The sequence below is a fragment of the Lysinibacillus phoenicis genome (assembly GCF_047238325.1).
Taxonomy (GTDB): Bacteria; Bacillota; Bacilli; order Bacillales_A; family Planococcaceae; genus Lysinibacillus; species Lysinibacillus irui.
This window is the reverse complement of the sequence record NZ_JBDFMP010000002.1, coordinates 4,355,414-4,413,084: the sequence shown is the minus strand read 5'-3', so window position 1 is coordinate 4,413,084 and position 57,671 is coordinate 4,355,414. Positions and strand designations below refer to the sequence as shown.

Here is a 57,671-nt window from a genome sequence, read left to right as displayed (position 1 = left end):
ATTCATCGCCTTTACCAAGTTTCTGCTCCGCATTGACCATGAACATAATAACGTCCACTTCACGTAACGTGTTTTTAGAAACCTTGAGCATGAAATCGCCTAGTTTATGTTTTGGTTTGTGGATACCCGGTGTATCAATAAAAATCATCTGGCTATCATTTGTTGTTAGTACGCCTTGTACTTTATTTCGTGTTGTTTGCGGCTTATCACTCATGATCGCAATTTTTTGGCCAATGACACGATTTAAAAATGTCGATTTTCCAACGTTCGGGCGACCAATAATAGAGATAAAGCCTGACTTGTAGCCATTATTAGTTTCCTGCATTCTCTAAATCCTCCGTCGTAAAGGCAAACGGTAGTAATTCGCCCACTGACGTTACCGTAACATCACCTTTTAAATTCGTTAAATAGACAGGCATAGTTGGAGCACAAAACTCCATCATGACCTGACGACATGCTCCACATGGTGCACATGGCCCGTCCGTATCAGCTACAATCGCAATGGCTTCAAATTCGTAAATGCCCTCAGATATTGCCTTAAAAAACGCTGTACGCTCCGCACAATTCGTCATACTATAGCCTGCATTTTCAATATTACAGCCGTGAATAACCTCTCCCTCTTTTGTTAGAAGAGCAGCCCCTACTTTAAATTTTGAGTACGGAACATAAGCTTTTTCACGTGCTTTTTTTGATTCTTCTAGTAATGCTTGCATATCCATTGTCATCTATACTAATTCTCCCTCACATTTATGGTTTATTTACATTAGAAGACACTCATTTCCATTAAAACCATTTTGGTAGAAAGATGAGTAATCCGATTATAGCACTGAATAGCGCAAATACAAGCACTGCACCTGCTGCAATGTCTTTTGCTTGCTTAGCAAGTGGGTGTATCTCTGGGGAAGCTAAATCGACTACCCGTTCGATGGCTGTATTGATCATTTCTAGTGCAAACATTAGTGCTATTAATAGTAGCACAATATACCATTCGATACGAGATAAACCCGTTAAATAACCAGCCAACATAACAATAATTGCACTTACTACATGCGATTTAAAATTCTGTTCTTTACTCGCTGTTAGGATTCCTTCTATTGCATAGCCAAAAGATCGCAAGTATTTGCGCCAATCCATTTAGTCTCGTCCTAAACCGAAAGTCTTTAATATGTCATCTTGCTTTGCAAACATTACTTTTTCATCTTCTGGCTCCATATGGTCATAACCAAGTAAATGTAAAAAACCATGCACTGCTAAAAAGCCTAATTCTCGCTCAAAGGAATGATTGTATTCCTCAGCTTGCTCTTTTGCACGATCGGTTGAAATAATGATATCCCCTAATATTCGTGGCATACCTTCAAACGTTACTTCTATTTCCCCTTCACCCAGCTCCTCTAGTGCAAAGGAAATAACATCTGTTGGCTGATCCTTGCCACGGTATTCACGATTAATATCTTGAATCGCCTGGTTCGTAACAAACGTCACAGAAACCTCTGTTTCTGGCTCAATGTTTTCAATACTCGCAGCATGCTGCAATAGCTTTTCAACAAGCTCCGTATGCTGTACTGATACTTCATTTGTTTCATCTGTAAAATCAATTGTTAAAATCATAGATCCTCCTACTTGTCTGCCTTTGGATATTCAATACGTGAGTGGAAAATCCCATTCAACGTTTCACAAAGAACTCTCTCTATACATTTTAACTCTTTTATTGAAATATCGCATTCATCAAACTGATTATCCTGTACTCGATCATCAATAATTGCTCGTACTAGCTTATGAATTTTTTCAGCATTAGGTTCTTTCATTGAACGAACCGCTGCCTCTACACTATCCGCCACACTAATAATGGCCGCTTCCTTCGTTTGAGGTTTTGGCCCAGGATATCTGAACGTAGCTTCATCAATGGATTTCCCCTGCTCTTTTGCTTTAAATAAGAAAAATTTTAACAAACTTGTTCCATGATGCTGTAAGGCGATATCAATTATTTCTTGAGGCATTTTATAGCGTTTTAACATGTCAGCTCCGTCAGTCGTATGGGCTATAATAATTTCCGCACTTGTTTCAGGTGGTAATGAATCGTGTGGGTTAATACCAGACATCTGGTTTTCAATGAAAAAAGCTGGACGCTTTGTTTTACCAATATCATGATAGTAGCATCCAACACGTGCTAATAATCCATCAGCACCAATTTCTTCACACGCTGCCTCCGCTAAGTTCGCAACCATTACACTATGATGATATGTGCCTGGTGCTTCCATTAGTAATTTTTTTAATAATGGATGATTCGGGTTGGATAGCTCGATTAAACGTAGTGACGATAATAAGCTAAAGGCTGATTCAAAAAATGGTAAAAGTCCCATTGTTAAGGCCCCTGAAAGTAAAGCAGATAACATTGCTGCAATAAAATAAAACATTAATTCTGGTAGGCCATAGGATGATTGTGTCATTAATAAGTAAAAGGCGATAAAAGCCATATTTACAAGTGAAATCACACCAACCGCATGTAAAATATGTGAGCGCTTCTCAACACTACGTAAAAAGAATAGGCTGGCAAATCCGCCGAAAATGATATACAACGTAATTTCCATCTGCATTACCGATGAATAGCCTTCTTGAAAAATAACCCCAGCTGAAGCAGCTGTCATCACTGTAATCAAAACAGCCGCTCGCTCATCCGCTAACAATCTTACTAGCATTGTAGCTAATGCCGTAGGGAATAAAAAGGCAATCGTTACATCAAAGCCGCCAGACACTAAGCTAATAAACTTCATGAGCAGTATAGACAAACTATAAACAATTACTGTTACTAAAAGCGCATTGCGTTTTTTTCGTTCGTCCGCCTCCCAACGCTCAAATAAAATATACATGAACATCATTTGCAGTAAAGTGAGAATAATCAGTCCTGCAATTGGCTTTAAGGAAGCTTTATTACTAATCATCCCCAATAGCTCTAGTTGACGGTACGCCTCATTATCAATAATTTGACCTTCCTGCACAATAATTTGACCTTGTAAAATTCGTGTAGGCTCTACACTTTCCTTTGCCTGTTCTTTTCGAATTTTTGTTTGTTCCTCATTGATTGTTTCATTTTCAATAATACTTGTCCGTCCTATTAACACCACTGTATTGAATATTTTATCTGGATACCCTCGTTGTCCGCGAATCTTTGTCTCAAAATCATTTTGAGCAACAAAGACATTTTCTGGTCGAATGGATTTTTGTAAATATTCCTCTACAAATTTGGATAATTGCGTACTTGTTCTATTTAAGTCTTCTTCACTTTGCACTAATAAAGCTTCTAACTGCGAATCTGTAAAGATTAAAGGCATCTGGTCTTCATCTATGGATTCAAACTTTTTGCGAAGCTGTGTAACTTGGTCGGCAATGGGAATAGGTTCCTTACTACTTGCAACATCCTTTTTTACTTCTAGTACATAGTCAAATAATGATGTTACAATCGCTGCTCTTTGCTTGGCGACATCCTCCGAAAATTGATAGACCGAATCCACCGCATTTGCTGCTTTTTCTCGCTCTTGCTGTGTCTTATAAGTATCTTCAATCGTTTTAGTAGATCGTACGGTTTCAGGCGCAAGCTGTAATGGTTTGAAATCATATGTAACTCCTTTAACATTGCCATACATAAACGCAAATTGTAGGCCACCTGTTAAAATGAGAATAATGATAATAAAGTAGCGAAAACCGATAAACTCTGTAAATTTTCGAAGTTGTTTCTCCATCTGGCACCTCCTCTATCTACCTACTATCATACCAATTCAACATACATTTTTCTCGAAAAATGTAATAAGAAAGCAAAAAACAGCTATACATTTTCGTATAGCTGTCACATTTTTTTCCATATACTGATTGATTTTATGTTTACGACATTCGTCGACAACCCATTTCCCAGTGCACTTTGCTTTCGGGGCAGACTTCTTTAAAACCCGTTGCCCCTGACGCTTCGCTTTCGGGGCAGACTTCTTTAAAACCCGTTGCCCCTGGCGCTTCGCTTTCGGGGCAGACTTTAGAATTGCTTTGCAATTCTAAAGTTGCTGTTCTTCGTAGGCTTGGATGATTTTTGCTACGATTGGGTGACGTACGACATCGCCTTGTTCTAATACTTGGAAATGTATTGATTTGACATACTTTAATGTACGTTCAGCTACGATTAAACCAGATTCTGTATTTTTAGGTAAGTCAATTTGCGTTTTATCCCCTGTAATGACCATTTTAGAGCCAAACCCTAAACGTGTTAAAAACATTTTCATTTGTTGATGGGTTGTATTTTGTGCTTCATCTAAAATAACAAAGGCATCATCTAATGTACGACCACGCATATAGGCTAGAGGCGCGATTTCAATTGTTCCACGTTCAATTAGTCGTTGCGTCTGTTCTGCTCCGTAAATGTCGTTTAAAGCATCATAGAGAGGTCGTAGATATGGATCTACCTTTTCCTTTAAATCACCCGGCAGAAATCCTAAAGACTCTCCTGCTTCAACAGCAGGGCGAGTTAAAATAATACGCTTCACGTGTCCATTTTTAAGTGCCTGTGTTGCCATGACTACCGCTAAATACGTTTTCCCAGTACCGGCAGGACCAATACCAAAAACAACGTCTTTGTGACGGATTGCTTGTATGTATTCTCGTTGACCAATTGTTTTTGCACGAATCGACTTACCTTTCGTCGTACGGGCTATTTCTTCATCATATAGTTCTGCAAAATATTCGATTGTTCCTTTTTGTGTCATTTCAATAGCTGTTGTGACATCACGTTGATCAATATTAATTCCTTTGCGAATGACCTTCAATAAGGCATGCAGAAGAAATGTTGCCTGTTCCTTAGCATTTTCTTCACCCGCAAGTTGAATTTGTTCACCTCGTGTAATGATATGAACATTCAGTGCTTCTTCAACTAATTTCATATTTGCATCGGAAATACCGAGTAGCATAACCGCTTCATTTGGATTATCCACTTGTAATACAGTTAACTGTTCTGACATAATCATTCTCCTTGTAGGCCTTGTATTGGACTTGCAATGTTTTCATTGACTAAAAATAGAACTTTCCCTTCAACTGTACCATTCCCCCACTTTGCCTGTAAAAGGTTTTCTTTTTTGATAATCGTTTTTTCAGGCAACGAACGTAGCACCTTTTCATGCAATAGAGGGAGAAGTAATGTCTCTATTTTCGATTCATCAAGCTCAACTTGTACAGTTTTCGTCTGCTGTTCCTCTACAATTGAAACATAGGGGTCTAACCAATTCGGTAAATCCTTTTTTTGTACATAATCTACTTTTTCTTGATGTATCCCCTTCACCAATACTCGCCATTGCTTTTGTTGGACAGTTTCCATTGTAATTTTCGTCGGAATTTTAAAGGAGCACTCTAACCAATAATCTGCATAAACCTCTCCCTTCGCACCAACAAAAACCTGATCTGTACCACTTTCTATTACGCCACTTACGAGGACATCCCCCTCATAGGCTGTATCGTTTATTGAAATTTTTCGTTCACCATTCTTAATATTAAAGTGCGTAATGACTCCGCTCTTAGTCGCTACTAAATGAGAGGCTAATTTCTCATTTGTTTGTTCTGTTTGTTTCGGTGACTCCTGTGGTCTAAGTATGACCCTTCCACCATGTTTATCAATATGCACCCATGATAGCTCTCGGTGTTGTTCTAACAGTTTTTGACGTATGGCAGTATTAGAAGGTAACTGTTTTTTAGAGAGTGGTGTTTCTAGTTGAAAAGTATTTTGAAAGGTCTTGCCTAGCCGTTGCTCTAATTCTGGCGTCGCTGCTTCGATATCCACCCGCCAAATGACTTGTGCACATAGGATTGGAATGACAATCATCAAGGCTAAACCAAGCAAAGTCCAAAGCTGTGCACGTAAAACTTGTAGCTCATCTGCATAAAAAACAGCCATTTTTAAGCGAAAGCGTCTACGAACGCGACGAATTTTCGGTAAATAATGCATCGTTGTTTCAAAGGAAACTTCTTGCTCACGAAAGACTACACGTTTTAACGGAATATGTTGAGCATGCAATGCTTGAATAAAAGGATGAACATTTTCATGCCGCTTTATACGTACAATGATTGGCCGATTATTCCACATTTAGCTCACACCCATATTCTTTGTCTTTTTCATATGAATCTCCTGTAGATTATTTACCGTGAGATGAAGCATTTCTTCCTTAAGAGCGTTAATAGTCACTGATTCTGCATTAACAGTGATATGATAATCTGCATAGTCAAACGAGCAAGTCGTCGCATCTGCATGGATAAAACGGTAGGGTCCAATAATTTTTAATGATTCATATTCTAACAATTCAAGTAGCGGCGTTAATTGAAACAATTTTTTCATAAAAAATGCCTCCTTCTTCGGCAATATATGCAGCGAAAAAGGAGGACATGCTAGTTATTTTCGTTTTGCTTTTGGCGGACCTAATATTTCAGCCATCACGATTGCTTGCACGAGCTCATTTTTAGATTGAGGCAAACGAAAAGTTGCTGGTATTTCAACTGCTGTGTGTGCCTCTTTTTTCCCAGCAGCAAGACGTCCCCTATTTTCTCGATTAGAAGAACGACTAGGTACATCCGCTTGAATGACAGGCGGAGCAACATAGCTTGGAACTTCCTTCTTCTTCTGCGCTTCTACTTTAGGCTCTTCGGCTTTCTGATTTTCAGGAATCCATTCGCCTATAAAGTCCCGCGCAAAATCCTCAAAGCTTTGTGCTTTCCCTGTACGATGTGGCGTTTCCTCCGTTACTGGTGGCTCAACCATTGTGTCTTTATTAAAAGGAGGCATCTGTTTCTGAGGCTTTTTATTTTTTGATTTTCCGAAAATAGAGCTGACTATAGCAATTATGGCAAAGAGTATTAATTGTTCCATATGTTTAGTTCCGCTCCTTTCCGTTATTAAGCATTCGGTTCATTCGTTTCAGGTTTATCTGTGCTTACTTTTGAAATCGAGTCACGCATTGCAGTATCCGCCTGAATGTTACGATAGTTCATATAATCCATAATCCCCAGATTACCAGAACGTAATGCTTCAGCCATCGCTTGCGGTACTTCCGCCTCCGCTTCTACTACTTTCGCTTTCATCTCTTGAACACGCGCAATCATTTCCTGCTCATTGGCAACAGCCATCGCACGACGTTCCTCAGCTTTTGCTTGCGCAATGTTTTTATCCGCCTGTGCTTGTTCAATTTGTAATTCTGCACCAATGTTTTTACCGATATCTACGTCAGCAATATCAATGGATAAGATTTCAAAGGCTGTCCCTGAATCCAAACCTTTTGATAAAACGGTTTGTGAAATCATATCTGGATTTTCTAAAACTTCAGTATGATGGGTAGCCGAACCGATTGTTGAAACGATCCCTTCACCAACACGGGCAATAACTGTTTCCTCTCCAGCACCACCGACTAAACGCTCTATATTGGCACGTACTGTAATACGAGCTTTAGCTTTAACTTCAATCCCGTTCATTGCTACACCTGAAATAAATGGCGTTTCAATAACTTTTGGATTAACAGACATTTGAACTGCTTCTAATACATCTCGACCAGCTAAATCAATCGCAGCACAACGCTCAAACGAAAGTTCAATATTGGCACGATGAGCCGCAATTAACGCATTAACAACACGGTCTACATTACCACCTGCTAAATAGTGACTCTCAAGTTGATTGATTGTAACAGGTAAACCTGCTTTATGTGCTTTAATTAACGGATTGACAATTCGAGAAGGAATTACTCGACGTAAACGCATCCCAATTAATGTGAAAATACTAACACGAACACCTGCAGCCAGTGCAGAAATCCATAGTGCTACCGGTACAAAGGTAAAGAATACCGCGAGAACTATGAATAAAATAACCAATCCAGCAATTGGACCAATTAGAGCTAAATCAAATCCCATTTTCTATTCCTCCATCTCTTTATCTGTTCGTCTCACAACAATACGTGAGCCTTCTACTTTAATAATTTCTACATGTTGATTTACATCGATATAGCCACCTTCAGAAACAATATCAATGCGTTCATTACCAAGAACCATAGTACCTGCTGGACGAAGTGGCGTAAGCGTTTTCCCCACTTTACCTAGCAGTTCTGTGCGATTCACATTGGACACATACCCTTCCTCAGTCGTAGTTGCATCCATTAACACAAGCTTGTTTAAGACATGCAGTTTTTTCCCGAAAAATTTCATCAGAATCACCATTCCTATCATCGCTATCACCAACGCAATGAGAATTGCTATTATCATTTGCATCATATTTGCACCTGCCAGTATCAGACTTAGCACTATTAATACGCCACCTAAAATACCAACAATACCACCGGGGACAAAAAACTCTGCAACTACAAGCGCTAAACCAACAATAAATAACAATAATGTTTCATAACCCGCAAAGCCTGCAACCATATGTCCGAAGAAAAATAAACCAAGTGCTGATAACCCCATTATACCTGGAACGCCAAAGCCTGGCGAATAGAGCTCCATCACAAGTCCTAAACTTGCGATTGATAATAAAATCGGGACAATGATTGGATTTGTAATAAAACGAGCCAATTTTTCAGAAAAGGTCGGTTCGATTGAAACAACATCGCTACCATTCAGGTTGGTTACCTCTAATAGCTTTTGAAAATTTTTAACTGTTCCTTCAGAGTACTTGACCTTTAATGCTTCAGAGGCTGATAAAGTTAACAAGTTTTTCCCTTCCGCACGATATTCAGGCAGGTCATAATTAGAATCAGCCATTGCTAAAGCGTACTTTGGATCACGCCCAGATGTTTCTGCTGCTGCTTTCATTTGAGCAAGCCAGGCACTATTAGCCTTTAAATCTGCTGCATTCCCAGCTGAATCAATGACCGCTGCTGCACCGATTGTTCCATTTGGTACCATGTAGATTTCATCCGCATGTAAGGCTATAAAAGCACCTGCTGAATGGGCATCCTTATTAATAAAAGCAATCTTACGTATATCCGAGGCATCCATAAGCATGGCGATATCACTTGCTGCATTTACAAAGCCACCAGGCGTATGTATATCTAAGATAATGGCCTCGGCATTATTTTCTTCAGCCTCTTTAAAAGCTCGTTCTAAAAATGCGTGAAGTCCTCGCTCTACTTCATTATGAATAGGAACCTGGTAGACCTTACTGCTTGCAAAAGCCGAAGTTAATGGAAACGCTAACAAAAAAGTCATCCATATTACTAATAGATAGCTGAGGATTCTCCGTTTTCGCACCTTTTTCCCTCCCTTCTAACATGCTTCTCCTCTTATATACGGTCTATCATGCGAAAAGTTTCACAAATCTTAAAAGTTTATTAACTTCTTTAATTCTATTCCAAATACCAACACTTAGTATGTACAAAAAAGCCGAATGAATCAACTTGATTTCATTCGGCTTTTTCTTATGTACGTAAGAATGAGCAATGTAAAATACCTGAAATTAATCAACATTGTGATTAATCTCAGGTATAACTTTGTCTGCTCAGTGAATCATACAATTGCGTGTTATGAACGTAGGGATTTTTAATGGGAAATTAAATTACCACTTACGTTTACGTGCAGCTTCTGATTTCTTTTTACGTTTTACGCTAGGTTTTTCGTAGAACTCGCGCTTTCTAACTTCTTGAATTGTACCACTTTTTGATACAGTACGTTTGAAGCGGCGAAGAGCATCTTCAAGCGATTCGTTTTTGCGAACGACAGTTTTTGACATCTCTCTTTCCCTCCCTCCGAACACACGTCAATACACAATTAGGCAAATAACCTTCTGTTGTGTACTAAAAAATTATATCGTATTGTCTAATAATGGTCAATAGAAAGTGTGCGAAAATATCAAGTGAATTTTTGGTTTTATTTTTGCTCGAATTATTAATGAATATTTCGCTCACAATATAAAATAATTACATTTTCCTATTAATTAAGGGGTTTACAAAAAATAGAATATGGGCGTAGAATAATCACATTCAATTTCATATCGGCCAAATCTCAAACGTTGAGAACGGAGGACCCAATCTTTTGGGGTTAATTCTGCTATTGCAGAAGGGATGAGAATCTCTTTCGCCATCCTACCCGTCAGCTAACTTCGTCGGCTAAAGCGAAGGAGGTCATACAAGACCACCATTAAAAGCATGTTTTTCTATGCCTGTGCATGCTTTTTTAGTAGGTCTTTTTATTATGCCGTTTAATAAAAGATTAAGGAGAACACGATGAACAATTTTAAAAATACATTAAATCCTCCCAAAATTCTCGTACTTGGTTTTGCATTGATTATTGTGATAGGGACGTTTCTTTTAACGCTGCCTTTCTCCACTGAGGATGGGAACGGACTACCCTTTTTAGATGCATTATTCACCGCTACCTCTGCAACTTGTGTCACAGGGTTGATTGTTGTGGATACAGGAGATACATTTTCCATTTTTGGAGAATTGGTGATATTATCATTAATCCAAATCGGTGGCCTAGGATTTATGACATTTGCAACTTTATTATTTTTAATACTTGGAAAGAAAATTTCTTTAAAAGAAAGATTGTTGCTAAAAGAAGCATTCAATAATATTTCGATTGCTGGTCTTGTTAAATTAGTAAAAAGAATATTGCTCTTTACAGCGTTAATTGAAATAATCGGCGGCCTTATTTTAACTATTCGTTTTTCATTTGACATGCCGATAGGAAAAGCTTTTTATTTTGGATTTTTTCATGCCATTTCTAATTTCAACAACGCAGGATTTGATTTAATGGGTGGTTTTAACGGAATGACATCCTACGTAGATGACCCATTTGTTGTTTTGACAATTTGTGCGCTAATTACAATTGGTGGCTTAGGATTTATTGTCATGAATGAATTGTATGAATATCGAAAGACAAAAAGGCTCTCCGTCCATACAAAAATTGTCTTAGCGACTACACTTCTATTGACTGCTAGCGCAACCATTTTGATTTTTTTATTTGAATATAGCAATTCAAAAACAATCGGTCCATTATCTGAGTGGGGCAAAATATTAGGTTCTTTTTATCAAGCTGTAACACCAAGAACAGCTGGGTCCAATACTCTTTCAATTGGTGACTTAACCCATTCCACATTATTTTTAATCATTCTCTTAATGTTTATAGGAGCTGGGTCTGGTTCCACTGCTGGTGGTATTAAGATTACAACATTCGCTGTATTAGTAGCTACCATGTGGTCACAAATCAGAGGGAAAGAAGATGTTGTTTTATTTAAACGTCGAATTGTCAACGAAACCATTTTAAAAGCGTTAACTGTCACAATGTGTGGCGCCATGATTGTTATAGTTGTGACAATTCTTCTTAGTATTATTGAACAACGGCATAGCTTCATGATGTATTTATTTGAGGCTACCTCTGCCTTTGCTACTGTTGGTCTTTCGATGGGACTAACGCCAGAACTAACACCAGGTGGTCGTGTTCTTATTATTTTGACAATGTTCGCTGGAAGACTTGGTCCATTAACTATAGCTTTCGCCATTACAAAACGACGAAAAAAAGAGGCTTTTCGACATCCAAAAGGAAATATTATGATTGGATAATCAAATTAGAGGAGTGTGTGATCTATGGCAATCAAACAATATGCCGTAATAGGCTTAGGAAGATTCGGAACAAGTGTCGCCCGACGATTACATGAAGCGGGACAAGAAATATTAGGAATTGATGTAAATGAAGAAAGAGTTGAGGATGCAGAACCTTATGTAACCCATGCAGTAGTAGCTGATACAACAGAAGAAAAAGCTTTAACATCCCTTGGTATAGGAAACTTCGATTGTGTCATTGTGGCAATCGGTAACGATATGCAGTCTAGTATTTTAACTGTGTCCTTATTAAAAGAGCTAGGAATCAAAAAGGTTATTGCAAAGGCACTTGGTAAAAGACATGGGCAAGTCTTAGATAAAGTTGGTGCTGATTGGATTATTTATCCTGAACGAGATATGGGAGAGCGCGTGGCAAATCAGCTACTATCCCCCAATATGCTGAATTATATCGAACTATCCAAGGAATACAGTATTGAAGAAATTATGATTCCCTCCAAAATGGCTGGGCATAATTTACGGGATTTAGATTTACGTGCAAAATATAACGTCAGTGTGATTGCGATTGTGCGTGAAGGTGAAATTATTATTTCTCCTTCTCCAGAGCAAATTATTGAAAAGGAAGATTTATTGGTGATGATCGGTCATCGAGAAGATCTTACTTTATTTTCCAACATTCAATAGCAAAGAAAAGGCTGTTTCAAGTTCACTTGAATACAGCCATCCATTTTTTGTCTTAGAAAATTTTCTTCTGATTTCTGTCATCTTTTAAAATTTCTACTGCCTCTCTAAAACGCTGGGAATGGACAACCTCACGTTCACGTAAAAACTTCAAGCTATCATTTAAATCCGTATCATCTGATAAATCGATAATCCATTGATATGTGGCACGCGCTTTTTCTTCAGCCGCAATATCCTCATACAAATCCGCAATAGGATCTCCCTTAGCCTGAATATAGGTTGCTGTAAATGGTACTCCTGAAGCATTCTGATAAAATAATGCTTTATCATGATTCACGTAATGATCCCCTAGACCCGCTTCCTTTAGCATTTCTGGCGTAGCGTCTTTTGTTAGCTTATAAATCATCGTAGCAATCATTTCTAAATGAGAAAATTCCTCAGTCGCTATATCGGTTAAGAGCCCTACCACTTTGTCTGGAATGGTATAGCGCTGGTTCATATAGCGAAGGGCCGCTGCCAGTTCCCCATCTGCTCCTCCATATTGCTCTATTAAAAACTTAGCAAGCATTGGATTACATGTACTAACTTTCACCGGATACTGGAGCTTTTTTTCGTAATACCACAAAGATTATTCCTCCTAGTCTTTAGATTAGACTTGCCATGGCCATGGTGTATCAATCCAGTTAAAAGGATAATTCGAATAACTTCTCCCAAAATTCATGAGCGGTCCATATTTTTGTTCAAAATCAATTTTGAGCTTCATACTTTTCTCTGTATTTTCATTAAATTGCTGAATGGCATCATAATCGTGTGGATGGGTGTCTAAATAGAGGTTTAATTCAACGATGACGAAATCAATTGCCTGAATTTCTTCTAATTGTTTATAAAATTCTGGTGGCATCTTTTTAGTCATGCTTCATCCCTCCTTTTTAGGGGAATTGGGTATGGGCTAAATAATTGGGGCCATAGTGTTCCAGCCATTAAAGCTTCCCTTGGGGTTTGGAATTGTGGTAGTCCGGGTGGTTGAAAACCCATATATAGTTGTGGTGGCGTTGAATAATACTTTACTTCTATGGGCTTACAGGGATCAAAGGGGCTAATATAAGGCTTCCAATACTTATACTGTGTAAACATGGCATCCTCCTTCCTGATTCACATTCATCAGTGGAGTATATGTGAAGAAAAAAATATTATTCTAATTGCACACAAAGAAGCCACAAGCTCCTACAATAAATTGTATTAGCTTGTGGCCAATCGATATACAAATTTTAATAGTTAGAATCAGCAATTAAACCGTTCATAATGGCCACACCAGAGCTTGCCCCAATACGTGTTGCACCAGCTTCCACCATTTTTTTCATGTCTTCTAAGCTACGAACACCACCTGAAGCTTTAACGCCCAGCTCAGGACCTACTGTTTTACGCATAAGCGCAATATCTTCTGCTGTTGCGCCACCAGTAGAGAAACCTGTAGATGTTTTCACATAGTCAGCACCCGCAGCTACCGCTAGTTCACATGCTTTCACTTTTTCTTCATCTGTTAATAAACAAGTTTCAATAATCACTTTTACAAGTGCATGACCTTTTGCTGCTTCCACTACTGCCGCAATATCAGCTTGTACCAGTTCGTAGTTCTTATCCTTTAATGCGCCGATATTAATAACCATATCTACTTCTTTTGCACCGTTTGCAATTGCATCTTTTACTTCAAATGCTTTAACAGCTGGTGTATTAGCACCTAATGGGAAACCAATAACGGTACAAACTAAAACGTCTGAACCTTGTAATAGCTCGCTGCTGTGTTTAACCCACGTTGGATTTACACAAACAGAAGCAAAATTAAATTGTTTAGCCTCTGCACATAATGTTTCAATTTGTTCTTTTGTTGCCTCAGCCTTTAATAATGTATGATCAATCATACGCGCAAAATTTTGTTCCATTGTTAAACGCTCCTTCACTAAGCAAGATGTACGTACCTCTTCGAATCATATCATTTTTTCACGTTGGCGTCTAATTTCTTTCTATATAATAAAAGCTGAAATGTAAACTTTTAAGAACACAGAAGTTATCAGATGACTATATTGAAGCAAATCACTTAATTATTTCACAAAAAAATCTTATATGTACTGATTTCATAAGGTTTATGTTATCATAAATCACGTATCTAAAATATGTACACCAAAAAACTATTTAAATGTTGCAAACACAAGGTAATGTGAATTGAAAGGATGATATATATTATGAGTAACGAGCGATCAAAAATCGTGAGTTTCCATACTCTAGGTTGTAAAGTAAATCATTACGAAACAGAGGCAATTTGGCAGCTGTTTAAAGAAGAAGGCTATGATCGTACAGAATTTGATCAACAGGCAGACGTTTACGTCATTAATACATGTACAGTTACGAATACTGGAGATAAAAAATCTCGTCAGGTTATTCGTCGAGCAATCCGCCAAAATCCGGATGCAGTTATTTGTGTAACAGGATGCTATGCTCAAACATCCCCTGCAGAAATTATGGCTATCCCTGGTGTCGATATCGTTGTCGGAACACAAGATCGTACGAAATTACTTGGTTATATTGAACAATATCGTGCGGAACGTCAACCGATTAATGCTGTACGTAATATTATGAAAAACCGTGTATACGAAGAATTGGATGTACCTGCATTTACAGACCGTACACGTGCTTCATTAAAAATCCAAGAAGGCTGTAACAATTTCTGTACATTTTGTATTATTCCTTGGGCGCGCGGCTTAATGCGTTCTCGTGACCCACAAGAAGTATTACATCAAGCACAGCAATTAGTTGACGCTGGTTATCTTGAAATTGTCTTAACCGGTATTCATACAGGTGGCTATGGACAAGATTTAAAAGATTATAATCTTGCTCAATTACTACGTGATTTAGAAGCTAATGTGAAAGGCTTAAAGCGTCTTCGTATTTCATCTATTGAGGCTAGTCAATTAACGGATGAAGTAATTGAAGTACTACGTGAATCAAAGATTGTCGTGAATCATTTACATATTCCGATTCAATCTGGTTCTGATACAGTATTAAAACGTATGCGTCGTAAATATACAATGGAATTCTTTGGTGAGCGCTTAACAAAATTACATGAGGCTCTACCTGATTTAGCTGTTACTTCAGATGTAATCGTTGGGTTCCCTGGCGAGACAGAAGAAGAGTTTATGGACACATATAACTTTATCCGTGATCATAAATTCTCTGAGCTACACGTTTTCCCATTCTCTCCTCGTACAGGAACTCCAGCTGCACGTATGGAAGATCAAATTGATGAAGACATTAAAAATGAACGTGTCCATCGACTCATCGCTTTAAACGATCAACTAGCAAAAGAGTATGCTTCTCGTTTTGAAGATCAAGTGCTAGAAGTTATTCCTGAAGAATTTGTGCATGATGGCAGTGAAGAAGAAGGCCTTCTAACAGGCTATACAGACAACTACTTAAAAGTAGTTTTTGAGGGTCCAGAAAATCTAATCGGACAACTTGTAAAAGTAAAAATTACACAAGCAGGCTACCCTCACTCAAAAGGACAATTTGTACGTGTTTTAGAAACAGTTAATTAATATTGAAAAAAAGGGGTTGCCAATTTTTATAGGCACCCTTTTTTCATTGAATGGATATCATTCTATTGCTATTCATTCAAATATCATTAAGGACAAATCATATTGTACATTAATTGCTTCGAAAGATTACCAAAAGTAAACATCGATTCATATATCCTCAAATTCAATTTTATACTCTATTATTAGTCCAACTAAATACACTTTTATTGATCTATCCTACAATCAGAAAATTAGTAGTACAAACAAATATCTGTTTGTACTACTAGCTTTGTTAGTATATTATAAGTCGTTCTGCTTTCCTCTAATCTAGCAATGATCAAGGACTAGGAGGAGGTGTAAGTCCTAAGAGAACTGGCGTTATTACACTGCTGCCAGCACCAAGACGAATTTGCTGAACTTGCAATACTTTTACAGTAAGTTCTAAGACAATTTTTTCACGTAATGTGCTGAATGTTCCTTCAGGAGCTGCCATAATTGGTGAAAAATCAAGTTCGAAGAAGTTTGCTGCTACTAATTCACCAAATGGTTGTTCATTGTATTTAACGAGATTTTGGAAGAATGCCTTATCTAATCGTGCATCCATTTGCGTTCTTTCATTAAGGAAGTTCGCTTCCGCAAACTCGGAAATGCCTAGGATTGGTGTAGCTCCACCAGGTGCTTGTGGGAAAATAAGGTCTGTAAAACCTGAAAACGGTACGTCTGCAATTCTGTCTCGAAGTGCTCCATTACATGCTGATGAAGCATATTCAATATTTTTCCGAATATGTCCTGCTACAAATAATTTAGCTCTTGTTACTCTAAAGAAATCAGTGCCAGCAATACGAGCAAAGCTAACTGGTACTAGTTTTACTTGATTTAAGAAGACATTCTTTTTCACTCGTTTGATTTCTGTTGCAGCAGGGCTAAGTGTAATATCCGACTCGACAACAATTTGCAATGTTGGTTCTGCCAGTACAACCGGAACTTTAATAGTTGGTGTTGTAACTGGTGTAGTGACTACGGGTGTAATCTCATTCGTTAATGGAATTTGTTCAGTTGATGTTACAGGACAAGGTTGAAATTGACTTTCTAATTGATCGCTCAAAAAATTTCCCTCATTTCATTTTTTTAGTATTAGAGAGCTCTCCTATCGCTAGAATATGTGGCAATTAAATCTATACATAGACGTATATATTAGTTTTTCATTCATTTTATTTGAGTTGAGCGATAAATTTCTATAATCCTCCAAAACCTTCCCCGTCAAATAAGACTTTAATTTTTTGGACTTGTAGCATATGGATAACTAATTCTAATACTATATTTTGACACAATTGATTGGGATGAATGTCTGTCTCATTGGGCTTATTAGACACTGTATACTCAATATTGTGCTGTATATAACCTTCTATAAATAAATTCCCCTTTAATACCGTACATGTTCCATTATCTGATGTCTGAGATTTATAAATAGGTACAAATCTACAATCGGACAGTAGCACCTCATTTGTGATCTCTTTAACCTCTTTAATACCTTTATCAAAAGCTATATATTCCTCCATACATATTTCTATTTTGTATTCCCCTAGCACAACAGGAACTCGTATATGTATAAAAGAATCAGAGGAATAAGAGTTAGTTTCTCCTTTGTGAATTGTTTGCGAGTTATGTAAGGGAACTACTCCTGATTTACACGGATGACGATACTTATTTTTTTTATCATTTTTATCAGTCCTTATTAAAGAAATCATTTGATTAATGTTGGAGCGAACCAAACGATAATTAGGTTGTTCAGGGTAATCCCTAATCGTGTGGAATAACTTAGTTTCAAGTTGAGGTGTTAGTTCGTCTTGTAAATCAAGAAATTCAAATGTAAACTGTTGAACATTTTCACCATAAATAGGAGCATGAAGAAAATCGGTAATTTCTACAAAGGTGGAAAAGGGACTTTTTTTGGTTGTGGTGTATACTTCCCCTTGTTTAGAGGTTGGACTCGCCTTATCAAGATCTGGTGGATTGTTTGACTTTAATTTTTCTATGTCATCTATATGTATATTATGTTCAACCTCAGAAAGAGCTTTATTGGGGAATTTTAGATTACTGTCTGCTTGAGTTGTTAAACCTTGTTCTTCAGACACGTTCTCATTACTATTTGGTAGATAGTCATTTTCTTCCGTATCATTTGATTCTGTAGGACTTGCTAGTTCTTGATTGGAGGCTATCTGATCTTTAATTAAATCCTCGACATGGTCCGCATCGATATGTTGAAATTGTTCGTTGTTCTCCTCTACTATCGGTTCGATAGGTATGTGAAGCCCTTCATTGGAGGTGAGTTGCTCTGATATGGTTGGTTCCTCCGGTAGACACTTCTCGATATGTGAGGGGTGGTCGTATTCTTCCTCAGAATTGGTTTCTGTAAATAGAGGTTGTTCTTCATGGATGATTAGTTGCTCGGTTATTGTCAGTTCCTCCGGGAGACTTCCATCGTTCGCTTGGAGATGGTCGTCTATATATATGAATTGCTCTTCATGGTTAGCTAATTGTTCCGTTAAGATCACTTCTGTGTGGCTCTCACTGATAGCTAGGGGATGGTCTTTTTCTTGCGCAACATTTGTTTCTTTATCTATTGGTAGCTCTTCATTAGATGCTAATTGTTCAGCTAAGCTAGCATCCTCCCTGAAGTGCTCAAAATTTGGATGATGTTCGTGTTCTTCCTCAATAATCGTATCAGTAAGTATGGGTAGCTCTTCATTAGAGATTACATGGTCTGTTAAAGTGGATTCCTCTGCAAGTATTGATATATCCCCTATTTCATCAAATGCATTACTATCTCCGTTATAAGTAGGTTCTAATGGTGATTCGTGATCTATTTTAGTCTGATACGTCCACTCACTATATTTATTTTGTTTAGAGGATATTTCCTTCATCTCTCTAAAGTTAATCCATGGAGTTGCCATTCGTTCACTCCCAAATAATGATTTGACAAAAAAAGCACAACAATAAACAAACTTTTTTTGTTATCAGTTGCGATGATATTAATTCCTTTAAAACATGTTATATGATCGGAAACTTACAATACTAATTACAATTCATATTATGCATTATTTCTACTTTTGTCACAGTCCCCTCCATGAGATATGATTGTACATGTTCTTTTATATTGCAAAAAAGACAGTTAAAAGTTCAAGTAAAGTGAACTTTCAACTGCCTAACAACATATTTGATTTTATATTAGCTTTATTGTTACCATATCTGCTCCACTACATAAAAATATTAACAAGACTCAGTAGGAGGAATAATTTCAGGGACAATTGGTGTTGCTGGTGGAGTAAGCCCTGGAAGAACAGGTGTTACTACACTACTTCCAGCGCCCAAACGGATTTGTTGAACTTGCAATACTTTTACAGTAAGTTCTAATACAATTTTTTCACGTAATGTGCTGAATGCTTCTTCAGGAGCTGCCATAATCGGTGAAAAATCAAGTTCAAAGAAGTTGGCTGCTACTAATTCACCAAATGGTTGTTCATTGTATTTAACGAGATTTTGGAAGAAAGCCTTATCTAATCGAGCATCCATTTGCGTTCTTTCATTAAGGAAGTTTGCCTCCGCAAACTCGGAAATACCTAAGATTGGAGTAGCGCCACCAGTTGCTTGTGGGAAAAATAGTTCTGTAAAACCTGAAAACGGAACATCAGCAATTCTATCCTGAAGTGCTCCATTACATGCTGATGAAGCATATTCAATATTTTTCCGAATATGTCCTGCTACAAATAATTTAGCTCGTGTTACTCTAAAGAAATCCGTGCCAGCAATCCGTGCAAAGCTAACCGGTACCAGTTTCACTTGATTTAGAAAGACATGCTTTTTCACTCGTTTGATTTCTGTTGCTGCAGGACTAAGCGTAATATCCGACTCGACAACGATTTGCAGTGTTGGTTCTGCCAGTACAACTGGAATTTTAATAGTTGGCGTCGTAAGCGGTGTAGTGACTAGCGGCGTAATCTCATTCGTTAACGGTATTTGTTCAGTAGATGTTACTGGACAAGGTTGAATCTGATTAATAAATTGTTCACTCAAAAAATCCCCTCATTTCATTTATAGTATTAGTGAGCTCTCTATCGCTAGAATATGTCGCAATTAAATCTATGTATGGACAATGAACTTGTTCACTTACATATTTTATTTGGAATGTTTGAGCCTGTGATTTTCCGGGGTGACTTTGACTATCCTTTATGTATTAGTAATGATACATATCTTTAATCATAGATGTATAAATCCACTTATAGCACGGATTTAACACCGATCCGCTTCAAATACTAATAAAATAAAAAGCCACTTAAAATAATTTTTAAGTGGCTTTTTCTAGGTCTTGTTGATAGTTAGTTGTACATTACTGTTATTCGAATTCATAGGATATGGCAGACAACGCATATAGTGGCGCTGTTTCTGCACGTAAAATTCTTGGCCCTAATGACATCGTTTGAGCACCTGCTTGTATTAGAGCTTCAGACTCATGACGAGAGATGCCTCCCTCTGGCCCAAAAATAATCAACATTGATTTTGATTTCTTATCATCGACATTTTTTAGCTTGTCCGCAAATCTTGTCCGCTCATCAGCCTTGGCATCTTCTTCATCTGCGATAAAAACGGCATCAAAAAGTTCTATTTGTTGTACCAGTTGCTTAAATCCAATTGGTTCAAAAACTACTGGAATATGTGTACGATGAGCTTGTTCAGCTGCCTCTTTAGCAATCTTTTGTAATCGTTCCTGCTTTTTTGCTCCTTTTTTCTTGTCCCATTTCACAATGGAACGCTCGGCTTCAAATGGTAATAAAGCAAACATTCCGAGCTCTGTTGCTTTTTGCGTAATCAGCTCTAGCTTATCGCCCTTTGGCAAGCCACAAGCTACTGTTACTTGAATCGGTAGCTCTGGTGAAGGAATCGTTTGACCTGTCGCTTCAATTACGACTTCATCATTATCAAACCCTTCAATTGTACATATATGAGCTGTATTTTGTGCAACAACAACGATTTTGTCGCCCTGTTTCATACGCATCACTCGCTCAATATGGCGTGCATCTTCTCCACTAATACGTGCATTTTCTATGGCTGTCTCAATAAAATAACGTTGCATGCTACACAGTCCTTTCTACTACTGGTAGAGAAAACGCCAAATCACAAGCACACGGCTCACGATTTGGCGCTTCTTCAATCATGTTATAGTGGTCGACGGGCAATAATAGCGACCCAATCTTCCATCAATAATACTTCTTCAATAACGAAGCCTGAAGCTTCAAGTGCTGCTTTTACATCATCACGTTTTGCCCCGATGATGCCTGAAGTGACATATAATCCACCTGGTTTCACAATTGTATAAGCGTCGTCTGTGAAGGACATAATGATCTCTGCCAAAATATTAGCTACAACCACATCTGCTGGTTCTTTTACTGTATCTAATAAGTTCCCATGGAATACCGCTACTTTATCTTCTACTTTATTTAAGGCAACATTTTCTTGTGCTGAGCGTACAGCTACCTCGTCTAAATCGAGAGCATGCACACTTTTGGCACCAAGTAATGCTGCTCCAATAGATAATACACCTGATCCTGTTCCAATATCGACTACTGTATCCCCTTCTTTAATGACTTTTTCAAGTCCTTGTAAACACATCACTGTAGTAGGGTGTGTACCTGTACCGAACGCCATGCCAGGATCTAACTCAATAATCAATTCATCTGTAGAAACAGGCGTATAATCTTCCCATGTTGGTACGATAGTAAAGCGTTCAGAAATTTTGACAGGATGGTAGTATTGCTTCCAGGCAGTTGCCCAATCTTCTTCGTTGACTTCAACAATGGATACTACATTTTCACCGATATCGATGTTAAAGTTCGTTAAATTTGTGATAGCTGCTTTAATTTCTTCGACAGTTTCATTTAAAAAGCTAGACTCCGATAAATAAGCTTTGACAATCACGCCATCTTTCGGAAAATCCTCTTCATTTAGCGCGTAAATTTCACCATATTGATCCTCACGTGGCTTCGCAAATTCTGCAGAATCTTCGATGACAACACCACTTGCACCTGCTTCATGCAAAATATTCGAAATTGCTTCTACCGCTTCATTTTTTGTATGAATGGATAATTCTGACCACTTCACGTAGCTCTTCAGCTCCTCTAATTATTCACCTTGGAATTTTTTCTTAATTTTATCAAATAGTGAACTACCCTGTTCTTCAGGAATATCGCCACTAATTTCTGCAAATTCTCGTAGTAATTGCTTTTGTCTCTCCGTTAATTTTTCTGGTGTCATAACTTTCACCGTTACGTATTGATTACCCATACCATAGCCATGAACATTTTTAACACCTTTATCTTTTAGACGGAATTGAGCGCCTGACTGTGTACCAGCTGGGATACGTAATTTAACTTTACCATGAACTGTTGGCACTTCAATTTCGTCACCTAGTGCTGCTTGTGGGAATGTTAATTTTAGCTCGAAGTAAATATCGTCCCCATCACGTTCAAATTCATTGTGACCTTGGACACGGAACATAATATATAAATCCCCTGCAGGTCCACCATTTATACCTGGTTCACCTTGACCAGATACACGAATTTGTTGACCATCATCAACACCAGCTGGAATCGTCACTTTAATTTTTTTGCGTTTTTGGACTTTTCCTTCTCCACGACAAGTTGAACATTTTTCTTTTATGATTTTACCTGTACCATGACAAGTTGAACATGTACGACGGTTCATCATACGACCAAATGGTGTATCTACTGCTTGATTGATTTGTCCAGCACCATTACATGTTGAACATGTTTCAGGCTGTGTACCTGGTTTAGCTCCTGAACCATGACATGTTTCACACGTTTCATCTTTCGGGATTTCTATTTCTGTTTCTTTCCCAAAAATAGCTTCTTCAAATTTTATGTTCATGCGATATTGCAGGTCATCACCTTTGCGTGGCGCATTTGGGTCTTGACGGCGACCTCCACCGCCAAAGAATGAGCTGAAAATATCCTCGAAGCCGCCAAAGCCACCGCCTCCGAAGCCACCACCAAAGCCTGCATTCGGATCTTCATGACCAAATTGGTCGTAACGAGCTTTTTTCTGGTCATCACTTAATACTTCATATGCTTCAGCGATTTCTTTGAATTTTTCATCTGCACCTGGCTCTTTATTAAGGTCAGGGTGATATTGTTTTGATAATTTACGGTATGCTTTTTTAATCTCATCTTTTGAAGCCGATTTTGTTAAACCAAGCACCTCGTAATAATCGCGTTTCTCCATGATTCACACTCCGCTCTGTTTGCATAAAATCTATTGTAACATGCAGTTGATAAAACTGCCTCTTTTTTTCGAACTAATTGTCTTATAATATAGAGTTTTTTTACTTCCTAGCAGCTAACGTATGCAGCTATTCCATAAATGGTGCCATTCACGTGAAGTGTTCTCACATCATGACAAAAGCCAAAGCCGCAAGCGGTCTTTGGCTTTTCACTTAACTGTGTTAACTCTTATTTATCGTCTTTTACTTCTTCGAATTCAGCATCTACAACACCGTCATCTTTTTTACCTGCACCAGTGTCTGCTCCTGCTTCGCCACCTTGAGCTGCTTGAGCAGCTGCTGCTGCTTGTTCGTAAACTTTCATTACTAATGGTTGTAATACGCCTTCTAATTTTTCTTTCGCTGCTTTAATGCCTTCTAATTCACCAGCTTCAAGTGCTTTTTTCAATTCATCACGAGCATCTTCAACTGATTTTTTCTCGTCTTCTGTAATTTGCTCACCTAAGTCAGCAATTGTTTTATCCACTTGGAATACTAATTGATCAGCTTCATTGCGTAGGTCTGCTTCTTCTTTACGTTTAGCATCTGCCTCAGCATTCGCCTCTGCGTCTTTTACCATACGCTCAATTTCTTCGTCTGATAATCCGGAATCAGATTGGATTACAATTGTTTGCTCTTTGTTTGTACCAAGGTCTTTCGCTTTTACAGATACGATACCGTTTTTATCAATATCGAATGTTACTTCGATTTGAGGTACACCACGTGGTGCTGGTGGAATGTCTGCTAATTGGAAGCGACCTAATGTTTTATTGTCAGCTGCCATTGAACGCTCACCTTGTAGAACATGGATATCTACTGCTGGTTGGTTATCTGCTGCTGTAGAGAATACTTGTGATTTTGATGTAGGGATTGTTGTGTTACGATCAATTAACTTCGTGAACACACCACCCATTGTTTCAATACCAAGTGAAAGTGGTGTTACGTCAAGTAATACTACGTCTTTTACATCACCTGTTAGTACGCCACCTTGTACTGCAGCACCCATTGCAACAACTTCGTCTGGGTTAACACCACGGTGAGGTTCTTTACCAGTTTCTTTACGTACTGCTTCTTGTACTGCTGGAATACGTGTTGAACCACCAACTAAAATAACTTGGTCGATTTCTGAAGTTGAAAGACCTGCATCAGATAATGCTTGGCGCACTGGTCCTACTGTACGGTTTACTAATGGTAATGTAATTTCATCGAATTTTGCACGAGTTAAAGAGATTTCTAAGTGTAAAGGTCCTGCTTCACCCGCTGTAATGAACGGTAAAGAGATTTGCGTTGATGTTACACCAGATAAATCTTTTTTCGCTTTTTCAGCTGCGTCTTTAAGACGTTGCATAGCCATTTTATCTTTTGATAAATCAATACCATTTTCTTTTTTGAATTCTGCTACTAGATATTCGATAATTGCATCATCGAAATCATCTCCACCTAGCTTGTTATCACCAGCAGTTGCTAGTACTTCAAAGACACCGTCACCTAATTCAAGGATTGATACGTCAAATGTACCACCACCAAGGTCAAATACTAATACTTTTTGATCTTGATCTTGTTTGTCTAATCCATAAGCTAGTGCAGCAGCAGTTGGTTCGTTAATGATACGCTCTACTTCAAGACCTGCGATTTTACCAGCATCTTTAGTCGCTTGGCGTTGTGCATCGTTAAAGTAAGCAGGAACTGTAATAACAGCTTTTGTTACTTTTTCTCCTAAGTAGTCTTCTGCGTAGCCTTTTAAGTATTGAAGAATCATAGCAGATACTTCTTGTGGTGTATAATCTTTATCTTCCACTGTTACTTTTTCAGCTGTACCCATTTTTGATTTAATAGAAATGATTGTATTAGGGTTTGTAACTGATTGACGTTTCGCTACTTCACCAACTTGACGTTCACCATTTTTAAAGGCAACAACAGATGGTGTAGTACGGTTTCCTTCTGGGTTTGGAATTACTTTTGGTTCTCCACCTTCAAGTACAGAAACGCAAGAGTTTGTTGTTCCTAAGTCAATACCAATAATTTTGCTCATTAAAATTTCCTCCTATTATTTCAACGCAAGGGATGCGTTTTTAACTGATTTTAATTGACTAAATAGTACAAGGACTATTCGTTCACAGATACCATTGTAGGGCGTAACACACGATCCTTTAAGATATACCCTTTTTGCAGCTCGCGTAAGACAACACCCGTCTCTTTTTCACTATCTTGTTCTTGCATAACAGCTTGGTGTACATTTGGATCAAATGGTTCACCTTCTGCTTTAATAACTTGCAGACCTTCTTTTTCTGTTGCTTCAATTAAAGAGCGATACACCATTTCAATCCCTTTAATAATAGATGCAGCTTCTTCCGAAGTTGTCTCAACTTGTAAGGCACGCTCAAAATTATCAAGAACTGGCAATAAATCAGATAGTAAGTTTTGTGCGCGGTATTTTTCAGCAGCCTCACGGTCTAACTGATTACGACGACGCATATTATCGAAGTCAGCGCGTAAGCGTAGGTGACGGTTTTCCTCGTCATCAAGCTTGGCTTGTAGTTCAGCCAGCTTTGCCTCATACTGTTCTTCAATTGATAATTCAACTTCTTCTTGAACTTCTGCTTGTGCTACTTCCTCTTCTGTCGTTTCAGCTTGTACATCTTCTTGTACTAAATCTTTGTTTTCAGTTGTTTCTGTCACTTGAATCCTCCTCATTATCATTCACTACGATTCTTCGTAAAGGCCTGTGTTAAATCCAAGCGCATTACGTCTAATAAAGCCACGACACGCTTATAATCCATGCGTGTTGGGCCAATAATAGCAATGGCTCCCTGTTGATCATCACCAATGGAATAAGTAGTAGTAATGACACTGCAATTTTCCATTTCTAATTGTTTATTTTCTGAGCCTATCCGAATATGAATACCTGATTCGTTCGGATGAAAAAGTGACTGCACTTGGCTAGTCGTCTCCATTAAGTCCAAAATCATACGGACTTTGTTTAAATCATGGAATTCTGGTTGGTTAAACATATTCGTTTTACCACCATAGAAAATTTTACTTTCTGGATTTTGCATAGTGGCTGTCACGAGTGCGCGAATAAAATCATCCGCTGATCGAACATGCTGCTGTAGCACAGCCAGCACTTCAGCCTCAAGTCTTTTATGGAGATCTTCTAATGATACACCGATTAAGCGCTCATTTAAGATATTCACCATTTTCTCTAAATCCGAAGCGGTAAAGTCAGGCGGTAAGTTGAACATGCGATTTTCTACATGCCCATTGTTCGTCACGATAATTGCTACTGCAGTATCGCTCGAAAGAGGCACAATTGAAAATCGTTTGACACGATGCCTTTGAACATCAGGTCCTAAAAGTATGGAAGTATATGATGTCAGCTCCGATAAAATATTGGCTGACTTTCGGATAATATGCTCTACTTCTACTAATCGATCATTGAAAATTGATTGGATTTGTTGTATGTCCTTCGAATTAATACCTTGTGGACTCAACAAATGATCTACATAAAATCTGTAACCCTTTTCCGAAGGCACTCGACCAGAGGAAGTATGAGTTTTTTCTAGAAAGCCTAATTCCTCTAAATCCGCCATTTCATTTCGAATAGTGGCTGGACTAAATGTAATCCCTTGTTTTTTGGAGATTTGGCGAGAACCTACCGGCTGTGCAGACACAATAAAGTCGTCTACAATGACTTGCAATATCTGTAACTGCCGATTTGTTAGCATGATTATCACCTCTGTTAGCACTCGACTAAGAGGAGTGCTAATACTATTATTAAATTATCAAATCCCACATTTTATGTCAACGATATCGCTCAATCTTCTAGCAAAAATTGTTGAAATACTTCATTCCCTACGAAACGTCCTTTGCGCGTAAGACGAATTCCCCTCTCATCATGTTCCAAAAGCCCTTCTGATTCTAGCTTTTCGATGACTTGCTCATACTGTGCATTCATCGGCTCATTAAATTTCTCTTCATATATAGAGTGCATAACGCCCTCTGTTTTTCGCAGTCCTAAAAACATTTGTTCTTCTCTCTTCTCCGCTTGTGTTACCTCATGCTCATGTACAATTGGTAGCTCTTCTGCAAAAACAGCATCCATATACTTTTTCAATGGACCATGATTAGAATAGCGTATACCCGCTAGGTACCCATGAGCACCTGCCCCAAAACCGGCATACTCATCATTATCCCAATATATTTTATTATGTTCTGAATGAAAACCGGGTTTTGCAAAATTACTAATTTCGTATTGTTGAAGTCCGTGTAAAGACATTTCTTGCATTAGCACATCATACATATCCGCTTCAAGATCCTCAGTCGGTAAATGCAATTTGCCTTTAGCATATTGATTATAGAAAATGGTTTTTGGCTCTACAATAAGGGAATAGGCAGAGAAGTGCGGTAAATCTAGCGCAAAAGCTTTTTCTAATGAATCCAGCCATTGAGCCATCGTTTGCCCAGGTAACCCATACATTAAATCAATGCTAATATTGTGAAAGCCATGCTGTTTTGCCAAAGCGATTGTTTCGTAGACATGTTCATTACTATGTGTGCGTCCAATCTTCTGTAACAGTCCTTGGTCAAATGATTGCACACCCATACTCAGGCGATTAACACCACCATCAAACAATACTTGCAATTTTGCTGCAGACAGTTCATCAGGATTGGCCTCTGATGTAAATTCTTTCACACTACTCATTGGAATATACGCATGAATATACGTTAGTAGTTTGTCCAATTGTTCTGGAGATAAAGCAGTTGGTGTCCCTCCACCGAGAAAAATCGTTTCGATGTTACGAAAATGCTCAGGATATTTTTTTGTTACTAGGGCCATCTCTTTCCCTAGTGCTTCTATATATTCATCCACTGGTTGATTTTTAAAATAAAATTTATTGAAATCACAGTAATTACAGATTTGATGACAGAAAGGAATATGAATGTAAACACCTCGCGCCATAGCCATCCCTTCTTTCTCGTTAAGTCTTTTCCATTTCTACATTATAACGAATCAATAGCAGGAACGCTATGAAACCATCTAGAGAGCTTGCAATTCAACACTCTTAAGATGATGTATATTTGATTGGTCTCCACAAAAACGAACTGCACTTCAAATGTTAGTTAGACTCTAACAATCGAAAGTGCAGTTTTTTCATGTATAACAAACAATTCCCACTATAATACCTAAGAGCACCAGTATGTAGGGTTGCATTTTCCAACGAATTAAACACCATATAAAGACCGCGACTATACAAATATCTAACCCGTTTACAATGGTTTGCGTAACAATTGGATGGATAAATGCAGCAGCTAAAATGCCTACGACTGCAGCATTTGCCCCTGCCATCGCCCCTTTGAGCCGTGCAATACGACTTAAACTAATCCAAAATGGAAGAGTCCCAATGACTAGTAAAAAAGCAGGTAGAAAAATCGCTAAAGTAGCAATGATTGCTCCTGGAATACCAGCAATGACCATACCTATATACGCTGCAAACGTAAATAAGGGTCCTGGAACTGCCTGTGTCATACCATAGCCAGCTAAAAAATCGGACGTAGTAATTTGGCCGCTTTGTACAAACTGTGCTTCCAGTAAAGGTAAAACAACATGACCACCACCAAATACTAAGGCCCCAGCAGTATAAAATTTCTCAATCATAGCGATCCATTCATGATTCCAAATGGCACTTATGAATGGTAGACCGATCAGTAACAGTAAAAAAAGTGCTAATAACACCATGCCAGTTATTTTAGAAATTGGTATATGAACCATTTTGGATGAATGGTCCTCATGGTCTTTTTTAATATATTGAAAACCTATACAGGCAGCTACTACTATCGAGGTAATTTGTGCAAATGGATGCAACCATGTCAACACAATTACAAGTGCCAACAAGGCAATCAACCAATGCAATGTGGTAGAAAGTATTTTTTTGCTCATATCAAAAATAGCCTGCGCCACAATCGCCACTGCCACTAACTTCAAACCATGTATCCAATCCATTTTCAGTTCTGTCAAAATGGACAGATAAGCAAATACCATGAGTATTAATACTGAGGGTAATGTAAAACCAACAAATGATAGAAGGCTCCCTAATAGCCCACCTCTTATTAAACCGATCCCCATCCCCACCTGACTGGATGCGGGACCAGGTAAAAATTGACTTAATATGACAAGTTGACTATAGTCATGCGCAGACAGCCATTTCCTTTTTTGCACATATTCCTGTTGAAAATAGCCTAAATGAGCTGTTGGCCCTCCAAACGAGGTACAGCCTAATTTTAAAGAAACCCAAAATATCTCCCATAGCGTTCGCAAACTCTCAACTACTTTCCCTGTCTTTTCTTTCATTTTACATGGAAAACAGATCCTTTCATTTTAAAAGTTTGTAAATTTTACTTACAGGCTAATCTTCCTTTATTTTAATGGCAGAACCAACTTTTTGACCTTCTTTATCGACTGGGATTAATTGATAATTCCCCTCTGTTAAATAGAGAGCATCCACACGGCTCCCCCACTTTGTACGCTCTTTATTTAATGGATAGGGTGTTTCAAAGCGCCACGATTGCCCTGCTTTTGATTGGATTTTAAAGTATAAAGTGTCATTTATTATACTCTTTTCAGACTGAAAATAAATTGTGGTCGAAATAGGTGTTGAAACGACTCTGTCAATCGTTATTTCCTGTTGATCGACATGCTCGATTTTTTTTCCTATAGAAAAGACTTGCCGATCTTCTTGTAATTGTTCCTGAGATGCCTCTATTTGAAATTCCCACGGCTTGTCAATTGGTGTTTCTACATTCCAATCTTTATACCGAATAACTAATTCTAATTGTTCATCAGACGGAAAATCATCCATTTTAATGCTATTGTATATTGTATAAACGTGTGCAGATTTTGCTATGGACTGTCCACCATTACGAACCATATAATCTTGACCATTGACAAGTATTTGCGGGAAGAAGAATACTTGATGATCAGGCGCAAACTCTTTTACAGGCTCGAAGGTTGCATTTAACAAAATTTGATTATCATCAATAATCACTTCATTTAACGTTAAACGACCTAAGCTATTGGTAGCTGTCTTACCTACTTCTGTTTTGTAGGCTTCAAAGTCAACATCTTTATCCCAACATAAATACAGCACAAACCCACTAACCATCATCAATAAAAGAAATACAACTATACTCCTACTCCATTTTTTTCGTCCTCGATTTTCCTTATCCAAATCAACAACTCGAAGTATATCATCGGACAACATGTACACCTCATTTTTTTATAATCGTTATGTTTCATTGTAGTTTGTCTCGATGCATTATATAACCTTGATTTACCGGAAGGATGGATAAATTCATATGTAAAAGGAATTATTACATTCCTTTATTTGAATGACGGACTTTATTGGCTTCCTGCATTAAATAGTCCACAAAGACATCATCTCTTACTAGCCATGCTTGGTAATTCCGTTTCAAAAACCACTCTGCTTCATTAAAACTTGAAAAAATTTGCTCTAAGGGTGTTCGATTTTTTTCTATTACCCAGTCTATTTCATTATTTGTATATAGTAGAAACACTTCATCTTCAAGGTTTTTATAAAATGTTCCAAATGATGTTCCTTTGATGTTATAGCGATTTCTTTTTGCATCCTCTGGAATAGGCTCTATATGAAATGTTTCTAACACAAACTGTTTATAGGCTTCCACTGTTAAAGAGCAACCGGCAGCCTTTTGATGCCCACCACCACCATATTGGGCTGCGATGGAGGATACATCAATATGGTCATGAATCGTCCGAAATGAGATTTTTTTACTTCCCATATTCATCATGGCAATATAATCAAGATGAACATTTTCTTTTCCTAATTCATTGCCAAGCTCAGAATGGTACGATTCCGCATAGACAATGCCAGCATAAAATTCGCCCAAATTTGTTTGGACAAGCTCTCGTTTCTTACGTCGAATATAACGCTCTATTTTTTCTTCTTCCATACTTAAAATTTTCTTTTCGAATTCATCAAAATCAAAGTGATTATTTGTTTTTAAACGATCAAGCATTTTCTCTTCAAACTCTTCAATAGACACTAAAAAAAAGAGGGCATTTAACCGTTGTGCTTGAAAATTCCCATTCTTTTCCCATTCCCAAGTATCGTACTGCCTTACTAACTCTACAAACTCTGAAATGGCCTCTGTTTTTTCTAATAGTCCATGGGTCACAAGGTATTGATAAAATAATGAAGTAGCTGATGTTAAGCCTTGCTCATCTTCAATTAAAACCTTTCCCCATTCATATTGATTTAAATGAAGAGCTGTTTTATGATGGTCCAGCAATTGCACATTACCAGTGGCTTGGTAATAATCCTGAATCCTTTTTTCATTTTTTTCATTTGGAGAAAGATCGGTAATAAACAAAAACGTTTTCTGTTGGTCATTCTCCAAAAAGAACTCTATTTCACGGTCAAGTGCCGTAATGGAATTGTAGCGTATCTTCACTTTATCATTAAACGCAAGCTTCGCTAAAATTCCACAACCTACTCCATCTAAATCGTTATGTGATAATAGTTTATACATCTCCTCACCTCAAACGTAGTATGCTTAATTTTTTGGTATTCAAACAAAAGAAGATGAAACTTCGTTGTGATCGCATTTGAGATGACATACATTTAAACAATAACCGTCATGATGAAAGAAAGGAGTTTGTCAATGAAACGGAGACTAACTTATACCGGAATGGGGATTTTATTCATCATTGCTTTAACATTTGCTGCCTATAAATTAATGAATGCTCGTGATTATCAATTGTTTGGTAATATTACCTCACATGTTATAACAGAGGAAAAGGTTGTTGCCTTAACCTTTGATGATGGACCTACTAAAAATACTAGTGCCATTCTCGCGTTACTTGACAGTTACCAAGTAAAAGCCACATTTTTTCTAATTGGGGATGACATTGAGGAAAATCCAGAAGAGGCTAAAAAAATTGTGGAAGCTGGACATCAAATTGGCAATCATACGTATTCACACAAGCGTATGGTATTAAAAAGCCCTTCCTTTATTAAAAATGAAATAGAAAAAAACGATGCGCTTATTGCTAGTATTGGTTACCAAAAAACACCTGTCGTAAGACCACCGTATGGTAAAAAATTATTTGGATTGCCTTACTACTTAAATAAACATCAACGCAAGACGATTACTTGGAACTTAGAACCCGATACATTTTTTACAAACGCAGAAGACAAAATTAACTATGTAACTGAAAATATTCAACCAGGATCTATCATTTTAATGCACCCGATGTATGATCCTACTGACAATGAATTGCAGGCAATAGAAGGAATGTTGCAAGCTCTTAGTAATGATGGATATACATTTGTTACAGTAGATGAACTTCTACAATTTCAGCAATAAACATACAGTTACCTCGGGTCTGTACTACTCTCCGTGCAGACTCAAGTTAGTTAGAAAGTATCACCTTTTCAATCTTTATATATAACATCAACATTATAAATTATATAACTTCACACCTCCCCTTTAATCAACATTTTGTACACCTTCATCAGCTATTATCTCTACACAGAACAACAATGTATTTTATACCAACGAAAGTAAGACTTTTCAGAAATGTTAATAAATATTTTTTCAGTAAAATATAATAACCAACTCTGCTAAAATATGCTATTATACCATTAGTATAAGGTCCTATTTTTATTAAGTTAAAAATAGAGGAAATATGAACTAAAAAAGGATGATGATGATGCACAATATCCAACAATTATTCCAGAGCGAAGATGGAAATATTCAACAAAGAGAGAATTTTTTATCCCTATTAGAGAAAATTGTTTCCTCATTAGATGAATTAAAGAATCCTAATAAAACTACACTTGGTCCAATGAAAGAACGCTCTGCTAATTTTTACCAAGAAATAATGCAGGACCATCAAGTACCAACAACAGGTGTTGGGCTCGATCAAGTAGTAGATGAATTAACACAATTAATGCAAGGACATCCCTATCATACACGTAACTTTGTTACCAATGTTTTACCGATGGCAAGTATCCCAGGTGTATTAGGCCAGTTTACAAATGCCCTATTGAACGGCAATAACTTATGGGATGTTTACGGTCCAGCTGCTGCTGAGTGTGAAGTAAAAGTAGTATCGATGATGTCAAAATTAGTAGGCTATGATTATACAAAGAGCTTTGGCTATACTACATGGGGCGGTCAAGGTGCGGTATTCAGCGGATTACGTCTTGCTATTGCAAAACAATTCCCACATGCAAAGGAAGACGGTGTACCAAATAACTTATATTGCTTTGCTTCAGAAAATGCCCATTATAGCCTATTAAAATCTGTAGAAGCAGTAGGCATCGGTAGTAAACATTTAGTACGTGTAAAAGCAGGCAAAGATCATGCTATGGATGTGGAAGACCTACGTGCTCGTATGACAGAAGTTATCGAAAATGGCGGTATTCCTGTCTATGTAGTAGCAACTACAGGTGCAACAGATCAATTTGGGATTGATGATGTACAAGCCATCAAAGAAGTCACAACAACGCTTGAGAAGAAATATAATTTACAGCCAGTACATATTCATGCGGATTCAGCGTTAGGTGGATTTTATGCTTTTTTCAATGATTATGATTTCAAGAATAACCCACTACAATTTGAAGAGGAAGTATTACAAGGTTTATCACAAATCCATAAACGTATGCAGCATTTAGCTATTGCAGATAGCCTGTGCTTCGACTTCCAAAAGCTTGGACAAACACCTTATTTAACAAGCTTATTCTTAGTTAAAGATGGTAAAAGCTTGCAATTATTAGATATTGAGGACTTCGATACGCCATATGTCGGGAATCGTGGTTATGGCTCTTATCATACTGGCTATACATTAGAATGTTCTCGTATGGGTAGCTCTATTGCTATTTTCGCTGCATTACAGGCGTTCGGTAAAGAAGGCTATCAACAATTACTAGCTAATTATGTACGAGTGAATTTAGCTTTCCGTGCTCAATTAGCTGAGAAAACACCAATGTTACAAGTGGTAAATGAAACGAATATCGGTCCTGTAACAGCTTTCCGTTTGTATCCAGACGGGTTGAATTGGCAAGCTGAACAAGCTGGTCATTATACACAAGATCAGATTGAACATATTAATGGTATCAACGCTTCATTCTTTGAAATTATTGGAGAAGGACGAGACGAAGTATTCTTTGGTGACACGACACGAGTTTGTACCGTTCATACTAGTGATACAACACAACATGTTCCAGTTGCAGCGGCGAAATTCTTCTCTATTTCACCTTATACAGAAACAGCTCATATTCCAGATATGATTCATTTCTTACAGCAAAAGCTTAACGTACTGGAGGCGTCTCACATTGCGTATCGTCACTAAATTTAAGAGCTCTTTACTCTATAAATATATAGCCAGTTTCACTATTCCAATAGCGATTATCTCTTTGCTATTTAGTGTTGTATTATTTGTAGCTTCTTATCGGATTATCGACAATTTTGTGATTAAACAATTCGAATCTACTTTAGAGATTACATCCAATACGATTTTTGAAGATATTGAGAAAAATGACGTCAAAGCAGCGGATAACGGTAGTCCTGACAAATATAAAAAAGTATTGGATCAATTGAACACAGTAGTTAAAAAGTATGATATTGAAAATGCCTATGTGCTTTCTAAAGCCAATGGTAAGGAGCATATTGTCGCTTTAAGTAATACCGATAATCATCAACAAGACTATGTGTTTAGTGAAGAAATGCATGAAGCCTTAAACTCTGGAACTAGTCAAACGAGTGAATTATACGAGGATGAATATGGAATCCATAAATCTATTTTTATCCCATTTAAAGATACTGATATTATTTTCGGTTTAGATATGGATGCCTCTTTCATCTCTGAACTTCAAACGGAAACACTATGGATTTGTATTGTTCTTACCGTTATATTTATTATTTTTGGGGTGATCGTTGCTTACTTTATTAGTGTAGGTATTACGAAGCCAATCAAAAAAATGACTCGCTATGTCGGTCAAGTTGCACAAGGGGATTTAGCTGTCGAACCTCTGCAAATAAAAGGTTCCAATGAAATTGCCCAGCTGTCTTCAGGGATAGAAAATATGACGGAAGATTTACGCTCATTGATTCATCAAATAGCTCAGAATGCTGAACAAGTGGCCGCCATGTCAGAAGAATTAACAGCAAGCTCTGAACAGACAAGTGCATCCATTCAGCAAATTACATCTTCTATGCAAGAGGTAGCAGTGGGCTCAGAAAAGCAAACTTCTTCGATTGAAGAAGTAGAAAGTCATATTACTACTATCTCAAGCAAAATGAAAGAGGTTGTAAAAAGCGTCACTGATGTTACAGAAAAAGCATTTCACACTTCAGCAATCTCTGAAAAAGGAAATATGACGATTCAGGATGCTACAGAAAAAATGGCCGTTACATCTCAAGCCATTCAAGAGTCTGCAACTGTCGTAGAACGATTAAGCACATATACAAATGAAATCGGGGATATTGTAACATTGATTACCCAGATTACAGATCAAACAAACTTATTAGCTTTAAATGCATCGATTGAGGCAGCTCGTGCCGGTGAGCATGGTAAAGGCTTTGCCGTAGTGGCTGAGGAGGTACGTAAGCTAGCAGATCAATCTTTAGATGCAACAAACAGTATTCGTACACGTATCGAAACCATTAAAGAAGAGACCTCACAAGCAGTAAATTCAATGGCTATCAGCAGTAGTAATCTTGCTGAAAGCTCAGCTACATTTGATGCATCAGGAGAAGCATTCGCAGATATCAATAGTCAAATCACTGCATTGACGCAGGAAATGGATCATGTGAATACTATTATGTCCAACATCAATGAAGGCGTTAGCAGTATAGCTATTTCTGTAGAGCAAGTGGGCGTAGTAGCTATGCAAGCCTCAGGTAATATTCAAAACGTAGCGGCTGCCTCTGAAGAGCAATCAGCAAGTATTGAAGAAATAACCGCTTCTTCAAATAACTTAGCTGAAATGGCGCAACAGCTTCGTAATATTATTCAAAAATTCAAGTTATAAAATGAACAGATCCGCTATCCTTAATTATGGAATAGCGGATTTTTCCATCCATAAAAAAACTTCTACCGTAGTGGTAGAAGTTTAGGCAATAATACTCTTCACAACTTTAGAAATAACAGCTCCTTCTGCTTGGCCTGTAAGCAATGGTTTAGCAATTTTCATAGCCTCGCCCATGTTCATTCCTTTTCCAATACCAGCTGCCACTAATTTCTCAGCAATTTCTTCTTCTGTCAATTGCTTTGGTAAGAAAGATTTTAATAGAGTCAATTTGGCTTCTTCTTTTTCAATCAGGTCAGCTCTCCCAGCTGTTTGTGCGCCCTCTAAAGCTTGGTTGGTTTGCTTGACCTCACGATTAATAATGGCCATTTCTTCTTCAGCAGTTAATACCTCTCCCTTTTCCTTTTCAGCTGAATCTAATGCTGATTTTAAAAGAGATAGTACACCTTTCGCTAAAGTATCTTTCTCTTTCATTGCCGTTTTTAATTGTTCAAATACTTCCGTTTTTAACAATGATCTCACTCCTTCTAGCCATCTATATCAGAGAAGATTATATCATAAAACATCCTCAAGAATGACAATCATTGCCTCCATCAGTAAAATAAGCATCCTTGATAATGTAACTTCCCTTCTACTCATTGATGGAGTGGATTTCTTTCATTCTCGAGCGGGGTTGCTCTTCCTTTGAGCAGGTTCCTCCCATTTTCGAGCGGCTTTTCCCTTCCTTTGAGCGGGTTCCTCCCATTTTCGAGCGGCTTTTCCCTTCCTTTGAGCGGGTTCCTCCCATTTTCGAGCGGCTGGTCCCTTCCTTTGAGCGGTTTACCTCCCATTTCGAGCGGGGTTGCTCTTCCTTTGAGCGGGTTCCTCCATTTTCGAGCGGCTTTTCCCTTCCTTTGAGCAGGTTCCTCCCATTTTCGAGCGGCTTTTCCCTTCCTTTGAGCGGTTTACCTCCCATTTCGAGCGGCTGGTCCCTTCCTTTGAGCGGGTTCCTCCCATTTTTCGAGGGGGTACCCCTCTGTGGAGATACCTTCCATTTTCAAGAGTAAAACATACACATTTGTAGCTCAAACCAAGGCCGCTACAAATGTGTTCGTTTGTTATTGATCGTTCGTCAAAAAAACTTTTCCTTTATTAGACGATTGAACAGCATCTATTGCCTTATGAATATCTAGTAATGGAAAATGGGTTTGCACCTTCATCATTTTTAACGAACCATTATGTACAAGATGAATGAGCTGTTGCATTGTTTGCTGCCATTTTTCTGTTGACGTTTGTCGCTGCCAATTTCTTAAATGAAACATCATAGCCTGTACTTTTGCTTGCTTCACAATGTTTGTCCAATTCACTTGTATGCCTGATAAAAGACCAATGGCTAGAAATTTTCCACTGGGCTTTACGCAGAAAGCAAGTTGATTGCCTGCTTCCCCTCCAATAGAATCAATTGCTGCATCGGCTCCTCTTCCCTTGGTTAATGCCATAACTGTTTCATATAAAGGCATTTGAGAAGTATCTATGACAAAGCTTGCTCCAAGCTGCTGTAATTCCTCAGTATGCCGTTGACTCCGTGTCACTGCGATAAGCTGAAAACCTAATAGTTTCGCAAATTGAGCATACATATGCCCGATAGCAGAGCCACATGCATTCACTAACAAAACATCATTTTGCCGTAATTTGAGAACTTCTGTACAGGTCACCAAAGCTGTTAATGGATTAATATACATTTGTGCTGCAGTAAAATCATCCATTACCGCAGGGAGAGCTACAGCAAATTCAGCATTGGTTTTCACCACTTCCTGCCAAGTTCCCTCTCCCCTGAGAGGCAATACTCTCTGTCCAATAAGCTTCGGACTAGCGAGCGGCCCAACCTCTTCTACAATCCCTACACCCTCATAGCCTGGGACTGTTGGTAAAGTGATTCTATGGGCATATTTCCCCCATATCGGTATTAAATCAGAAGGATTGATAGGTCTCGCTCGCATACGAACTAGGATTTCTTGACCTTGTGGAGGTAGGATCGTTTTATTTTCTATCCTTAACACCTCTTGAGGATTTCCAAATTCATAAATTTTAAGGCATTTTGCTTTCAACAACTCTAGCTCCTTTATTAAATATTTGACAACATTCTACGGAACAGCTACTTCTATAAAAATGTATACGACTCTATTGAATATTATAATGGCTTAATGGTTAGTTGACCTTTTTCATCCATATTTAATTGAACAGCTTCATTTATTTCTATACAGATCGGACTGACAATTGCTTTCTTACTCGAAAAATACCAAAGCCTCTCACTTGGCCCTAATAGAATATTAGCACCATCTTCATAGTTACCTAGAAAATTCAGGGCATCTGGTTGAATGTCCTTGTTTTCTATAGACATTATATCCAATTTTTTTAACTTCCTCGCAACCGTTAGAATGTCATCAGTCGTTAAATTAATTTCTCCGATATTTAACACATGCTCAACGGAAAAACTAGAGGAAGAATGTTTTTGATTTACCTCTTGTCTTGAAATAAATTCTATAATATTACCTTCAGGATCGTAAAAATAACAGGAATAAGCCTTTAAAAATTCAAAATAGATTTCATCCTGCCCCTCTGAATGCAATAAGGCTACTCGCTCTTTTGCCCAATTTTTTGCCTGTTGAAATAAATTACTAGGAATATTTAGTGCAAAATGATACTGCTTTTTAATACTTAATGGAGCTTTTTCAAAAGTCATCCTACTATCACCAACGGCTATTGTAAAATAGTCCTCTGTACTTACTAACAACACAAATCCTAACAGCTCACTATAAAATTGCTCCATTTTTTGTAGATCGTGAACAAAAAGTTTAGCCTTCGTAATCCTCATCTTTTAGCCCCCCTTTACTTTCTCTTACTATAACAAGCAGGTGGCTGAAAAGACTTCCTGCAAAAGAATGAAGTTCCAGTTTAGAAGCTATTTTTCCCATATTTGCTGTGACTATTTCATTTTCTTCATGCCACGTTAAATATATGCTTTTCTATCTATGATAGCTATGCACGATAATGGTAGTGGCTTATTCCGCTGTAGTTGCAGCCCTTCTTTCTAGACTCAGCCAACTATTTTGTATAGTTGCCTTAGTAAATTTTAGATTGCCTCTGCATCTGAAGAAACAGCCTCTGGAATTGAACAAGTGACTGCTACAACTTTTTAAAGGAACCACTTTCATCCTCATGATTCCTTTTCATTATCCTCTTTGGAGAAATTCCGCCAAACTGATTTTCTTTTTTTCATAGTCTGCACAAATATGCTGTAGCTCATTTTCTACTCTTAGGGCACCTGCTTCAACTCCCCTAAAAATCAATAGTGGACGCTGTTCTAGAGCTATTCTTGCCTGTGCATAATCGCAAGATAATATTTTTTTAAGCAACAATAATGTCTTTATTTTATCCTGCCCATTACCTGTAATATACAGTTCATAGTACGTTGCACAGCTTGCTTCGGGCAAATCTTCCTCTAAACCAGGCGCAGTTAGTACACTCTCCAGGAACATCAGTAAATTATCATAAGCCAGTGTAAAATCCCAGCTACCTGTTCCATGATGCGCGGTAAAAATAGCGCTATCCCCTCTTGATAAATCGAGACAATAAGGGTCTCCCTCATCAGTTGCAATGACCAAAAAGTCGTCCGGCCAATCTGAAATTACCTCATTTGTCACTGGATTATAGTTGTAACCTTCCTGCCCTCGTATTAAATCTCTTGCTCCATAGATCTGTAAATTTATATAATCACCAGTACTCCATGTGACCCCCTCCACTACATAATGACTCAAAAAGTATACATATTCTTTAGGCAATGACCAACGGCTATCAACAAAAGAGCTAACATCTTCTTCGATATAATTATGAAAGACCATTGGATATGCTGATTCTTGCTTATGAGTCTCTTGGATAAAACTGCGCATTTGTTCAAGTACTGTATCCAGCTTTTTAAGTAAATCTATCAAAATCTATTCCCTCCCTTTAGTTGTTTTTCATTTTACCATATTCCATCATTAACCAATTAAGGATAACATGTTATAATCATATAATAGACTTATATTAGGCATATTTAGGACAAAACTAACGGACGGAGCAATCGCGCTACCCTTTACTATGCATTAGGTTACAGCTTGCACTTGATTGATTAACGCTGTATAGGCAGTTATGAATCATTTACTAGAAATTGACGTTGAACGAGCTTACCTTGTTCTAACAAAATTTAGAAGGGGCAAATAAACTTGAAATTACTTTTGAGACGTCCACAACAATCGGACATACAGGCGTTACACCAATTCTTTTTCCATGTTATTCAGGATACTTATGCAAAAGAAGGGATTGCGGAGCTAGTGGATGATCAACAGCATGAATGGGAATTGAAAAAAAAGTATGTAGCAATGGACCTAGAGAGCCGCGGCGAAAAAAGATTTTTTTGGCTAGCTGTTGACGAAGAGTCAAATAAAATAATAGGTACCATCGAATGTGGAGAAGCCAACGAGATCATTCAACAAACAATCAAAGAAGATTTATCCTATTGTCCAGAAATCGGTACCGTTTTTGTTCATCCAGACTACCAAAATCGTGGTATTGCGACATTGCTTGTACAAAAAATACTAACAACGTTGGAAAAACAAAAGAAATCTAGCTTTTGTTTAGATAGTGGATACAAACAAGCACAAATCATCTGGCAGAAAAAGTTTGGACAGCCTGACTTTATACTTGAACATTTTTGGGGAACAAATAATCACCATATGATTTGGAAGCGAGCATTACCATTCCAACTTTAAGGAGTAAAAATATGTCCTATCATATTACACAAGAAATACATCAAAAAAACAAAATGTTTGTCAATAACATGCTTTATGAATATAATGTAAAACACTTTCCAACAGATTTACAGGGCCGCTATCAGGAAATTAATTTATTTCTAACTGATAATGCTGGTCAAGTTTTTGGAGGCCTTCTAGGAGAAATTTGCTGGAACTGGTTAGAGATCCATACGCTGATGGTTGACGAAAAGCTTCGTGGCCAAGGGTATGGATCAACATTATTGAAAACAATTGAACAAATGGCTTGGGACAATCAGTGCGATTTCATTAAAGTAGACACACTTAGTTTTCAAGCGTTAACATTTTATGAAAATCATGATTATGAAATTTATGGAACTCTCGATAATGTTGGAAGAGATTTTAAACATTATTATTTAAAAAAGACTTTACGACAGAATCTTTAAACATAGGAAACAAAATTAATAAATGTGTGTATCATCTATGTATTTTCTATTTTAGTATTCGGTAGGAGCATTTTAAAAAGTAAGGACTAAATGCTTAATTGGTGACTATACTTATTATGTTTGGAGGGAAATGAAATGTTAAAATTCATTGATGATTTAGCCGGTGCGGTTTTCGATGTCTTTATGTTATTTTGTTATTTCTTTGCAGGCGTAATATTGGTAGGAGTCCCCATCTTTTTATTAGCTAAGTTTTTCCAACTGTTTCTCTAAATAAATTTTAAAAAGGAATCGAGAAGTCTACTCTCGATTCTTTTTTGTTTATTAAGCAATGCAAAATTATGGAAGGTATTTGTGCTACCGCTAGTTCCATTACTTGTTGTGTAGTAGATACAGGCATATCTGTGGAGGAATATTGTCATTGAGTTTCATAAACATAAATAGCCCTGTTCCCACTGCAACTATGGATGGGAATGTTGCAGCTATTGCTACATGCTTTAGAGTTGCATACTTTTCATCACCTTCAAATCAATCACTGTAATCTGTATATTCATGAGCAGGTACAACCACTGATTTAATACGTTTCTTAAACATCTATATTCCTCCTCTTATTGAATATCGTTATTTGTGTACACCGTGCACTTTAGCCCACCACAGGATGCTTCTAGCTGTTGCCTACGCGATTCTGTTGTGGTCAACCATACAAGGGTAATAACCTAATTGCTTGACAACGCTTGGTATAAGCTCTTTATACCATTTAATCTTTTCACGATACTCCTTCATGGTTTGAAAGTTATCGACTTCTAAAAAATGTTGAATTCCATTCCTTGAAAACATGCCGTCCACAATGATACTTGTAGTGCCATCTGATATTTTGACTTCACTCTTCCAGTCACTTGGACATTTTTAAAATAGCCAGAATTAATTTCGCATAATTGTGTGTTGTACATGGCCGCCTTTCTTAGGTACCTTGTCACAATCAACGTAAAGACGACCTATATTGTTGCGTATAAATCGTTTCGTAACCATCGCGAATGGATGATAGATAACTGAATAAATTGTGGAGGACTCTATTTGTATTTCAAAAAGCACACTTTCACCCTTTCCTTTTTCATCTGCACCACGGTTCTCTTACGTAGTAAGAATCGCATGTAATGAGCAGTCTAAAATGAAGTGCAAACCATTGATACAACAGCATTTCATATATGCCCACTTCAATACTCGAATGGCATTAATCAGGCATGGTATCGAGTATACAAATGGGCATAAAAATCACCGTACAATATACCCAACTTTGCGAGGTTCTTTTACTTTCTTATCAACAGTTTTATTAACATCTGTGGAAGGTGGATGACAATAGCCTTTTAACACCCACCCCCTCTGAATAGACTGATGAAAAAGGAGGTATTAAATGCGTGATAATAATTCCATAAATTGTGGTTGTTCGTCAGCTAAAAACAATTGCAAAATCGGACCTTTTGAAGCTTTAGATGCCACATGTTCACCAGTACCTTCAGTTGCCTCAGGAATCTCAATCATCCCCTTCTCTTCCGGACCTTTTACTTCTTCTATATCTACAACTTCTGTGGGATTACCAAGTGGTATATCTTTAATCGGATTCGGAAGTGCTGTAAATGGATTAGCGTTACTACCCAATGGTGATATTGATCTAACTACTCAAGTGACAGAAGCTTTTTCTAACCCACAAGCAGGCAATATAACAACCATCTCTGCATCCTTTAGTTCTACTACTACTTTTCAACCTCAGATAGAAAGTACAATTAGAGCACAGATTTACCGTGCAGCTGCATATAGCAATATTTTCTCTCCTACAAACGCATTTGTTGATTTAACCCCAATATCTACCCTATTTTCCGTAGCTAGGGGTCTTAAGAATGTTTCACCACCTGTATCTGTAGCAGCAGGTGATCTTTTATTAATGGTGTTTACAGTCACTTCATCAGGAACTGTTACCATTATTGGTAATGCAATGGCAGGTATCACTATAGCTTTATAGATTTAAATAATCTCGCTCTGCTATAGATAAGATTTATTAGGCTTCACTTTTGAACGTCCTACAGCCTTGTTATAAGCTCCTGTGAAAACGGCTCTTAATGTACTAGCAATAGTTTATGTACCGTTCGCAATATCACGGATAATGTTAGCCCCTTAGCGTTCACAAACTCACGTACATCGTTCATTTTTGTAGCTAAGTTACATTTGTGAAGCTGGTCAATGGTTGCTGTGTATGAGGTTTATCGGTTGACAGTACATCAAACGCAATAAAGGTTGCTGGAAGGGTTAAAGTAGCCTGTTCAATTTTGGAGGGATTCTCCATCCATCCATTTTAAATCGTAAATCCCGATGTTGATCGAAAGTGGACAACCAATAAAAACTGTCCAAAAAAGATTAGGACACAGCAGATCAGCAATTACTGAAGACCGCTATGTCCATTTAACACAGAAGATGGCGAGAGATGCTGCCGATATTTTTGATTCCATCGCTAAGAATTTATAAATTGCTGGCACAATTTTTAATGCGGTGGCAAATCGGTGGCAATCTCCACCCAACTGTTAAAAAACTATTTGATTAAAACCTTATAAATACTGTTATTTCAAGGTTACTTCGTATCATCCATCTTCAGCACAGCCATGAACGCTTCTTGAGGGACTTCAACGGAACCTACTTGTTTCATACGTTTTTTACCTTCTTTTTGTTTATCAAGAAGTTTACGTTTACGTGAGATATCCCCACCGTAACATTTTGCTAACACGTTTTTACGGATAGCTTTAATTGTTGAACGGGCCACAATTTTTTGTCCAACTGCTGCTTGAATTGGTACTTCAAATTGTTGACGTGGGATTAATTCTTTTAATTTTTCTACGATAATTTTACCACGATCATAAGCAAAATCACGGTGGACGATAAAGCTTAATGCATCGACTTGTTCACCATTTAGTAAAATATCCATTTTCACTAGTTTCGATGGTTGGTAACCAATGAGTTCATAGTCGAATGATGCATAGCCCTTCGTATTGGATTTTAAATAGTCAAAGAAATCATAGACAATTTCTGATAAAGGCATTTCGTAAATAATACTTACACGAGAAGTATCAATATAATCCATTGTCATGAAATTACCACGCTTCATTTGACAAAGCTCCATAACCGCTCCTACATAATCATTCGGTACCATAATAGTTGCTTTTACATATGGTTCCTCAACACGATCAATTTTTTGTGGATCTGGCATAAAGGAAGGATTATCTACCTTAAGGGAAGTCCCATCTGTCATATGGACTTCGTAAATTACCGAAGGCGCGGTAGTAATGAGGTCAATATTAAATTCACGCTCAATACGCTCCTGAATAATTTCCATATGTAGCAATCCTAAGAAACCACAGCGGAAACCAAAGCCAAGTGCTTGAGATGTTTCTGGCTCATATTGTAGAGCAGAGTCATTTAACTCTAGCTTCTCTAAAGCTTCACGTAAATCATTATATTTGGCTGTATCAATCGGATATAATCCACAGTACACCATTGGGTTCAAGCGGCGATAACCAGCTAATGGTTCTGCTGCTGGTCGGTTAGCAAAGGTTACCGTATCACCGACACGTGTATCACCCACGTTTTTAATGGATGCTGTTAAATACCCTACATCCCCCACTGTTAGTTCAGCCTGTGGCACAACCTTTGGTGTATGTACCCCAACTTCAATAACCTCAAATTCTGCTCCTGTCGCCATCATGCGAATTTTATCGCCAGGTTTAACAGTACCGTTGATAACACGAATCGAAATGATAACACCTTTATAAGCATCATAAACAGAGTCAAAAATTAGCGCTTGTAGAGGTGCATCAGGATCACCTGTTGGTGCTGGTACTTTCTCAACGATTTGCTCTAAAATATCTTCAATACCAATACCTGCTTTTGCAGAGGCTAATACCGCTTCCGATGCATCTAGCCCGATGACATCCTCTACCTCTTGACGTACGCGCTCAGGATCTGCTGCTGGTAAGTCGATTTTATTAATAACAGGTAAAATTTCTAAATCATTATCAAGTGCTAAGTAAACATTTGCTAATGTTTGCGCTTCAATACCTTGTGCGGCATCCACAACTAAAATGGCACCCTCACAAGCAGCTAAACTACGGGATACCTCATATGTGAAATCGACATGTCCTGGTGTGTCGATTAAATGGAATGTATACACTTCGCCGTCTTTCGCTTCGTATTTTAATTGAACTGCATTTAATTTGATCGTAATGCCTCGCTCACGCTCTAAATCCATTGAGTCAAGGAGCTGTGCTTTCATTTCACGGGAAGTTAAAGATTTTGTTTGCTCTAAAATACGGTCAGCAAGCGTTGATTTCCCATGGTCAATATGTGCAATAATAGAGAAATTTCGTATATTCTCTTGTCGTTTTAAACGTGCTTCTCGGTTCATCTTTTCCACTCCTAATTAAACTATAATGAATTATACTATGAACGATATGCAAAGTACAACAGCAACAAGAGTGGAAAGCCTATAATATCAATACTTTAGGTGTTTAATGCCACTTTTAGGTTTTACATTATTAAGTATATAAATGCAGAGAAATTGGCTGAAGTAGCCTGTATAGAAAGCGGTAGACACTCGAAGTAATAGGTTGAAAGTTAATAATGGATAAATCATAGTCAACAGTATAGAAAAAAGAGGTGTAATTCTCACCTCTTTTTTAGAGCTCTATTGATTACTCGGTTTAGTGGCTTCCATCGAATTATCAACTCTCCAAGAAATGATAGTAGTGCTATCTCTGACATGATTGTCTTGAATGTTTTTCAATATCGACTGAATGCTTTTATTTTCGTTGCTGTTCATAGAATGAAAAATGTTTGCAGGATTATCATAAGGCTCATTCGGACATTCAATTAGACCATCTGTCGTTAGAAAAAAAAGATTCTCACCTTTTCTTAACTCCCTAATTCCTACGCTATAACATGGGACGTCCTGTTCAAAAGTATTTACTTGTCCGATCCATTCATAGAATTGCCTTTGATTTATTTGGTACTGACCTAACGAGGCTAGTTCAGGGTGAAATAAATAAAAAATACAATCTCCAACGGAAAACCACCAACTATATTGATCTTTTCTTACAACAATTAAACAAGCAGTTTCTCCCTTTACATTTTTACAAATCGATAAAAACTCTTTCGATTGAAACATACTTAATATCTTTTCTTCTAGCATGTTAAAAGTTCTTCGGGTTGTGGCCATAGATAGCAAATGCTTTATGGTGTATTTTTCATCATTAAATAATGCTATAATTTTTTCTGCACTTTCAGATGTGTTATGTGCATCTAAAATAATGGCAAATTCCCAATTTACTTTTTCGTTATACCAAACTAAACATCCATCCTCATTCTTATATTGCCCTGCATTCGAGTTACCCCCATATCGACCGACAATGATATGATTTAATTGGTGAATAGTTATTTGATCAACAAAATTTTCTTCGCTACCAACCCAGCTAAAATCTTGGCTATTGTTATTCATATTGGTTATTCTCCAGATGTGTTTTTAAACGATTACATAGATCGATAACCTCATTATTATCTCCCATAGGAGCCTCTTTCCAATTGTAGACCTCCATAGGACCCCAACATTCTTTTGGTGTATTAGCATAGCGAGCCACTAGGTGCAAATGGAGATGCGGAACCGAATTCCCTGAAACAAGTGCATAAATATGTTCAGCGTTTTCTGACTCCTTTAGTGCTTTGCTGACTCTAGCCATGATGATTCCAAATGCCTGCGCTTCCTCAACAGTCATTTCAGCAAGGGTCGGTACATGTCTTTTTAAGTCAATCATAATATGCCCTAAATAGTTCGGTTGACCGTTGCTATCAATATGACCCACATAAACATACTTGTCTTCATAAATCATCACGCCAGCAGCCTCAATATTGCCAGCATGTTTATTGCAAATAAAACAGTCTTCCAAAGAAATCACTCCTTTTCCATCATTAGTAAAATTATAACATCACACATTATTTATTTTTTACCATATTTGTATGTTTCCACCTTGGATAGCTACTAGGTGTATCTAAAAAAGTCAGCTACACAGAAAAACTGTGTAAACTGACTTTTTCATTAGTTTTGCTTTTGTAGGGATTGTTGAATCAGATTTGTTAAAACTTCTACCCCTTTTTTCTCTAAATGAACGCCATCAGGGGCAAAGTATTCTGGATGATTGAGTGCTGCTGCATGCCAGTCAATTAGTGTAATATGCTCATGCTCCTGTGCTTTTTGGAGTAAAGCTTCATTCACTTTAGCCTCCCATGAACGAGGCACCCGTGTATTTACTAAATAAATATCCGCATTCGAAAATGCGTTAAGGAGTGTGTCCATTTGGTCATTCGTAAAATAACCATTCGTCCCTAACTGAAGAATAACTGCATTATTAGGTTGATTAAAACTTGCATAATTTGGTGCTAGTTTAACAGCTTGTGAAACTTGGCGACCTATTTTTCCATCGATCGTAATAGTTGGGTAAATAGTATGTAAGGTCGGTGCAATATCAATCATAAGCGAATCACCAATTGCTAATATGCCACTATAAAATTCTTTCTTTTCAGGCACTGCATGGACGTCATTGTCATCTTGCTTTGGCGTTTCTGTTTGCTGAACATCCTCGACTTCCTTTTCCTTACTAGTGGTAGCTTCGTCTGTCTCTAGTTGTTTGTCATGCTCATTCAGATTGGCTGTATGTTCATCTCCATTAATTTTAATGGTTGTTGGATAGGAACTAGATGGGCTTTCCTGCCCTTCCCCTACAACGCCCGTCATTCCTGTAAAAAACACAAGAAGGAAAAGTGGTACCATGACGGTTGAAATTTTTCGTGATAGTGAAATACTTTCCCATTTATTTTTATTAAAGACAAGGTATTTTCGATAATAGTCTTTGAACCCCTCTTTACGAATAGGCATCTCAATGAAGCGATACGATAACTCTGCAATCATAATGATGAGGACAAACTGCCATGCAACTCGCCAATAGGAGGGATTACCGATTTCATGAATAGGTGTCCCCAACACCATAACAGGATAATGCCATAGATAAATCCCGTAGGATCGAGATCCAATCCAACAAAGTGGCTTCCAGGCTAGTATTTTTCCTAAAATGCTCACTGGGTGACAAACACATGCAATTAATATCGCCGCATTCAAGCAAAATAAGAACATTCCCCCTCTATAAAGAAAGGATTGATATTCATCCACATATACTATACTGACTAAAAAAATAGTAAGTGCAATAAAACTCATACTATTTAATTTCTTCACATGGTTTGTCGATAATTTTTGAGAAGATAGCCTTTTCATTGGCCAAACAAGGGCTAGCCAACAGCCAATTAATAACTCAAAGCAGCGAGTATCCGTTCCATAATAGACGCGACTAGGATCAGCACCTGGCTGATAAAGGATCGCCATGACTAATGCTGAACAAATGGCCCCAAGAAAGACGACCTTTGCTAGCTGACTTTGTTTTTGGACAATATAAAGCCCAATCATTAAGAGCAACGGCCAAATTAGATAAAACTGTTCTTCAATGGCTAAGGACCATAAGTTTTTTAAAGGTGACGGAGATCCGAAACTATCAAAATAAGAAAGCTTATGAAAAATGAACCACCAATTACTTGAATAAAAAATAGAAGACAGTGCATCTCCTCTTAATGTATGGAGGAGCTCTTTATGAAAGAGCATTGTCCAAACAAATGATGAAACAATCATAACGTAGGCAGCTGGTAGTAATCGTCTAAACCGTCCGATCCAAAATTTTTTGAGGCTGACTGTTAATTGATTGCCCTTTAAAGGTAAAATGGTAGAGGTGATTAAATAGCCTGATAATACAAAAAAGATATCTACTCCTAAAAATCCCCCTCTAGCCCAACTGAAGTTAAAATGGTAAGCAATAACTGCTAATACAGCTAATGCTCGAATCCCGTCTAGTCCAGGAATATAACGATGATTTAATGACTTGCCTGACATACTATTCCTTCCTTCAATAATCTATCAAATTCTCCTCAGTATAATGGCCCTTAAAGAGTGCTAAATCTTGATTGACGCATAGTTGCGCCCTTTAATGAATAATCATCCCCTCTCCATCGTTCATTCATTTATGTTCACTATATGTTTGACGATTGAAAAACGATAAAAGTTTTAGAGAAAAATGAAACATTATCACTTTTTTAATCTTTTAAAATTCATATGTATGTATGCTATATTTTTAAAAATACATCCTCCAAAAATGGTAGATGTTTCAAAATCATATTTACCTTACTTGCATATGCTTTTCATTTACGTTTAATCATGCAATCGGAGTCAACTTGAAAATTATAAGACAAGAATGGAGCAATGAAAAGACAAATAATGAGATTTTTTTCTGGAAATTTTATTATGATACAATAGTAAAAAAGTGAGTCTACAAGAGCCTCACTTTTTTCTGCCATTTTATTTTTTTGAATCATTTACAAATGCTTTTGATATAGCCTTCCCAATTACAGCAATCGTACGATTGATCTCTTCTTCTGTATTGCCAATTCCACCTATCTCAATAATCATCATTTGCTTCGCTAAATCCTGATTGTAACGTCCATCGACACCGTCACCGCTTTTGGAAATAACACCCTTAGAAATTTTAGGGACAATCGCGTTTAATGTGGAAGATAAACTTTCCGCATAGGCTGTATTCCAGCGGAAGTTGGCATGTTCAGCTCCAACAACGATTGCGATTTTCGCATAGTTTTCCCCGTTATACGAAATTGTTGTAAGATCATGTTTTAATGAGTCACGATGTAGATCCAGTATTAAATCATAATTATTTGTTTCTAAATGCTTACTTAAATAAGGTCTCATCACATTATAAGATTCGTGATATCCCTTACCTTCTGCTTGTAATTTCTTCATAATATCTACATCAAGAACATCTGTCTTCAAGCCATTTACATTAAAATGATTCACAATCTTATCTTTCAAGCTCATAATATTAACCGTTTCATGAGAAGTCGCTACCTTACCGCTCACTGCCTTTACCATTGGTTCATAGGCTTCATGGGAATGAGTAAATAACACTAACACTTTAAATGGGTCAGGTCCCGGATCCGGGGCTTGATCTGCTTCAGGTTCTTTCGTTTGTTCCAACACACTTTGTTCAGCTAAATTGGTAGCGGCAAACACGACCTGCTTATCTTCTGGTTGTTTAATCGGAGTCGATGCTTGCTTGTTGAACGGAAGTTGCCCAGCAATGACAGGTAATACGAAAAAGAACAATAATATACCAAATGACCATTGTAGTTTTTTTAGCAAAGTCACACCCTCCTCCCCATATCGTATGGAGGGGGGGTATTTTTTAGAACGAAAAAATATTTCTTGTTTTCTGCATAAAAATCAGTGCTTCAGAAGAGCTCTCATTTTACTTTTTTATATTTCACTTGCCCAATTCATTAGCATAGAAGCCACTAATCTTGCATAGCGATCAATCCAATAGTCTGCTTCTTTAGGCGTTACCATCAATTGTGTATGGGAGCCTGCGAAGGTTTCTTCAAAAAGCTGTTGACGTTCCTCTTTCGTCCATGTCGCCCATTCACCGAAAATAGGTTGAACTAACGTCATATCTAGGTCCTTACTGATGTCTGGTTGCCAAGAGGATAAAGAAAGCTTTGATGATGGTTTACTTCGTTCAGCCACTCGAGCAGCTATCGAACGAAGCATTGTTTCTACTGCATCTGCAATTAAAACTGGTGCATCAACTACAGTCGGGATGCCAATTGCAGTTACTGGAATACCCATCATCTCATAGGAGATTTCCTGACGTTGATTCCCTACCCCTGATCCTGGATGTATACCTGTATTTGTTAGTTGAATGGTTTTACATAGTCGATTACTCGCTCTCGTAGCAAGTGCGTCCACGACAATGATTAATTTTGGTTGTAGACGTTCAGCAATGGCAGCCACGAACTCACCTGTTTCATAGCCTGTTTGTCCTGTTACACCAGGCGCATACATCACAAATTTTTCATCAATCACATCTAAACTATGCAGATGATCAATTAAATACGGACCAATCGCATCGGGTGTAATTGTGCGATTCCCCAAGCCGACAATTAGAATTTTATCGTCTTCTTGCCAGGAAAGGGATTCATGCAATTTCTTAAAATTCACCAATAGCTCTTGTTCTAGTTGTGTAAATCCATCTTGATCTTCTAATGTTAGGGTCGGGACAGAAAGTGTAATATACTGTCCTTCTTTTTTACCAATTTGCTTTTCCCCTTCAGCATCTACAAGAACGTCTGTAATTTTCACTCGACCAGCATTCCGATCTACTATTTGAATGCCACTTGATTGTTCCAATTTTTCTTTTTGTTCTTTTGTCTGATGGACAACTACCTCTTCTGATTCATCGATTAAATCTGTTCGTTGCCAATTAAATTTTTCCATACAGTTCACCTCAAGCTGTAGTTTGTTCAATCTGTCAAGTAAATATTCTTTGCATTTATCTATTGCAATTTGGCCAAGCGTTTGTTAAAATGATTTTTGTTGTATTGACACAAGAAATCAATGAGAAGATATCATCTCGTACCTAATTTAGGAGGTGAAATATATGCCAAACATTAAATCTGCGATTAAACGCGTAAAAGTTAACGAAAAAGCTAACATTGCTAATTCTCAAGCTAAATCTGCAATGCGTACTACAGTGAAAAAAGCTGAGAACGCTGTTGCTGCTAACGCTGAAAACACACAAGAACTTTTACAAGCAGCTTTCAAATCTTTAGACAAAGCAGCTTCAAAAGGACTTATCCACAAAAACGCGGCGGCTCGTAAAAAGTCTCGCCTTGCTAAAAAAGCGTAATTGTTTAAAGGATCAGATACTCTATTATGAGTAGCTGATCTTTTTAATTTTGATAGATAATAAAAAAAGCTGTCGCAATATTGGACAGCTTTCTGTGTTAAAGTTGACGTAATAAGAAAAGCTCTAAAAAGCGTTCTCGGTTACCGCTTGTCGATTTCAGTTGTAAATCAACCTCTGCTAACTGATATAAGGCTCTTAACAAACTTTCTTCTGACGGTCGATTCCGCTGCTCAACCATTAATTTGACACGATACGGATGTATTTTTAAATTTTTAGCAATTTGTTGCGGATGATATCCTTTCTTCAACAAATAAAAAACATTCGACATTGTACGAACATTGGATGCGAGTAACCCAACTAACATAATAGGTTCTTGTTTTTGTCGTAATAAATCATGATAGATAGACAAGGCTCCGACAGAATCATTCGCCAAATAAGCATTGAGCATTTTAAAAGCATCTTGCTCCAATGTTTTGGCCACTAAATCCTCCACTAAAGTAGATGTAATTTCACCACCCTCACCTAAATAAAGGGTTAGCTTATCAATTTCCATTTGTAATTGTAGCATGTTCGCTCCAACCATCGTCACAAGCAGTTCAATTGCATCTTGTGTAATGCTATTGCCCTGTGCTTTCACAATGCCTTGAATCCACACCGCTAAGTCCTGTTCCTTTGGTGTTTCTGCTTGCACAAGTAACGCATGCTCTTTCATCATTTTGGTTACTTTTTTACGTTCATCTAATTTTTCATATGGGGCAATAAATACAGTTACTGAAAAATCGGATGGATTCGATAACCACGTTTCTAAACGCTTCACATCATGATCGATTTTTTCCTTCCCTTTTTCGGTTGCCTTTAAAAAAGAGGCATTTTTAGCAATAATCAATTTTCGTTCTGAGAAGAAAGGAATTGTATCTGCTTCATCCATGACAGCATCTACTGGCATTTCATCCAAATCAAATGTTGTCATTTCTAGCTCTTCTTCTGGGCCCATCGCTTTTTTTAAACGCTTGATGGTCTCATCTATAAAATAGCTTTCTTCACCAACAAGTAAATATACTGGTGCCAGCTCACCTTTTTTTATTGTATTCCAAACCGTTGAAATCATAATTTCCCCTCCATCTAGCAATACTATTAGTATACATGATTTTTTATTGATATAGCAGAAGACACGATAGCTCTTTCGTGAAAGATGAATGAGTTTTACTTTCTACCCTTTAAAGGCTATTTGTGTCTTTGACTAAATTGTGTCGATTCCTTGCCAGACGGGGAATTCTCCTTTTCAATATAGCTTTTATGCACATGTTGTCTTATAATAAATAACAGAATTGGAGGGATAACAATGAATCCATTTGAAGGAAAAAACATACAATGTCGACGTAACGATGCCATCGATTCTGGTGTTGGTTTCGGTGTATCATTTGGCGTTTTCACAATTATGTTTATTATTGCAACTATAGTAGAATTTGTATCACAGTAATTGGACTTATGCACAGAAAAGGGCTTTGTCATTGGACAAGGCCTTTTTCAATTTTTGACACTGACCATGTAGTATTGCCACGAATACGAATTTCAATTGTTCCATCTACTCCTGTTGTAAAAGTCGCCAAATTCCGACTTGTAAAACGTTGGACCACTTCTTCATGTGGATGCCCATAGCGATTCTGGAGACCTGCACTGAAAATCGTTAATTGCGGTTGGAGTAACTCGACAAATGATTCTATACTTGATGTTTTACTACCATGGTGACCTGCCTTAAGTAGTGTTAGATTGGCTATTAGATGCCCGTAACGCTTAATTAGCTGTTGTTCACCATATTGCTCCAAATCGCCGGTAAAAAGCGCTGTAAACCCCCTCTGCTGCATGTATAAAACAAGTGAATCATCATTTCCTTCATAAAAGGTATCTTGAGGCCATAAATAATAAAAACCCACCTCTCCGATATGCCACGCTGTCCCCTGCATCTTTTCCTTGATGGGAACTTTGAATTTCTTTGCCTCCTTCAATAAATCTCTCATGACAGGCTGTTCCAATGAACCCGGCGTAACATGAATTTCCTTCATTTTAATCTCTTGTAAAACTTCCTCTGCCCCTTCTACATGATCTGCATCTGCATGTGTGGCAATAAAAATGTCGATAGCTCTTATACCCTTGCCTTTTAAAAACGGCACTACAACTTGCTTTCCCACCTCATAAGGTCTATCTGTTTTCTTCCATTGCTCTTGTTCAAATCGCAATACCCCTCCCGCGTCAATGACATACACAGCTTTCCTAAATGGTAATTCAATCACGATACTGTCCCCTTGTCCAACGTTTAAAAACGTGATCTTTGTTTCGCTATACAACATGGGTGATAAATGAATCCAAAGGGCTGGTATGAAAAGGATGACAATTGCCTTCCCATATCGTCTTGTTTCTAAGTAATAAAAGCTCACTAGAACACTTAGCATTGCTACACAACTAAGCAAAATAGCTGGTTTACCTGGTGACCATAATTGGAAAGGTAGCCCCTGCATGTAAAAAATCATATCGGTTAACAAATGACGTAATGGTTCGTAGACAATAAATAACATGTCTGCAAGTGGTAAGGGAAGATACGTTAGAACAAAGACCACTAGATTAAAGGGCAATATTACAAGGGAAAAGAGTGGAACAAACATAATATTTACAATGAACGAGGATAGGGATAGTTCATAAAAATGATAAAGTAATAAAGGATAGACGAGCAGCTGGCACACGAGTGTAATGCAAAAAGAGCGAGCAAGCTCATTTTTTGTTTGTTTAAAAATGGTGCCGGAATAAACAAGACTTACGGCTGCTAGATAGGATAGTTGGAAGCCTATTTGAAAAATGACGCCAGGTTCAAGCAAGACAAAGCCTATAAAGCTAAAAGCTAATACATCATCCATTGGTAGGTCCAACTTAATCATGCGCAGTATCATCATTAATTCGACCACAGAAACCGCACGCCACACAGAAGGTGCGCCTCCTGCAATGACGCCATAAACGGGTAAGAGGATCAATAGAACAACCGTAGCCAATTCTTTGCGAACGCCTATTCTAAGTAATCCTTCAAAAAATAGCCAAGATATCAAGGCAACATGTAAACCTGAAATTGCAAATAAATGCGTAATACCTAACTTTTGATAAGCACGCTGCAATTCATCATCCATTTGGTCCTTCTCTCCAATTAAAAGTGCTTGTGCCTCTACTACAAGGGATTTTGGAAAAGTACGTTCAATATGCTTTTCTATGCTGTATCTTCGTTCTGCAAGGAAGGTAACGAAGGAAGTTTGCTTTTCTACGTAACTCCAATTCGTGATTTCAACTATACCTATTGCTCCCTTACTCGTTAAATAATCTGACATTGAAAATGCATAAGTATGAGCAGCAGGTGATGGCTCAACAAGTTCACCTTTTGCTAAATAGGTTACGCCTGTTAGGGACGTATTTTCATATAGCTTTTTCTCTTGCTCAGAAGAAAATGTATAAACAACATAAAGTTTTTGGCCATCTGTGGTTGTTGCAAATCCTCGAAGTGTTTGACCGTTAATTTTATAGTCATTTGACCATGTTAATGGGAAGGTTGACGGTAAAGGGGAAGGTTCCGTCAAATGATAGATTGAAAGGAAAAAATACGATAGTAACCCACAAGCCATTACAAGCGTTGCAAGAAAACGTGACTCATCTTTTATGATGAGCCACAGTGCTAAAAGAAGTATTAACATGAGTAGCCAAGCCGACTTGTGTACCGCAAGAGCAGCTACAAGTACAGCAAGTGCTATATGGATCCATTTATGCTTTAAAGCTTGATGCCAAATAATGCGCTCACCTTCTGTTCATATGGGAGCAATTTTTCTTGTGACACACCACTCTCGCGAAGCTCATCTAGAATCTCTGTGTACAAGGCTAGTTTTTCATCTCGCAAAAAATCAATTTTACGCTCATCAAAGGGTACATGAACGACTTCCACTCCTGCTTTTTCAAATAATTCCTGAGCATATGGATTATTTTTATAGTCTGTTGCATAATACACACGTTCAATCCCTGCTTGAATAATGGACTTTGTACATGGTAGACATGGGAAATGAGTTACATACAAATCTGCACCTTTTGTTGGTGTTCCATATTTAGCGCATTGTAGCAATGCATTCATTTCGGCATGCACCGTACGAACACAATGATTGTCCACTACATAACATCCCTTTTCAATACAATGTTCATCTCCTGTAATAGACCCATTATAACCACCTGCAATAATGCGTTTATCACGTACCACAGTTGCTCCTACTGCTAGTCTAGTACATGTACTTCGTAATGCGAGTAAATGGCTTTGTGCCATAAAAAATTGATCCCAAGTAATTCGCTCCATATGACTACCTCCAAAATTTGCCTAACAAATGATTTTTCTCTTGTTTTTCTACTATAGTGTAGCCCTTTTTGAAAAGGGGCGTCAATATCACAAAATCTACAAGGTTTAGTTTACGGTAATAGAATCTTGTAACTTCTCAAATGTTTTATCACCGATGCCACTAACATTTTTTAAATCATCAATCGTTTGAAAAGGACCATTCTCCTCTCGGTATGAAAGAATACTTTGAGCTTTAGAGGGACCAATACCTGGCAATGTTGAAAGAGCTGACACATCCGCTTTATTAATATTAATCTTTTGCTCATTACTATTATTTTCAGCAGGCAAACTAATAAAATTAGTAGTTCCTTCCTCTAGTTGTTCACCTTTTTCGGGAATATAAATGACCATTTCGTCCTGCACTTTTTGAGCATGATTTATAAGCTGTGTGTCTGCATCCTCTGTATAGCCGCCTGCAAGTTGGACAGCATCTCGAATACGTTGGTCTTGCTGAAGCTCATAAACACCTGGGTATAGTACAGCACCCTTTATATCAACAAACACTTGCTGTATAGCCGTTTCTTTAGTCGAATCAATAAGGTTATTTTCTTCAATAGGTTGGATTGTTTCGATGAGCTCTTCTTGGGGAGGTGAAGAGTCTGAACTCGAAAAATAGAAGTAACAAAGTCCACAGAGTACGAGTATGCCGGGGAATAACATACTTTTTTTATACTTTTGCCATAAAGATTGGAGCATAGCACCACCCTTTCTTTGCAAAAGATAATCATATGGAGGTACATATATCTTACACTATCTTATGTTATTTGCAAATCGGTAAAGAATTATAGTTTTAGAACAGTCGTTCCTCTCATTTTGTCCTAGAGTTCTATCCATCACTCTAGCCTTTCTATCGACCAATTCCAAGACTCTTTCCATCAAAATAGCCACACTGCTACTTGAACAGTATGGCTATTTTCTAAATTATTTTAC

At 37.7% G+C, this 57,671-nt stretch carries 56 protein-coding genes and 1 riboswitch (2 of these 57 running past the window's edge); of the genes, 12 read left to right on the top strand and 44 right to left on the bottom strand.

The annotated features are described in order from the left end of the window. The 12 genes from era to rpsU all read right to left on the bottom strand — a co-directional run. Nucleotides 1-325 carry the start of a GTPase Era gene (gene era / locus ABC382_RS23635; protein ID WP_412927207.1) on the bottom strand. The gene continues 593 nt to the left of window position 1, outside the view, so only the first 325 of its 918 coding nucleotides appear in the window; its start codon is at nt 323-325; the stop codon falls past the left edge of the window. Continuing rightward, nucleotides 312-725, bottom strand: a complete 414-nt coding sequence (locus ABC382_RS23630) for a cytidine deaminase (RefSeq protein WP_274793796.1) — start codon at nt 723-725, stop codon at nt 312-314. Before ABC382_RS23630 ends, era begins: the two co-directional genes overlap by 14 nt. Before the next feature lie 58 nt (nt 726-783). After that, nucleotides 784-1,134: a diacylglycerol kinase family protein gene (locus tag ABC382_RS23625; protein ID WP_274793797.1), complete on the bottom strand. Its 351-nt coding sequence runs from the start codon at nt 1,132-1,134 to the stop codon at nt 784-786. Then, nucleotides 1,135-1,608, bottom strand: coding sequence for an rRNA maturation RNase YbeY (gene ybeY / locus ABC382_RS23620; RefSeq protein ID WP_274793798.1), 474 nt, complete (start codon nt 1,606-1,608; stop codon nt 1,135-1,137). An 8-nt stretch (nt 1,609-1,616) separates the two neighbouring features. Then, a complete protein-coding gene (locus ABC382_RS23615) occupies nt 1,617-3,737 on the bottom strand; it encodes an HD family phosphohydrolase (RefSeq protein WP_274793799.1) in 2,121 nt (706 codons plus the stop codon). A gap of 303 nt (nt 3,738-4,040) precedes the next feature. After that, the gene (locus tag ABC382_RS23610; RefSeq protein ID WP_274793800.1) at nt 4,041-4,997 is read right to left on the bottom strand and encodes a PhoH family protein; all 957 of its coding nucleotides are present in this window, start codon (nt 4,995-4,997) and stop codon (nt 4,041-4,043) included. Nucleotides 4,998-4,999: 2 nt separating this feature from the next. Further along, nucleotides 5,000-6,112, bottom strand: coding sequence for a sporulation protein YqfD (locus ABC382_RS23605; RefSeq protein ID WP_274793801.1), 1,113 nt, complete (start codon nt 6,110-6,112; stop codon nt 5,000-5,002). Continuing rightward, nucleotides 6,113-6,361, bottom strand: a complete 249-nt coding sequence (locus ABC382_RS23600; RefSeq protein ID WP_274793802.1) for a hypothetical protein — start codon at nt 6,359-6,361, stop codon at nt 6,113-6,115. Between the two features lie 54 nt (nt 6,362-6,415). After that, nucleotides 6,416-6,889 carry a hypothetical protein gene (locus tag ABC382_RS23595; RefSeq protein ID WP_274793803.1) on the bottom strand — a complete coding sequence of 158 codons (474 nt, stop codon included), beginning with the start codon at nt 6,887-6,889 and terminating at the stop codon, nt 6,416-6,418. 26 nt (nt 6,890-6,915) lie between these two features. After that, the gene (floA, locus tag ABC382_RS23590; protein WP_004227087.1) at nt 6,916-7,920 is read right to left on the bottom strand and encodes a flotillin-like protein FloA; all 1,005 of its coding nucleotides are present in this window, start codon (nt 7,918-7,920) and stop codon (nt 6,916-6,918) included. A 3-nt stretch (nt 7,921-7,923) separates the two neighbouring features. Next, entirely contained in the window at nt 7,924-9,252 is a 1,329-nt protein-coding gene (locus ABC382_RS23585; protein WP_409264328.1) for an NfeD family protein, read from the bottom strand. A gap of 304 nt (nt 9,253-9,556) precedes the next feature. Next, nucleotides 9,557-9,730 carry a 30S ribosomal protein S21 gene (gene rpsU / locus ABC382_RS23580; protein WP_004227078.1) on the bottom strand — a complete coding sequence of 58 codons (174 nt, stop codon included), beginning with the start codon at nt 9,728-9,730 and terminating at the stop codon, nt 9,557-9,559. 253 nt (nt 9,731-9,983) lie between these two features. Further along, a riboswitch (cyclic di-AMP (ydaO/yuaA leader) is annotated at nt 9,984-10,123 on the top strand. A gap of 100 nt (nt 10,124-10,223) precedes the next feature. Here rpsU and ABC382_RS23575 point away from each other — a divergent pair. Then, complete coding sequence (locus ABC382_RS23575; protein WP_322606470.1) at nt 10,224-11,561, top strand: TrkH family potassium uptake protein; 1,338 nt, start codon at nt 10,224-10,226, stop codon at nt 11,559-11,561. Nucleotides 11,562-11,585: 24 nt separating this feature from the next. Next, nucleotides 11,586-12,242 (top strand): potassium channel family protein, encoded by a 657-nt coding sequence (locus tag ABC382_RS23570; RefSeq protein WP_274793807.1) that lies wholly within the window; start codon nt 11,586-11,588, stop codon nt 12,240-12,242. Between the two features lie 52 nt (nt 12,243-12,294). Here ABC382_RS23570 and ABC382_RS23565 read toward each other — a convergent pair whose 3' ends face one another. The 4 genes from ABC382_RS23565 to deoC form a co-directional block, all read right to left on the bottom strand. Further along, nucleotides 12,295-12,864, bottom strand: coding sequence for a manganese catalase family protein (locus ABC382_RS23565; protein ID WP_274793808.1), 570 nt, complete (start codon nt 12,862-12,864; stop codon nt 12,295-12,297). Nucleotides 12,865-12,888: 24 nt separating this feature from the next. Continuing rightward, nucleotides 12,889-13,152, bottom strand: a complete 264-nt coding sequence (locus ABC382_RS23560) for a spore coat protein CotJB (RefSeq protein WP_016994107.1) — start codon at nt 13,150-13,152, stop codon at nt 12,889-12,891. Continuing rightward, nucleotides 13,149-13,373 (bottom strand): spore coat associated protein CotJA, encoded by a 225-nt coding sequence (locus tag ABC382_RS23555; protein ID WP_274793809.1) that lies wholly within the window; start codon nt 13,371-13,373, stop codon nt 13,149-13,151. The genes ABC382_RS23560 and ABC382_RS23555 overlap by 4 nt, the downstream gene beginning before the upstream one ends. Nucleotides 13,374-13,507: 134 nt before the next feature. Continuing rightward, nucleotides 13,508-14,179, bottom strand: coding sequence for a deoxyribose-phosphate aldolase (gene deoC / locus ABC382_RS23550; RefSeq protein WP_274793810.1), 672 nt, complete (start codon nt 14,177-14,179; stop codon nt 13,508-13,510). Between the two features lie 300 nt (nt 14,180-14,479). On the opposite strand from deoC, the gene mtaB reads away from it, so the two are divergent. Continuing rightward, complete coding sequence (mtaB, locus tag ABC382_RS23545) at nt 14,480-15,829, top strand: tRNA (N(6)-L-threonylcarbamoyladenosine(37)-C(2))-methylthiotransferase MtaB (protein ID WP_322611591.1); 1,350 nt, start codon at nt 14,480-14,482, stop codon at nt 15,827-15,829. Between the two features lie 316 nt (nt 15,830-16,145). On the opposite strand, the gene ABC382_RS23540 is transcribed toward mtaB, so the two are convergent. The 13 genes from ABC382_RS23540 to ABC382_RS23480 form a co-directional block, all read right to left on the bottom strand. Then, complete coding sequence (locus ABC382_RS23540) at nt 16,146-16,913, bottom strand: CsxC family protein (protein ID WP_274793812.1); 768 nt, start codon at nt 16,911-16,913, stop codon at nt 16,146-16,148. A 130-nt stretch (nt 16,914-17,043) separates the two neighbouring features. Then, complete coding sequence (locus ABC382_RS23535) at nt 17,044-18,762, bottom strand: BC_2427 family protein (RefSeq protein ID WP_322611592.1); 1,719 nt, start codon at nt 18,760-18,762, stop codon at nt 17,044-17,046. A 316-nt stretch (nt 18,763-19,078) separates the two neighbouring features. Further along, complete coding sequence (locus ABC382_RS23530; protein WP_274793814.1) at nt 19,079-19,882, bottom strand: CsxC family protein; 804 nt, start codon at nt 19,880-19,882, stop codon at nt 19,079-19,081. A 319-nt stretch (nt 19,883-20,201) separates the two neighbouring features. Continuing rightward, complete coding sequence (locus tag ABC382_RS23525; protein WP_322611593.1) at nt 20,202-20,939, bottom strand: 16S rRNA (uracil(1498)-N(3))-methyltransferase; 738 nt, start codon at nt 20,937-20,939, stop codon at nt 20,202-20,204. 83 nt (nt 20,940-21,022) lie between these two features. Then, nucleotides 21,023-21,964 carry a 50S ribosomal protein L11 methyltransferase gene (prmA, locus tag ABC382_RS23520; RefSeq protein WP_274793816.1) on the bottom strand — a complete coding sequence of 314 codons (942 nt, stop codon included), beginning with the start codon at nt 21,962-21,964 and terminating at the stop codon, nt 21,023-21,025. 21 nt (nt 21,965-21,985) lie between these two features. Beyond that, nucleotides 21,986-23,104 (bottom strand): molecular chaperone DnaJ, encoded by a 1,119-nt coding sequence (gene dnaJ / locus ABC382_RS23515; protein WP_274793817.1) that lies wholly within the window; start codon nt 23,102-23,104, stop codon nt 21,986-21,988. Between the two features lie 227 nt (nt 23,105-23,331). Continuing rightward, the gene (gene dnaK / locus ABC382_RS23510; RefSeq protein WP_274793818.1) at nt 23,332-25,173 is read right to left on the bottom strand and encodes a molecular chaperone DnaK; all 1,842 of its coding nucleotides are present in this window, start codon (nt 25,171-25,173) and stop codon (nt 23,332-23,334) included. 74 nt (nt 25,174-25,247) lie between these two features. Continuing rightward, on the bottom strand, nt 25,248-25,820 hold the full coding sequence (gene grpE, locus ABC382_RS23505) for a nucleotide exchange factor GrpE (RefSeq protein ID WP_274793819.1): 573 nt from the start codon (nt 25,818-25,820) through the stop codon (nt 25,248-25,250). Between the two features lie 17 nt (nt 25,821-25,837). Further along, nucleotides 25,838-26,866 carry a heat-inducible transcriptional repressor HrcA gene (gene hrcA, locus ABC382_RS23500; protein WP_274793820.1) on the bottom strand — a complete coding sequence of 343 codons (1,029 nt, stop codon included), beginning with the start codon at nt 26,864-26,866 and terminating at the stop codon, nt 25,838-25,840. 89 nt (nt 26,867-26,955) lie between these two features. Beyond that, nucleotides 26,956-28,101, bottom strand: a complete 1,146-nt coding sequence (gene hemW, locus ABC382_RS23495) for a radical SAM family heme chaperone HemW (RefSeq protein ID WP_322611594.1) — start codon at nt 28,099-28,101, stop codon at nt 26,956-26,958. Between the two features lie 192 nt (nt 28,102-28,293). Next, complete coding sequence (gene chrA / locus ABC382_RS23490; RefSeq protein ID WP_322611595.1) at nt 28,294-29,490, bottom strand: chromate efflux transporter; 1,197 nt, start codon at nt 29,488-29,490, stop codon at nt 28,294-28,296. A 55-nt stretch (nt 29,491-29,545) separates the two neighbouring features. Continuing rightward, on the bottom strand, nt 29,546-30,400 hold the full coding sequence (locus ABC382_RS23485; RefSeq protein WP_274793823.1) for a DUF4179 domain-containing protein: 855 nt from the start codon (nt 30,398-30,400) through the stop codon (nt 29,546-29,548). Between the two features lie 109 nt (nt 30,401-30,509). Next, nucleotides 30,510-31,706: a DHH family phosphoesterase gene (locus tag ABC382_RS23480; protein WP_274793824.1), complete on the bottom strand. Its 1,197-nt coding sequence runs from the start codon at nt 31,704-31,706 to the stop codon at nt 30,510-30,512. Between the two features lie 132 nt (nt 31,707-31,838). On the opposite strand from ABC382_RS23480, the gene ABC382_RS23475 reads away from it, so the two are divergent. From ABC382_RS23475 to ABC382_RS23465, 3 genes are all read left to right on the top strand, one after another. Then, nucleotides 31,839-32,543: a polysaccharide deacetylase family protein gene (locus ABC382_RS23475; protein WP_322611596.1), complete on the top strand. Its 705-nt coding sequence runs from the start codon at nt 31,839-31,841 to the stop codon at nt 32,541-32,543. A 346-nt stretch (nt 32,544-32,889) separates the two neighbouring features. Then, a complete protein-coding gene (locus tag ABC382_RS23470) occupies nt 32,890-34,533 on the top strand; it encodes a pyridoxal phosphate-dependent decarboxylase family protein (RefSeq protein WP_274793826.1) in 1,644 nt (547 codons plus the stop codon). Beyond that, entirely contained in the window at nt 34,517-36,214 is a 1,698-nt protein-coding gene (locus ABC382_RS23465; protein ID WP_322611597.1) for a methyl-accepting chemotaxis protein, read from the top strand. The genes ABC382_RS23470 and ABC382_RS23465 overlap by 17 nt, the downstream gene beginning before the upstream one ends. Before the next feature lie 81 nt (nt 36,215-36,295). Here ABC382_RS23465 and ABC382_RS23460 read toward each other — a convergent pair whose 3' ends face one another. From ABC382_RS23460 to ABC382_RS23445, 4 genes are all read right to left on the bottom strand, one after another. Beyond that, nucleotides 36,296-36,724 carry a GatB/YqeY domain-containing protein gene (locus ABC382_RS23460; RefSeq protein ID WP_274793828.1) on the bottom strand — a complete coding sequence of 143 codons (429 nt, stop codon included), beginning with the start codon at nt 36,722-36,724 and terminating at the stop codon, nt 36,296-36,298. A 584-nt stretch (nt 36,725-37,308) separates the two neighbouring features. Further along, nucleotides 37,309-38,298 (bottom strand): zinc-dependent alcohol dehydrogenase family protein, encoded by a 990-nt coding sequence (locus ABC382_RS23455; protein WP_322611598.1) that lies wholly within the window; start codon nt 38,296-38,298, stop codon nt 37,309-37,311. 83 nt (nt 38,299-38,381) lie between these two features. Beyond that, complete coding sequence (locus ABC382_RS23450) at nt 38,382-39,065, bottom strand: VOC family protein (RefSeq protein WP_322611599.1); 684 nt, start codon at nt 39,063-39,065, stop codon at nt 38,382-38,384. A 358-nt stretch (nt 39,066-39,423) separates the two neighbouring features. Beyond that, nucleotides 39,424-40,182 carry an SMI1/KNR4 family protein gene (locus ABC382_RS23445; protein ID WP_322611600.1) on the bottom strand — a complete coding sequence of 253 codons (759 nt, stop codon included), beginning with the start codon at nt 40,180-40,182 and terminating at the stop codon, nt 39,424-39,426. A 273-nt stretch (nt 40,183-40,455) separates the two neighbouring features. On the opposite strand from ABC382_RS23445, the gene ABC382_RS23440 reads away from it, so the two are divergent. The 4 genes from ABC382_RS23440 to ABC382_RS23425 all read left to right on the top strand — a co-directional run bounded on the left by ABC382_RS23440 (nt 40,456) and on the right by ABC382_RS23425 (nt 43,461). Then, entirely contained in the window at nt 40,456-41,001 is a 546-nt protein-coding gene (locus ABC382_RS23440; RefSeq protein ID WP_322606455.1) for a GNAT family N-acetyltransferase, read from the top strand. Nucleotides 41,002-41,012: 11 nt separating this feature from the next. Next, nucleotides 41,013-41,447, top strand: coding sequence for a GNAT family N-acetyltransferase (locus ABC382_RS23435; RefSeq protein WP_322606454.1), 435 nt, complete (start codon nt 41,013-41,015; stop codon nt 41,445-41,447). 135 nt (nt 41,448-41,582) lie between these two features. After that, entirely contained in the window at nt 41,583-41,717 is a 135-nt protein-coding gene (locus ABC382_RS23430) for a hypothetical protein (protein WP_274793835.1), read from the top strand. Between the two features lie 1,138 nt (nt 41,718-42,855). Beyond that, a complete protein-coding gene (locus tag ABC382_RS23425) occupies nt 42,856-43,461 on the top strand; it encodes a hypothetical protein (protein ID WP_412927206.1) in 606 nt (201 codons plus the stop codon). Nucleotides 43,462-44,064: 603 nt separating this feature from the next. Here ABC382_RS23425 and lepA read toward each other — a convergent pair. From lepA to gpr, 6 genes are all read right to left on the bottom strand, one after another. After that, complete coding sequence (gene lepA / locus ABC382_RS23420; protein WP_274793837.1) at nt 44,065-45,891, bottom strand: translation elongation factor 4; 1,827 nt, start codon at nt 45,889-45,891, stop codon at nt 44,065-44,067. Nucleotides 45,892-46,170: 279 nt separating this feature from the next. After that, on the bottom strand, nt 46,171-46,980 hold the full coding sequence (locus ABC382_RS23415) for a PP2C family serine/threonine-protein phosphatase (protein WP_322611601.1): 810 nt from the start codon (nt 46,978-46,980) through the stop codon (nt 46,171-46,173). Beyond that, nucleotides 46,973-47,425: an HIT family protein gene (locus ABC382_RS23410; RefSeq protein WP_274793839.1), complete on the bottom strand. Its 453-nt coding sequence runs from the start codon at nt 47,423-47,425 to the stop codon at nt 46,973-46,975. Before ABC382_RS23410 ends, ABC382_RS23415 begins: the two co-directional genes overlap by 8 nt. Before the next feature lie 149 nt (nt 47,426-47,574). Further along, on the bottom strand, nt 47,575-49,470 hold the full coding sequence (locus ABC382_RS23405) for an acyltransferase family protein (RefSeq protein ID WP_322611602.1): 1,896 nt from the start codon (nt 49,468-49,470) through the stop codon (nt 47,575-47,577). A 462-nt stretch (nt 49,471-49,932) separates the two neighbouring features. Continuing rightward, complete coding sequence (spoIIP, locus tag ABC382_RS23400) at nt 49,933-50,793, bottom strand: stage II sporulation protein P (RefSeq protein WP_274793841.1); 861 nt, start codon at nt 50,791-50,793, stop codon at nt 49,933-49,935. A gap of 108 nt (nt 50,794-50,901) precedes the next feature. Further along, nucleotides 50,902-51,918, bottom strand: a complete 1,017-nt coding sequence (gene gpr, locus ABC382_RS23395) for a GPR endopeptidase (RefSeq protein ID WP_322611603.1) — start codon at nt 51,916-51,918, stop codon at nt 50,902-50,904. Nucleotides 51,919-52,081: 163 nt separating this feature from the next. Here gpr and rpsT point away from each other — a divergent pair, with 163 nt between their 5' ends. Continuing rightward, complete coding sequence (gene rpsT / locus ABC382_RS23390) at nt 52,082-52,330, top strand: 30S ribosomal protein S20 (RefSeq protein WP_274793843.1); 249 nt, start codon at nt 52,082-52,084, stop codon at nt 52,328-52,330. Nucleotides 52,331-52,427: 97 nt separating this feature from the next. Here rpsT and holA read toward each other — a convergent pair whose 3' ends face one another. Then, the gene (gene holA, locus ABC382_RS23385) at nt 52,428-53,438 is read right to left on the bottom strand and encodes a DNA polymerase III subunit delta (protein WP_312506829.1); all 1,011 of its coding nucleotides are present in this window, start codon (nt 53,436-53,438) and stop codon (nt 52,428-52,430) included. A 234-nt stretch (nt 53,439-53,672) separates the two neighbouring features. Here holA and ABC382_RS23380 point away from each other — a divergent pair, with 234 nt between their 5' ends. Beyond that, nucleotides 53,673-53,810: a YqzM family protein gene (locus ABC382_RS23380; RefSeq protein ID WP_036121877.1), complete on the top strand. Its 138-nt coding sequence runs from the start codon at nt 53,673-53,675 to the stop codon at nt 53,808-53,810. Between the two features lie 28 nt (nt 53,811-53,838). Here ABC382_RS23380 and ABC382_RS23375 read toward each other — a convergent pair whose 3' ends face one another. From ABC382_RS23375 to ABC382_RS23360, 4 genes are all read right to left on the bottom strand, one after another. Next, nucleotides 53,839-56,058 (bottom strand): DNA internalization-related competence protein ComEC/Rec2, encoded by a 2,220-nt coding sequence (locus ABC382_RS23375; protein WP_322611604.1) that lies wholly within the window; start codon nt 56,056-56,058, stop codon nt 53,839-53,841. 74 nt (nt 56,059-56,132) lie between these two features. Further along, nucleotides 56,133-56,702 carry a ComE operon protein 2 gene (locus tag ABC382_RS23370; protein ID WP_274793846.1) on the bottom strand — a complete coding sequence of 190 codons (570 nt, stop codon included), beginning with the start codon at nt 56,700-56,702 and terminating at the stop codon, nt 56,133-56,135. 105 nt (nt 56,703-56,807) lie between these two features. Next, nucleotides 56,808-57,437: a helix-hairpin-helix domain-containing protein gene (locus tag ABC382_RS23365; RefSeq protein WP_322611605.1), complete on the bottom strand. Its 630-nt coding sequence runs from the start codon at nt 57,435-57,437 to the stop codon at nt 56,808-56,810. A 225-nt stretch (nt 57,438-57,662) separates the two neighbouring features. Next, nucleotides 57,663-57,671, bottom strand: the 3' end of a protein-coding gene (locus ABC382_RS23360) for a class I SAM-dependent DNA methyltransferase (RefSeq protein ID WP_274793848.1). It continues 732 nt past the right edge of the window; the window shows 9 of its 741 coding nt (coding positions 733-741); the start codon falls outside the window, past its right edge; its stop codon occupies nt 57,663-57,665.

Bases quoted from the DNA above. Each gene is read 5' to 3' on its own strand.
- ABC382_RS23630 (WP_274793796.1), bottom strand. From the start codon at position 725: ATGACAATGGATATGCAAGCATTACTAGAAGAATCAAAAAAAGCACGT.
- ABC382_RS23625 (WP_274793797.1), bottom strand. From the start codon at position 1,134: ATGGATTGGCGCAAATACTTGCGATCTTTTGGCTATGCAATAGAAGGA.
- ybeY (WP_274793798.1), bottom strand. From the start codon at position 1,608: ATGATTTTAACAATTGATTTTACAGATGAAACAAATGAAGTATCAGTA.
- ABC382_RS23615 (WP_274793799.1), bottom strand. From the start codon at position 3,737: ATGGAGAAACAACTTCGAAAATTTACAGAGTTTATCGGTTTTCGCTAC.
- ABC382_RS23610 (WP_274793800.1), bottom strand. From the start codon at position 4,997: ATGTCAGAACAGTTAACTGTATTACAAGTGGATAATCCAAATGAAGCG.
- ABC382_RS23605 (WP_274793801.1), bottom strand. From the start codon at position 6,112: ATGTGGAATAATCGGCCAATCATTGTACGTATAAAGCGGCATGAAAAT.
- ABC382_RS23600 (WP_274793802.1), bottom strand. From the start codon at position 6,361: ATGAAAAAATTGTTTCAATTAACGCCGCTACTTGAATTGTTAGAATAT.
- ABC382_RS23595 (WP_274793803.1), bottom strand. From the start codon at position 6,889: ATGGAACAATTAATACTCTTTGCCATAATTGCTATAGTCAGCTCTATT.
- floA (WP_004227087.1), bottom strand. From the start codon at position 7,920: ATGGGATTTGATTTAGCTCTAATTGGTCCAATTGCTGGATTGGTTATT.
- rpsU (WP_004227078.1), bottom strand. From the start codon at position 9,730: ATGTCAAAAACTGTCGTTCGCAAAAACGAATCGCTTGAAGATGCTCTT.
- ABC382_RS23575 (WP_322606470.1), top strand. From the start codon at position 10,224: ATGAACAATTTTAAAAATACATTAAATCCTCCCAAAATTCTCGTACTT.
- ABC382_RS23570 (WP_274793807.1), top strand. From the start codon at position 11,586: ATGGCAATCAAACAATATGCCGTAATAGGCTTAGGAAGATTCGGAACA.
- ABC382_RS23560 (WP_016994107.1), bottom strand. From the start codon at position 13,152: ATGACTAAAAAGATGCCACCAGAATTTTATAAACAATTAGAAGAAATT.
- ABC382_RS23555 (WP_274793809.1), bottom strand. From the start codon at position 13,373: ATGTTTACACAGTATAAGTATTGGAAGCCTTATATTAGCCCCTTTGAT.
- deoC (WP_274793810.1), bottom strand. From the start codon at position 14,179: ATGGAACAAAATTTTGCGCGTATGATTGATCATACATTATTAAAGGCT.
- mtaB (WP_322611591.1), top strand. From the start codon at position 14,480: ATGAGTAACGAGCGATCAAAAATCGTGAGTTTCCATACTCTAGGTTGT.
- ABC382_RS23535 (WP_322611592.1), bottom strand. From the start codon at position 18,762: ATGGCAACTCCATGGATTAACTTTAGAGAGATGAAGGAAATATCCTCT.
- ABC382_RS23525 (WP_322611593.1), bottom strand. From the start codon at position 20,939: ATGCAACGTTATTTTATTGAGACAGCCATAGAAAATGCACGTATTAGT.
- dnaJ (WP_274793817.1), bottom strand. From the start codon at position 23,104: ATGGAGAAACGCGATTATTACGAGGTGCTTGGTTTAACAAAATCGGCT.
- dnaK (WP_274793818.1), bottom strand. From the start codon at position 25,173: ATGAGCAAAATTATTGGTATTGACTTAGGAACAACAAACTCTTGCGTT.
- hrcA (WP_274793820.1), bottom strand. From the start codon at position 26,866: ATGCTAACAAATCGGCAGTTACAGATATTGCAAGTCATTGTAGACGAC.
- hemW (WP_322611594.1), bottom strand. From the start codon at position 28,101: ATGGCGCGAGGTGTTTACATTCATATTCCTTTCTGTCATCAAATCTGT.
- chrA (WP_322611595.1), bottom strand. From the start codon at position 29,490: ATGAAAGAAAAGACAGGGAAAGTAGTTGAGAGTTTGCGAACGCTATGG.
- ABC382_RS23485 (WP_274793823.1), bottom strand. From the start codon at position 30,400: ATGTTGTCCGATGATATACTTCGAGTTGTTGATTTGGATAAGGAAAAT.
- ABC382_RS23480 (WP_274793824.1), bottom strand. From the start codon at position 31,706: ATGTATAAACTATTATCACATAACGATTTAGATGGAGTAGGTTGTGGA.
- ABC382_RS23475 (WP_322611596.1), top strand. From the start codon at position 31,839: ATGAAACGGAGACTAACTTATACCGGAATGGGGATTTTATTCATCATT.
- ABC382_RS23470 (WP_274793826.1), top strand. From the start codon at position 32,890: ATGCACAATATCCAACAATTATTCCAGAGCGAAGATGGAAATATTCAA.
- ABC382_RS23450 (WP_322611599.1), bottom strand. From the start codon at position 39,065: ATGAGGATTACGAAGGCTAAACTTTTTGTTCACGATCTACAAAAAATG.
- ABC382_RS23435 (WP_322606454.1), top strand. From the start codon at position 41,013: ATGTCCTATCATATTACACAAGAAATACATCAAAAAAACAAAATGTTT.
- ABC382_RS23430 (WP_274793835.1), top strand. From the start codon at position 41,583: ATGTTAAAATTCATTGATGATTTAGCCGGTGCGGTTTTCGATGTCTTT.
- ABC382_RS23425 (WP_412927206.1), top strand. From the start codon at position 42,856: ATGCGTGATAATAATTCCATAAATTGTGGTTGTTCGTCAGCTAAAAAC.
- lepA (WP_274793837.1), bottom strand. From the start codon at position 45,891: ATGAACCGAGAAGCACGTTTAAAACGACAAGAGAATATACGAAATTTC.
- ABC382_RS23415 (WP_322611601.1), bottom strand. From the start codon at position 46,980: ATGAATAACAATAGCCAAGATTTTAGCTGGGTTGGTAGCGAAGAAAAT.
- ABC382_RS23405 (WP_322611602.1), bottom strand. From the start codon at position 49,470: ATGTCAGGCAAGTCATTAAATCATCGTTATATTCCTGGACTAGACGGG.
- gpr (WP_322611603.1), bottom strand. From the start codon at position 51,918: ATGGAAAAATTTAATTGGCAACGAACAGATTTAATCGATGAATCAGAA.
- rpsT (WP_274793843.1), top strand. From the start codon at position 52,082: ATGCCAAACATTAAATCTGCGATTAAACGCGTAAAAGTTAACGAAAAA.
- holA (WP_312506829.1), bottom strand. From the start codon at position 53,438: ATGATTTCAACGGTTTGGAATACAATAAAAAAAGGTGAGCTGGCACCA.
- ABC382_RS23380 (WP_036121877.1), top strand. From the start codon at position 53,673: ATGAATCCATTTGAAGGAAAAAACATACAATGTCGACGTAACGATGCC.
- ABC382_RS23375 (WP_322611604.1), bottom strand. From the start codon at position 56,058: ATGTTAATACTTCTTTTAGCACTGTGGCTCATCATAAAAGATGAGTCA.
- ABC382_RS23370 (WP_274793846.1), bottom strand. From the start codon at position 56,702: ATGGAGCGAATTACTTGGGATCAATTTTTTATGGCACAAAGCCATTTA.
- ABC382_RS23365 (WP_322611605.1), bottom strand. From the start codon at position 57,437: ATGCTCCAATCTTTATGGCAAAAGTATAAAAAAAGTATGTTATTCCCC.